Raw genomic sequence first — 57,671 nt, 5'->3', positions numbered from 1 at the left:
CGAGGCCCTGTGCACGCGCGCCAGCAGTGACACGCCGATCATCATCGAGGTCGAGGGCACCATCAACCACGGCAACACCAGCAAGGTGTCTGGCGACAGCTGCAACACGGCGGACGACAAGATCGAGCTGAAGCAGATCAGCAACGTCACGCTGATCGGCGTGGGCAGCGGCGCCGTCTTCGACGAGCTCGGCATCCACGTGCGCGAGGCCAGCAACATCATCATCCAGAACCTGACGGTGCAGAACGTCAAGAAGTCGGGCTCCCCGACCTCCAACGGTGGCGACGCCATCGGCATGGAGTCCGACGTCCACAACGTCTGGGTCGACCACGTCGACCTGCGCGCCTCGGGCGGTGAGTCGGACGGCTACGACGCTCTCTTCGACCTGAAGGCCAACACCCGGTACGTGACGTTGTCGTACAGCACGCTGCGCGACTCGGGGCGGGGCGGCCTCGTCGGCTCCAGCGACAGCGACACGAGCAACACCTACATCACGTACCACCACAACCTGTACGAGAACATCGACTCGCGGACCCCGCTGCTGCGCGCCGGTACCGCCCACACGTACGACAACCACTTCGTGGGACTGGTCAAGTCGGGCATCAACTCCCGCCTGGGCGCGAAGGTGAAGGTCGAGAACAACTACTTCGAGGACTCGGCCAACCCGCTGGGCACCTTCTACACCGACGAGCTCGGCTCCTGGGAGGTCAGCGGCAACATCTGGGACAACATCACCTGGAACAGCGAGGACCACCCGGCGGGCCCGAACCCGACGTCGACCACGTCGGTGAGCATCCCGTACTCGTACACGATGGACGCCGCGGAGTGCGTGCCGAACCTGCTCGCGCAGACCGCCGGCTCGCACACCGACCTGGCGGTCTCGGACGGCAGCTGCACGCCCACCGTGCCGGACCCGGACCCGACCGACCCGGGCGACCCCACCACCGAACCGACCACCGATCCGACGGACCCCGGCGAGCCCAGCGGTGAGAACCTGAGCATCGGGGCCGGCGCGGACGGCTCGAGCAAGGCGAGCGGCACGAGCTACGGCAACGTGATCGACGGCGACATGAGCACGGTGTGGTCCCCGACCGGCTCCACCGGCCGCATCTCGGTCAAGTGGGGCACCGACCAGACCGTGGCGGCCGTCAACATCCGCGAGGCCGCGGGCAGCGAGGGCAACATCGGCTCCTACGACGTCGTGGACCACGACAGCGGCACCGTCCTGACCAGCGGCAGCGGTGCGGGAGTCATCACCTTCCCGGCGGCGTCGCTGCGCAAGATCGACTTCGTGATCACCAGCTCGTCCGGGACGCCCGCCGTGGCGGAGTTCGAGACCTACGCCGACGCGTCCGGGGCCGACCCCGGCGACGGCGGGAGCGACCCGGGCACCGAGGAGCCCCCCAGCGGCGACGCCCTGTACGTCGCGCCCGGCGGTACCGACGGCGCCTCGGGTACCGAGAGCGACCCGACCACGCTGACCGCCGCGATCGCCGGCATCGAGCCCGGCGGGACGATCTACCTGCGCGGCGGCACGTACGCGCTGTCCGAGACGGTCCGCATCGAGCCCGGCAACGACGGGCTCGCGGGTGACCGCACCGAACTGTTCGCCTACCCGGGCGAGACGCCGGTGCTGAACTTCTCCGCGCAGAGCGAGGACTCGTCCAACCGCGGGCTCGCGATCGGCGGCGACTGGTGGCACATCAAGGGGATCGTCGTCGAGCACGCCGGTGACAACGGCATCCTGCTGGGCGGGAACGACGACATCATCGAGCGCACGGTCACGCGGTTCAACCACGACACCGGGCTGCAGCTCTCGCGCTACACCGCCGGGGCGCCCAGCTCCGAGTGGCCGTCGAACAACCTCATCCTGAGCGCGGTGTCGCACGACAACGCCGACTCGGACGGTGAGGACGCGGACGGCTTCGCGCCCAAGCTCACGGTCGGCCCCGGGAACGTCTTCCGCTACACGGTGTCGTACAACAACATCGACGACGGCTACGACCTGTACACCAAGAGCGCGACCGGACCGATCGGCGCCGTGACCATCGAGGACTCCCTCTCGCTCGGCAACGGCTCGCTGTCGGACGGCACCGTGAACGCCAACGGTGACCGCAACGGGTTCAAGCTGGGTGGCGACGGCATCGCCGTCGATCACACGGTGCGGCGCAACGTCGCCTTCGAGAACGGCAAGCACGGGTTCACGTACAACAGCAACCCCGGCACGATGACCGTCTCGAACAACCTGAGCATTGGCAACGAGCAGCGCAACTTCCAGTTCGACGGCGGCACCTCGGTGTTCCGGAACAACACCTCGTGCGACTCGGGGTCGACCGACCGGTACCTCGGCGACGCCGACGGCTCGAACCAGTTCTGGGACGGGTCGAACGGCTCCCGGTGCTCGCAGTACGGCGGGAGCCTGGACTGGAGCTTCGACGCCGACGGCCGCCTCGTGATCACGATCGGTGGCACCGTGGTCGATCTGTCCTGACGCCCTCTGCCCGCCGCCGTCGGCCGTGTCTCCTCCGGCCGGCGGCGGCGTTCCACGGTCCGCTGTCCCGTCGGCGGCCCCGGCCTACGGCTTCGCCGCTGCTGCCGCCCGCGCCGCCGCCGGCAGCGCCTCCAGGATGCGGTTCACGGCGTCGTCGTCGTGGGCCGCGGACACGAACCACGCCTCGAAGACGGACGGCGGCAGCGCGACCCCGGCCTCCAGCATCGCGTGGAAGAACGCGGTGTAGCGGTACGACTCCTGCGCCTGGGCCTGCCGGTAGTCGCGGACGCCGGACACGGCGGCCAGCGGGCCGAAGAACACGCTGAACAGCGAACCCGCGCGTTGCACCACGTGCTCCACTCCGGCGGCCGACAGAGCCTCTCCCGCCGCGTCGGCCAGCGCCGGGGCCGTGCGGTCCACATGGGCGTACACGGCGTCGTCCGCGAGGCGGAGCGTCGTCAGCCCCGCGGCCACCGCGACCGGGTTCCCGGAGAGCGTGCCCGCCTGGTAGACGGGCCCCAGCGGCGCCAGGTGATCCATGATCGAGGCCGGCCCGCCCAGCGCGGCGACCGGCATCCCGCCACCGACCACCTTGCCGAAGGTGAACAGGTCGGGCGTGTACCCGGCCGAGCCGGTGACGTCGGCAGTGTTCTCCGCGTTCTCCAGGCCCCACCAGCCCGACGGTCCCACGCGGAACCCGGTGAGCACCTCGTCCATGACGAAAAGGGCGCCGTGCCGGCTGGTGATGCGGCGCAACCCCTCGTTGAAGCCCTCGTGCGGCGGGACCACGCCCATGTTGGCCGGGCTCGCCTCCGTGACGACGGCCGCGATCCGCGACCCGTGCTGGGCGAACGCCGCCTCCACGGCCGCCAGGTCGTTGTACGGGAGCACCAGCGTCTCCGCGGCGGCGGCTTCCGTGACCCCCGCGGACCCGGGCATCGCGAGGGTCGCGACACCCGACCCGGCCTCCGCCAGCAGCGCGTCCACGTGCCCGTGGTAGCAGCCGGCGAACTTCACGATCATCGGCCTGCCGGTCACGCCGCGGGCGAGGCGCACGGCCGTCATCGTCGCCTCGGTCCCCGTGGAGACGAGACGCACGTGCTCGGCGGCCGGCACGCGGCGCCGGATCTCCTCGGCCAGGTCGACCTCGCCCAGGGTCGGCGCCCCGAACGACAGCCCGCGCGCCGCGGCCTCCTGCACCGCTGCCACGACCTGCGGATGTGCGTGCCCCAGCAGGGCCGGGCCCCACGAGCACACCAGGTCCACGTACTCCCGCCCCGCCACGTCCGTGACGTACGGGCCCCGGGCGGAGGCCAGGAACCGCGGGTCGCCGCCCACGCTGCCGTACGCCCGTACCGGTGAGCTCACCCCGCCGGGGATCGCGCCCTGTGCTCGCAGGAACGCGGCATGGTTCGGGTCCCTGCCCGCTGCCTGCGTCTCGATCTCGCTCACGTCAGCTGTCTCTCCTAGGTCGTCCTGGTGCGCCTCTCGCGACCACACCATTCTGCGGGGGTGGCTCCGCGCCGCCCGAGCACGACGGCGTGGTCGCGCTCGGGCGGCGCAGGGTTTCAGCCGAGCCAGCCGGCGATGTCCAGGGCGAAGTAGGTGAGCACCACGTCGGCGCCCGCGCGCCGGATGGCGGTCACGGACTCCAGCGCTGCCGCCCGCCGGTCGATCCAGCCGTTCGCCGCGGCCGCCTCGATCATCGCGTACTCGCCCGACACCTGGTACGCCGCCACGGGCACGTCGCTCCGGTCGGCGACCGCGCGTAGCACGTCGAGGTACGAGCCCGCGGGCTTCACCATGACCATGTCCGCGCCCTCGGCCAGGTCCAGGTCCGCCTCGCGCAGACCCTCGCGCGCGTTGCCCGGGTCCATCTGGTAGGTGCGGCGGTCGCCCTGCAGCTGGGAGTCGACGGCGTCCCGGAACGGTCCGTAGTACGCGCTCGCGTACTTCGCGCTGTAGGCGAGGATCGTGGTGTCCTCGAACCCGGCCTCGTCCAGCGCCTCGCGGATCATGGCGACCTGGCCGTCCATCATCCCGCTGGGCGCCACGACGTCGGCCCCGGCCCGAGCCTGCGCCACCGCCATGCGCGCGTACCGGTCCAGCGTGGCGTCGTTGTCCACCCGGCCGTCGCCGGTCAGCACACCACAGTGGCCGTGGTCCGTGAACTCGTCGAGGCAGGTGTCGGCCATCACCACCGGACCGGAACCGCCGTCGGCCCCTGCCACGGCGTGCCGCGCGATCCGGATGGCACGCTGCAGGATCCCGTTCTCCGCGTCGCCCTGCGAACCCGTCGCGTCCCGCCGTTCCGGGATGCCGAACAGCATCACGCCGCCCAGGCCCGCCTCGGCCGCCTGCGCCACCGCCCGGCCGAGCGTCTCCTCGGTGTGCTGCACCTGGCCCGGCATCGACGGGATCGGCCGTGGCTCGAGCAGCCCCTCCTTCACGAAGAGGGGCAGGACGAGCTCGGCCGGATGCAGTCGGGTCTCGCCGACCAGACGGCGCATGGCAGGCGTCGCGCGCAGGCGGCGCGGCCGGTACACGATCCCGGAGGTGCTCACGGGGTGACTCCTTCGTGATGGGCGGGTAGAGCGGAACTCATGCTGACAAATCCAGGGCGTGGACGACGGCGGTCGCGAGCGCGTCGTCCGTCGGCCGCGCGGCCACGGCCACGACCTCGTGCCCGGCCTCGCGTGCGGCGCGCGCCGACGGCTCGCCGATCGCGACGACGCGCTGCGGTCCCAGCTGCGCGGCCACCTGGCGCGCCGCCGATCCCGACGCCACGACCACGACGTCGTACCCCGTGGTGCTCGCGTGCTCGACGACGTCCCGGGCCAGGTCCCGCGCGACGGTGCGATAGGCGGTGACGACATGCGGCTCCCACCCCTTGGCGCGCAGCCCCTCGGGCAGCGTGGGAGCGGCCAGGTCCCCGAGCGGCACCAGCACGCGGCGCCCTGGGAGCGGACCCTCCGAGGTGCCCGGTCCGTCCACCACGCCGTCCCGGTCGGTGGAGGTGCGGTCACCGGCTGGAAAGGCAGGGAAGGCGCGTACCAGGGCGGCCGCCGTCATGCGGTCCGCCGGGACGAGAGCGACGGTGAGCCCGTGGCGCTCGATCGCGCGCCGCGTGGCGGGGCCGACACAGGCCCACAGCGTCCTCGCCTCCGCGAGGCCGCTCCGCCCCGGCCCGTCCAGGAGCGCGTCCACCGCGTTCACGCTCGTCAACGCCACCCAGGCGTACTCGCCGCGGGCGAGGGCGGCGCGTGCGTCGGCAAGCTCGGCGACGTGGGCGGGATCCTCGACCGGAGCCCGTTCGACCACGGGCCCGGATACCGCCGTGACCCCCGTTCGGCCCAGTCGGTCGATCAGGCCCGCGGCCCGCTCCGGGGAGCGCGCCACGAGCACCGTCGGTGTGGTCGGCAACCTGGCGGTCACGCCCTCTCCGTGTCGCCGTGCAGGGGCCGCGCGGCGTCGGTGACCGGCGCCGGGCCGACGGCGGACGGGACGCCGGTCGCGAGCGTGACCGGTGACCCCAGGGGTGCCAGCTCGTGGGCTCCGAGGGCCAGGAGCGACTCGGCCATGCGGACGCCCAGGTCCCGGGCGATCTCGTCCAGTTCGGGGTCGGCGCATGCACGGTTCCCGGCGGCATAGGGGCCGAGGTCCGCGCTCATGGTCCGCGTGATGCGGCCGGCTCCGCTGACCGCGGCCACCGCGGACCGCAGGTGCAGACCGCCGTCGGACAGCACCGCGTGCGCACCGACGGGCGCGGCGCAGCCGGCCTCCAGCCGGGCGAGAACGGAGCGCTCCGCGAGAACTGCCAGGCGCGTGGCCGGGTCGTCGAGGTCGGCGAGCGCGTCCGCGAGGCCCGTGTCCGGAACGGTCCCGGCGTCGCCGGGCACGACGTCGGCCGTACGGACCTCCACGGCCAGCGCTCCCTGCCCGGGCGCGGGCGCCATCGTCTCGACCGGGATGTACTCGCTGATCACGTCGGTCTTGTCGACCCGCTTCAGGCCGGCCGTGGCGAGCACGACGGCGTCCAGGTCCGCCTCGGGGCCCAGCGCGCGGTCCAGCCGGGTTCCCACGTTGCCGCGGATGTCGACGACCTCGAGGTCGGGGCGCACCGCGCGAACCTGCGCGGCCCGTCGCGGGGAGCCCGTGCCGACCCGTGCACCGGTCGGCAGCGTGGCCAGGGTGAGGCCGTCGCGGGCGCACAGGGCGTCGCGCGGGTCCTCCCGCTCCGGGGTCACGAAGGTCAGCCCGGGGTGCGGCGTGGTCGGCAGATCCTTCAGCGAGTGCACGGCGACGTCGCAGCGTCCGTCGAGCAGCGCCTCGCGCAGCGCGGTGACGAAGACCCCGGTGCCGCCGAGGCTCGCGAGCGAGCCGGTCCTCACGTCCCCCTCGGTGCGGATCCGGACGAGTTCCACCCGACGCCCGGTCAGGTGCTCGATCCGGCGGGCGACCGTGCCGCTCTGCGTCATGGCGAGGGCGCTGCCGCGAGTGCCGAGGCGGATGGGGGTACCGGCGTCGGCGCCGGACGGTGTGCTGACGGACGTGGGGGTCGAGGTCACCAACCCAGTCTCCACCCAGAAGCGCACCGAAAAAAATCCGACCGTGCTCCGTCGGCGCATCTCACAGCAGCGCGTCAGATCCGCACGGTCCCTCGGCCGGGATCACGCACTCCCGGATCGGCCGGCCGGGCAGGACTTCTGGCCGGCCTCACGGGCGATCGACTCCGCGCCCTCGATGACCTCGGCCTGCTGGGCCTTCGCCCGCTCCCGGGCCGCGGCGCGTACCGCGACGATCCTCGGGTGCAGGTCGGCGTGTACGCGGCGCCGGATGCCGCGGGCGATCTCGTCGGCGTCCTCCGGGGTCGGCCCCGCATCCCCGGCGGCCGTGCGTGCGGCGGCCAGTCGCGCGACAGCGGCGTCGGTCTCGGCCCGCACCCGGTCCTCGGCCTCGTCCAGCAGCGCCACCACGGCGGCGTCGGCCTCACGCCCGAGCCGGGTCTCCTCGAAGGCCCGCGCCGCGGCGCCCACGATGCCCCGCGCGTGCCCGACGACGTCCCGTGCCACCGCGGGCGCGTGCGCCTTCAGCCCGGCGAGGTCGTAGAGCAGCACACCCTCGACGTCCACCACGTGCGGGTCCACGTCCCGGTGCAGCGCCAGGTCCAGGATCACCAGCGCGCCGGGCTCCGGCTCGTCGCCCGCACGGTCGGCCGCGCGCTCCCGGGCCCGCACGACGGCGGCGGCGTCGAGCACGTGGCCGAGGCTCGCCTCCGCGGCGGGACGGTCTCCGGGTGCCGGGTGCCGCCCCGCCGCCGGGCTCGCGTCAGCATCGGCCGTCCTCGTCGCCCCACGAGCGCCGCGTCCGCGGGCACCACTGCACGAGACCACGACGTCGGCGTCAGCCAGGGCCTCGACCAGGTCGTCGACGGCGTCGACCCCATGGGACACGGCGAACTGCGCGGCGCGCCCGGACTGCGAGTACACGCGGATGTCGGCGCAGCCGCGGGCGCGCAGGGCCGCGACCGACGCGCCGGCATACGATCCCGTGCCGATCAGGACGGCACGTGCGGAGTCCCAGCGCGGGACCTCGTCCTCGGCCAGGTCCAGCGCGAGCGACACCACGGACCGGCCGGCCGCGCCGAGCTCGGTCTCGGAACCGACCCGCTTGGACGTGCGGGACGCCGTCTGGAAGAGGAGTTCGAGCGTCTTGGAGGTGGTCTCCTGCTCGCGGGCCACGGCGAGCGAGCGCTTCACCTGGCCGGCGATCTCCCGCTCGCCCACGACCATCGAGTCCAGTCCCGTGGCCACGGAGAACAGGTGCTCGGTGACCTCGGGCCCGGTACGGATGGTGAAGGAGTCGACGGCGGCCTCCGTCGTGACCCCCGACTCCTCGGCGACGAGTTCCGCGACGTGGTGCGTGGCGTGTCCGACGGCGTGGCCGTCGAGCGGTGCGTCCACGTCGAGGTACAGCTCGAACCTGTTGCACGTGGAGATGACCACGGCCCCTTCGACCGGCCCGCAGGTGCGTACGACGGTACGGCCCACGGACGCGGATCCCATGGACAGGCGTTCCAGCGCGTCCAGGTCGAGCTCGCGGTGGGAGGCGGTGAGGGAGAGGAGAACCACAGTCCTCCGACTTTATTGGGTGGCATGCCGCAGGGCACAATCGGTAAGCGTGAACCTCGCCACGCTCGCTCCCGGAGCAGCCCTTCCGGCCGACCATCCGCTCGTCGACGGACGGACGGCGTCGGCCCCGCTGGTTCGTGCCCTCCGGGGAGACCGCCCGGAGCGTCTCCCCGTCTGGTTCATGCGTCAGGCGGGACGGTCCCTGCCGGAGTACCGCGAGGTGCGGCAGGGCACCAGCATGCTCGACTCCTGCCTGCGGCCCGACCTCGCGTCGGAGATCACGCTGCAGCCCGTGCGCCGGCACGGCGTGGACGCCGGAATCTTCTTCAGCGACATCGTGGTGCCGCTCCGGCTGGCGGGCGTCGGTGTGGACATCGCTCCCGGCGTCGGACCGGTCATGGACCAGCCGTACCGCACCGCCGACGACGTCGAACGCCTGGTGGCCCGTTCCCTGGACGACGACGCGCTGACGCCGATCCGGGAAGCCGTGGCGCTCACGGTGGCCGAGCTGGGCTCGACACCCCTGATCGGGTTCGGCGGTGCGCCCTTCACCCTGGCGGCCTACCTCGGCCAGGGGCGCCCGTCGCGGGACCACCTCGCGGCCCGGACGATGATGCACGCCGCTCCCGAGACGTGGAACCGGCTCGTGTCCTGGACGGCGGACCTCACGGGCGCCTTTCTCCGGGCACAGGTCCAGGCGGGGGCGTCGGCCGTGCAGCTCTTCGACTCGTGGGCGGGGTCGCTCTCCCGTGCCGACTACACCGACCGGGTCGCCGGGGCGTCGGCGCGTGCGCTGTCGCACGTGGCGGACCTGGGGGTGCCGGGGATCCACTTCGGCACCGGAACCGGCCACCTGCTCGGCGAGATGCGTGACGTGCTGGTGTCCGCGGGCGTGCGGGACCACGCCGTGGGTGTGGACTACCGCACTCCCCTGGACGAGGCCGCCGGCGTGCTGCCCGGTGTGCCGCTGCAGGGCAATGTCGATCCGGCGCTGCTGGCCGCGCCCTGGCCGGTGCTCGAGGCGCACGTGCGGGACGTCGCGGCTCGGGGTTCCGCCGCTCCGGCCCACGTCCTGAACCTCGGGCACGGCGTGCCGCCGGACACCGACCCTGAGGTGCTGACCCGCGTGGTGGATCTGGCGCACTCGCTGTGATCGGGGACCTGATGCCTGTCCGGCGCGCTCCGGCCGGCCGGGGTCGGCGATGAGGCGAGACCGGTCGGCCGCCGGGACCGACGCCGTCGTCGTCGGTGGCGGGATCGGGGGGCTCGTCGCGGCCTGGGAGCTCACCCGGCGCGGAATGCGGGTCGTGGTGCTCGAGGCCTCGGAGCGTGCCGGCGGCCCGGTCCGCGGGGGAGCGTTCGAGTCGCTCCCCGCTGTGCCGGTCGATCTCGGTGCCGAGTCGTTCGCCGTGCGTGGCGGCGCGGTGGAGCGTCTCGCGGAGGAGCTCGGGCTGCCGGTCGAGGCGCCGGCCACGCTCGGGGCCTGGGGGTTCGCCGCCGGAAGGGCCTTCCCTCTTCCGGCTGCCGGCGTGCTCGGGATCCCGTCGCGCCCCTGGGCCGCGGACGTGCGCCGGGCCGTGGGCTGGCCGGGTGCCTTCCGGGGAACCCTGGACCGGGTGCTGCCGCGGGGCGTCGCCGACCTCGGTGATCTCGGGGCACTGGTGCGCTCCCGCATGGGCCGGCGGATCACCGACCGGCTGGTCTCCGCCGTTGCCGCAGGGGTGCACTCCGCTCCGCTGGACCGGCTCGACGTGGATGCCGTGGCGCCCGGGTTGCGGGCGGCGTTCGAACGGACGGGGTCGCTGTCCGCCGCGGTGGCGACGCTGCGGGCCGCCGCGCCTCCCGGAGCCGCGGTACGAGGGATCGACGGTGGTGTGCACGCGCTCGTGGACGAGCTGGTGGGCCGGCTGGACGTGCGGACCTCGCACCGGGTCACGGACATCGGCCCGGACGGAGGCTGGGTGGTCACCGCCGCCACACCGGACGGGCCGGTGGTGTTCCGGGCCGCCCGGCTGGTGGTGGCGACCGCCGGTGCGGCGCCCCTGCTCGTTCGGCGGTGGCCAGGCCAACCGGGGCCCCGTCCGGGGACACAAGAGGTGCCCTCGCCCTCGCCCGAGCTGCCGGTCCCGGATCCGGGAGCCGATATCTGGCTCGCCGCACTCCTGGTCGCGGCGCCCGAGCTGGACGCCGCGCCGCGTGGGACCGGGATGCTGGTCGCCGCCGGTGACGACCTGCGGCTCGGCGGCCGGGATCAGGCTCCGGTGCGGGCCAAGGCGCTCACTCATGCCACGGCGAAGTGGCCGTGGCTCGCCCGGCGCGTGCGCGACGCGGCCGGACCCGGGATGCATGTGGTCCGGCTGAGCTACGGGCGGATCGGCGAACCAGGCCGGGAACCCACCCGAGAGGAAGCCGTCCGCGACGCGTCCGCCCTGCTCGGCACCGACCTCACCGGGCGTCTGCGGGGCTTCGTGACCCAGCGTTGGGAGGGTGCGCTCCCGCCGCCCACGCCCACATACCGCGCGCAGGTCCAGCACTTCCTCGACGTGGCGCGGGGCGTTCCCGGGCTCGCGGTCACGGGCGGCTGGGTGGCCGGTACGGGGCTGGCGGCGATCGTCGCTCAGGCGCGGGAGGCCGCCGCGGTCGTCGCCTCCGCGGACGCGACGGCTGATCCCGCTTTGCCTCATCTGGACGACAAAATGTGACTCTCGTCACGGAACCTCGGAGTGGGTCACGTCGTGCTCCACCCCGAACTGTCGTGTTGGTGCTCTTTGGCGTGTGGCGAACCACAAGTGCGATGTCGCGCTTCTCCACCTGCCGCCTAATTTCGGCGGCACGCAAGGGGATTCAATTCGCGCAACGCGCCTGATCCAGGGGGTTAGTTCCTTGAAGCACGTAGCACCGAAGAAGAAGGCCGGGGCCGTTCCGGTCTCGCGCACCATCGCGACCGTCGCGATCGTGACCGCTGCGGCCGGCGCGGCCACCCCGGCCATGGCGGCCGAACTGCCCCACTCGGACCTCGGTCTGGACAACCTGCCCACGACCGACATCGTGGACCTGCCGGACCACGACGCCCTGGTCTCCGGCATCCAGGATGTCGTGGCCGGTCCGCGTGGCGCCGACCTTCCGGGCGTCAAGGTCCCGGGTCTCCCTGCCGATCTGGCGGACCTCGGGGACGCCGGAGCCGTCGTCGGCATGGCCGAGGCCGCTGCCGGCGAGGCTCAGGCAGTCGCCGAGGGCGCGATGCCCGCGTCGATCGCCCCGGTCGAGCAGGTTGCCCCGAACTACTCCCTGCCCGGGTTCGCGGGCCAGGGCGACGCCGTGCAGGGCGCGCTGGCCGCTGCCGAGGCCGTGAAGGGCACGGCGGAGAGCGCGACCAGGGGTGCGCCGCAGGCCGCGACGGCCGCGGCGGAGCCGGTGGTCCAGGGCGTCATGAGCCAGGCCGGCGGCGTCACCGGCGTGGCCGGCGTCGTGGACGGCGCGACGGGTGCGACCGGCGTCGTGGACGGCGCCGCGGGTGCCGTCTCTGGCATTCCGGGCGACGACATCGTCGGTGGCGTGACGGGTCAGGTCGAGGACGCCGCCACCGGTGTGGCTCCTCTGGGCGGCGTGCTGGGCACGGCCGCGGGCGTCGTCGGCTGATCCGCCGACCCGCCGCCCGGTCCCGCGTCCGCGGGGCCGGGCGCTTCTTCTTGCGGCGAGACTGCTGCGCCCTGCGGCAGGCCCCTGGCGCGGTGCGATCGTTGCCCCATGAAACCGCTGATGAGAGCCGTTGTGGCCTGGAGAATGTGATCTTCGTCACGGAACCCTGGCGGGGCCGAATTCGTAGCCCACGCTGAATTGTCTTGTTGGTGTGTTTTGGTGGGATCGCCCCCCGCGGAGTCGACTTTTTTCACCCCCTCGTCCGGCACTAGCTTCGGCGCACGCAAGGGGAAATTTGACATCGCGCAACGCGCCAGAGCCATGGGGGTAGCTCCTTGAAGCACGCAGCATCGAAGAAGAAGGCCGGGCCCACCCCGGTCTCCCGGACCATCGCGACCGTCGCCATCGCGACGGCCGCAGCCGGCGCGGCCACCCCGGCCATCGCGGCCGAGCTGCCGCAGCCAGACCTCGACCTCGGCGACCTGCCCACCACGGACGTCGTGGACCTGCCGGACCACGACGCCCTGGTCTCCGAGCTGCCGGTCAGTGAACTGCCCGTCAGCGAGCTGCCCGTCTCCGAGCTGCCCGTCTCCGAGCTGCCCGACGCGTCGGCGGGCCTCGGGCAGGCCGGCGGCGTCGTAGGACAGGCCGAGGCGGTGGCCGGACAGGCCGAGGCGGTGGCCGGCGACGTCCTGCCCCCGGCGATCGCCCCGACCGACTACCTCACCCCGGACTACTCCCAGCCGGCGTTCTCGAGCGAGGGCGCGACCGAGGCGGTGGGCTCGACCGCCGACTCGGCAGCGAGCTTCGCCGGCGCGGCGGCTCCCGGGGCCGTCGAGGCGGTCCCGGGAGCCGTGGCAGAGGTCACGACGCCCGCCGCGAACGTCGTCTCGAACCTTCCCGGCATCACCTCAGGGGTGTCGCGCCTCGCCGCCGGCATGCTTCGCGGTCTGCCCGCGACCATCGCGCCGGGGACCGGTGCGGCGGCGAGCGCCATGTCCACGGCACTGAACGGAGTCGTGCCGGGCGTGGTGGGTCCGCTCATGGACAAGGTCGTGCCGGGCGCGGCCGCTGCCGTGACCGACGACGTCGCGCCCGAGGTGGTCGGGCAGGTCGAGCGCGGGATCGTGCCCGGCGCGCTGGTGGCGGCCGACACCGTCAAGGGATCCGCCCAGGCCACCGCGAAGGGGGCTCCGGGTGCCGTCGCCGACGCCGTGGCGCCTGCCGTCCGGGACGCGGTGGGCGAGGTCGACGGGCTCACTCTCGTGGACGGCGTGGCCGGGATCGTGACCGGCGCGACCGGGACCGCCGGTGTCGTGGACGGCGCGACCGGACCGGTGGACGGCGTGACGGGCGCGGTCGGCGATGCCGCCGGTGCCGTGGACGGCCTGAGCGGCACGGTGGACGGTGTGACGGGTGCCGTCGGCGGTGTGACGGGCACGGCGGCCGGCGCGGACGGTGGTGCCGGGACCGTGGACGGCCTGATCGAGGAGACCGACGGAGTCGCCGGCCAGGTCCAGGGGACCGTGGACGGCGTGGCCGGGACGGCCGGCCTGGACGGTGTGCTGAGCACGGCCACCGGCCTCGTCCGGTGATCGGCGCAGGCCGGTGATCGGCTGAGTCAGACCAGGGCCCGGCCTCGCGTCCGCGGAGCCGGGCCCTGGCCTTCGTGGCGGTAATTTCCCTGTACGGCCCGCATTTTGGCCCTCGGGCAGCGGACTTGACCGCCCGTTACACCATCGTTATGGTGCGCCGCATAGATCGCCCGTTCCGGGGTATAACAGTCAGTCCCGGAGCGGTAGCGTCCGGAGGGCACGGCGCTCAAGGACGTACGGACCGCCTCCACAGGGGAAGCAGCTGATGAAGCAGGCAACGAAGACGACTCGCAAGAGCACGGCCACCAAGCAGGTCAAGCGTGTTGTGGCCACCCTCGCGCTGGCGACGGCCGCGGGGACCGCGGCGGCACCCGCGTTCGCCTCGGCCTCCTGCGACAACGATCGCGGCGACGACGGCGTCGGCCAGGCGTTCGGATCGGACCGCCCTGGTGCGAGGTTCGGTGGTGCGGGGCGCGGCGTCGAGGTCAAGGATGACGGCACCGTCGAGGTGCACACCCGGGGATCGTCGAAGGGTGTGGGCGGCCTCCTTTCCGGTGTCCTCGGCGGGGCGGCGTCGGCCGCCGACGACGCGGTGGACGGCGTGTCCCACGCCGTGGACGAGGCGACGGACCCGGTCGAGGACGTGGTGGACGACGTGACCGGACCTGTGTCCGGCGTCGGGGATCACCTTCCGTCCCCGAAGCCCTCCGCGAGCGGTGCTCCGGGACCGTCCGCGGAGGCGGGCGCCGGCGGGAAGCAGACCCTCGCTTCAGCGGCGACGGGTACTGACGACACGGACTCGACGTCGAAGGATTCCGGCAAGAAGGATTCCGGCAAGAAGGATTCCGGCAAGAAGGAAACCGGCAAGAAGGCCTCCGGCAAGGCGGCCGAGCCGGAGCAGGGCGAGCCCGGCTACTTCGCCATGGCCGACATCGACTACAGCGGCACGCGCGACCGGGAGCTCGCGGCGGAGTCCCTCCCGGGAGTCCCGCAGGAGAGCGACGAGGACGGCGAGGTGCTCGCGTTCAAGGCGACCGCGCGAGTCCTGGGCTTCGAGCCGGAAACCTTCTCCTCCGACCCTGACGAGGACCGGTCGGGTGCCTACGAGCCGCGGCACATGCGCGGGGCGTCCCGGAGCGGCGAGCGAGCACCGTGGGAGACGTACAAGGGCGCGGAGGAGGGTACCGGCGGGTCCTCCTCCTTCATGAACCTGTTCGGCGGGATCGGCGTCGGCGCGGTCGAGCTGGACGCCTCCCTTTCCGGAGATGGTCTCGAACTGCGGGCGGAGACCGACGGCACAAAGGCGGGTGTCCAGCTCGACGAGGGTGGCCTCAGCGCCGATGCCGAGGTCAAGGACGTCGCAGGCGTGGCCGCCGGTGCGAGTGACCAGGGTGTCGACGCGTCCGGCGGCGTGGCCGGGGCGGCGAGCCTGGAGGCGCAGGCTGCTGCCACCGGTGATGCCGCTGTCGTCGGTTCCGAGGACATGTCCTCCTCGGAGGCCGGGATGAGCGGTGTCGAGCAGGAGCTGACCGGCCTGGCCGAGCGCGAGGCCCAGCCGTTCCACAACGGCACGAACGACTTCGTCGGCCAGCGCATGCGTGGTGCGCTCAGCCCCGCGGGCGCGCAGTTCCTGTCGTACGAACCGACAACGGTGGATCGCGTGGCCGAGGAGGCCGATGCCGCGACCCGGGAGGCCACCATCGACGCTCCGCTGCGGGTGGCGACCACCGGCACGGAGGCGGCGGCGCTGACCGGGCTTGCGGGCGCGCTGGTCGTCGGCGGGGCGGGCGCGCTGCTGGTGGCGAACCGCGGAGGCCGGAACGGCGGACCGGCGCACGCGGCCGCGCGGAACACCACCGCCTGACATCAGCCGCCGTTCGACGCCAAGAAGTTCTGTTGGTGCCAAACCGCTATCAGTGTGTGGCGACTGTTGCATATCAGTACCAGATGTGACAGTCGCCTCACACGGATAGACTCGCCTGCATGGCTCAGAACGACTTCGTGCTCCGCCCCTTCGAGGGGCTTCCCGGCGAACCCGACTGGGTCGCGTTCCGCGAGGTGGTGCCGTCGGCGACGGGGACCGCGCGCACGACCTCCGCGTACGGCTCGCGCGACGTCACGATCGTCACCAACCTCCCGGCGGGCTGGGTCGCCCTGCACCGGAGCGACGGTGCGGTCCTGCTCGCGGTACAGGGCATCGTCGGTTCCGGAGATGTCAGCCGTGATCTCGCCGCGGCACTGCTCACCGCGCTCGACGCCGAGCCCGGTACGTCCGTGGAGCCCGCCGGTGTTCCCGCGCCGGACGCACCCCGCCTGCAGGACGTGCTCGACCTGTCGGTGCCGTTCGAGGTGACGGTGCAGGAGGGCTTCGACTACTGGCTGGCGCCGGATGCCGAGATCACGTCCGATGTCCAGGCTTCTCTCGAGGATGCCTCGGCCGGCGCGATCCCCACGGTGAAGCTCGGCGGCGTCGAAGCCGCCTACTGGTGCCGCATGACGCGTGAGTTCGTGCGCTGGGCGCGGCCCGAACCCGAGGACGCGGTCATCGACGCGCTTTCTCGTCTGCACGCCAAGCGCGAGTCAGGACTCGCCGGTGGGCGTTTTGTCGGCGCGTTTCGCGCGTCAGGTCTGATCGTGCCCGTGTGGGAACTTCCGCGCGGCACCGAGGCGGAGGACGTCGAGGAGCCGATCGCCGAGCTCTCGGAGCGGCTCACGAAAGCCCTTGCCGCGGAAGGTCCGCTCGATGCGAACGAGCGACGCGCCAGAGCGGGTATCGTCTCGCGGCAGGTCACTTTGCGCTGAGGGACTCGTTCAATATCACGGGGTGTTCACGGTAATTCCCCAACTCGTGGAGTAGGATCCCCAGGGTAAACCTTTGCATTCTGTTGTGCGGGGCTTGCCCCGAATCACGCAGACCAACGCTCTAGGCAGGACAGGTGTGAACGCTCTTCCGGTCGCGAAGACACGGCGTCCAGGCAGCACACGACAAGGGAAGAACGTCCAGCGGGTCGCCGTGATCATCCCCGCGAAGGACGAGGCAGAGCGCATCGCGTCTGCGGTGCGTTCGGCTCGCGCCATCCCCCACGTCGATCTCGTGCTCGTGGTGGACGACGGGTCCGAGGACGACACGTCGAACGTCGCCCGTGGTGCGGGCGCCGTCGTCGTGCGGCATTCGCACAACCGGGGCAAGTCTGCCGCGATGGAGACCGGAGCTGCCGTCGTCGCGATGCGCGACGCGGACGGCCGCCCGCCGCGCCTGCTGTTGTTCATCGACGGCGACCTGGGCGACACGGCCGTCAACACCGCCCCGCTCGTGCGGCCGGTTCTGGAGGGCGTGGCGGACGTCGCGATCGCCCTGTTGCCCAAGCAGCCGGGCGCCGGCGGGCGGGGGATCGTGGTGGGGACGGCCCGCAAGGCGATCCAGGCCATGACCGGGTGGAGCCCCAAGCAGCCGCTGTCGGGCATGCGCTGCATCACCCGCGAGGCGTTCGAGGCCGCCACGCCCCTGGCCAAGGGCTGGGGCGTGGAGACCGGCATGACCATCGACCTGCTCCGCAGGGGATACGTGGCCGTGGAGGTGCCGTGCGATCTGAGGCACCGCCCGTCCGCCAACGACCTCAAGGGCCAGATGCACCGCGCCGCCCAGTACCGGGACGTGCTCGTGGCGATCAACTTCCGCAAGGTGCGCGGCGCCATGGACTCCGTCCGCCACACCAACCAGGTGCGTCACTGACCGAGCCGCGGCTCCGTCTCAACCCTTGACGGGTTCGAGGACCTCCAGGCCGCCCAGGTAGGGGCGCAGCGCCGCGGGAACGTACACCGAACCGTCCTCCCGCTGGTGGTTCTCCAGGATCGCGACGATCCACCGCGTCGTGCCGAGCGTGCCGTTCAGGGTCGCCACCGTGCGCGTCGACCCGTCCTCGGTGCGTTCACGCACGCCCAGGCGGCGCGCCTGGAACGTCGTGCAGTTCGACGTCGACGTCAGCTCCAGGTACCGCTCCTGCGTGGGCAGCCACGCCTCGCAGTCGAACTTGCGGGCCGCGCTCGAACCCAGGTCGCCCGCCGCCGTGTCGATGACCCGGTAGGGCAGCTCGACCTTGGCCAGCATGTTCTCCTCCCAGGCCAGCAGCCGCTCGTGCTCGGCGGCGGCGTCCTCGGGGCGGCAGTAGCTGAACATCTCCACCTTGTGGAACTGGTGCACGCGGATGATGCCGCGCACGTCCTTGCCGTGCGACCCGGCCTCACGCCGGTAGCACGCGCTCCAGCCGGCGTACCGCAGCGGCCCGCCCGCGAGATCCACGATCTCGTCGGCGTGGTAGCCGGCGAGGGCCACCTCCGAGGTGCCGACCAGGTACAGGTCGTCCTTCTCGAGGCGATAGATCTCGTCGGCGTGCTTGCCGAGGAACCCGGTGCCGCGCATCGTCTCGGGCTTGACCAGCGTGGGCGTGATCACCGGCGTGAAGCCCTCGGCCACCGCCTGGTCCATCGCCATGTTGAGCAGCGCCAGCTCGAGCCGCGCACCGACACCGGTCAGGTAGTAGAACCGTGAGCCCGACACCTTCGCACCCCGCTGGGTGTCGATGGCGCCCAGGCCCTCGCCCAGGTCGAGGTGGTCGCGCGGGGTGAAGCCTTCGGCGCCGAAGTCCCGCGGCGTGCCCTCGGTGCGAAGCACGACGAAGTCGTCCTCGCCGCCGGCGGGCGCGCCCTGCGCGATGTTCGCGATCTCCCAGAGGATCTCGTCGAGACGCTCCTGCGCGGTGTTCGCGGTGGCCTGATGATCCTTGACCTGCCGGGCGAGCTCCTTCGTCCGGGCCAGCAGCTCCGCCTTCTCCTCGCCCGACGCCTTGGCGACCTGCTTGCCCAGTGCCTTCTGCTCGGCGCGCAGGGACTCGAACGCCGCCAGGGACGACCGCCGGGTGGCGTCGGCCTCCAGAGCCAGGTCGACCAGAGCGGGGTCGTCGCCGCGGGCCGTCTGGCTCGCGCGGACGACGTCGGGGTTCTCGCGCAGCTGCTTCAGATCGATCACGCGCCCCAGCCTACTGGCGCAGGGCACCAGGTCCCTGAGGGATCGTTCCGGTCGTTCTGGGGATAATCACCTCATGGAGTGGCAGCTGTGGCTCGGGGTCTCCGCGATCGTCATCGCCGTGACCGCCCTCGCGGTCGCGCTGAGGATCCACGGGCGCGTGACCGTGATGCGCCGTCGCCTCGGACCCGGCGCGGACTACGCGTCCGAGGAACAGGGACCGAGCCGGGTCGCCGTCGTGCTCAACCCGTCCAAGGCGGGCTCCGTCGGCCTGCGGAACCGCGTGCGGGCCGCCTGCCTGGAGCGCAGGCTGCCTCCGCCGGTCTTCTACGAGACCACGGTCGAGGATCCGGGACAGGGGCAGACCCGCCGAGCCGTCGAGGACGGGGCCGACGTCGTCGTCGCCGCGGGAGGGGACGGTACGGTCCGGGCGGTCGCGGAGGGGCTCGTCGGCGGTGACGTCGCCATGGGCGTGATTCCCGTGGGCACGGGCAACCTGCTGGCCCGCAACCTCGAGCTCCCGATCACGGATACGGAGCAGGCCATCGCCGTCGTCCTCGACGGGCGGACCCGGGCCATCGACGTCGGCTGGCTGCGCGTGGAGGAGTTCGCGTCCGACGACGCCCCGGACTACCCGGGAGAACCCCCGCACGACACCGGCACCGAACACATCTTCCTCGTCATCGCCGGGCTCGGGTTCGACGCCGCGATGGTGGCCGGCGCCGACCCGGTGCTGAAGAAGAAGGTCGGCTGGATGGCGTACTTCGTCGCGGGGCTCCCGCACCTGCGGGCGCGGCGCCTACGGGCGCAGATATGGCTCGACGACGGGCCGCCCGCAGAGGCACGCCTGCGCAGCCTCATGATCGGCAACTGCGGGATGCTGCCCGGCGGCATCACGCTGCTGCCGGACGCCGTCCTGGACGACGGCGTGCTCGACGTCGCCGCCGTCGACGCGCGCGGTGGTGTGCTCGGCTGGGCCCAGCTGACCGTCGAGGTCGCGATGCAGGGCCTCGGGGTCCGGTCCGACCTGCCGGAGAAGCTGGGCCGGATCGACCACGCGACCTGCCGCCGAGCGCGCGTCCGGGTGAGCGGAGGCGACGAGGTGCAGGTGGACGGCGACCCGCTCGGCCGGGCGGTCGAGATCTCGTCACGCGTCGATCCCGCGGCGCTGCAGGTGCGGGCACCGTGAGCTGCGGCACCGTGAGCTGCGGCGTCGTAGGCTGACGCGGTGAGGCGACGATCGGCCGCGGCAGCGACGATGCTCCTGGTGCTGGCCGTGATCCTGGTGGTACCCGGCCTCGCCGGGTTCGGTGCGGCCGGTGGCAGCGCGCCAGGCGCCGGGGTCGGGGAACGGGCGGTCCCGGACGGTCCGGTCGTCCTCGTCGGCACGACGGGCGTCCGCTGGGACGGCCTGACGGCGGCTCCCTTTCTGGCCGGGCTGCTCGAGGAGGGCGGACCGGACGGCCGCGCCGCGGCCGACGCCGCCGGGCTCGCGCTCACCACCGGCGCCGCGGCTCGCTGCCCCGTAGGCGGCTGGCTGGCGCTGTCCGCGGGCGGGCTCGCCGAGTCCGCGGCGTCCCCCGGTGCGGAGTGCCGGGATCCCGCCGTCGTTCCCGGGCACGGCACGGGCCAGGAGGCGGCGGTCGCCGGCTGGACCGGATGGCAGGCGTTGCAGCGCGACTCCGCCTACGGCGCGCGCCTCGGACGGCTCGGCGAGGCACTCGGGGGCGTGTGCTCGACGGCCGTCGGCGCGGGAGCGGCCGTTGCCCTGGCCCGCGCGGACGGCTCGGTCGGGCGGTACCGCGACGACGTCGGGCCCGGGGCGTTCGACTGTCCCGTCACCGTGGTCGATGCAGGCAGCGCGCTCCTCACCCGGGCCGAGGCCGAGGGGCCCGACGCCGCCGGACTGCGCGAGGAGCGGCTCACGGACGTCGACGACAGGATCCGACGGGTGCTGGAGAACGTTCCGCGGGACGCGACGGTCGTGCTCGCGGATCTGGCCAACCAGCGCGGACGGCCTCCGGAACTCGGGGTCGGCATGGTGCTCCGGCCCGCCGCCGCGGACGCGCCGCCACCGCGGTACCTCACGTCCTCGGCGACCCGCACCACGGCGGTGGCACGTGCGGCGGACCTGCCCGCGACGCTGCTGGCCGCGGCGGGCGCCGCGGGGGCCGCGGGGGCCGGCGGCATCGAGGACACGCCACTCGTCCTCGGTGGGGACCGTCCCGAGACCGGTCCGGGGACCATCGACGCGCTGGCCGACCTCACGGACCGCGACCTTGCGCGCCGCGCCGCGTACGCGGCGCTGGTGGGCGGCGGGTTCTGGGTGGTGCTGGCGGTCGCCGGCCTGTGCTGGTGGGCCGGCGCACGCGGGCGGGCGACGCGCCGGGCGCGGACGGTCGCGGCCGGGGCCGCACTGTTCCTGGGGGCCCTGCCCGTGGCCGGCTTCCTGGCCTCTCTCACCGGATGGTGGCGCTTCGCCCTGCCGGGCGTCGCGCTGGGCGCGGCCGTCACCGTCGTCGCGGGCCTGGTCGCGGGCCTCGCCGCACTCGCCCCGGCGCGGCCGACGTGGGCGCGGCCGGGAGCCCTGGCGGGCGTCACGTTCGCCGTGCTCACCGTGGACGGACTGGCCGCCACGGTGCTCAACCGGGCAGCACCGCTGGGTGCCGTGCCCACCTATGGTGCGCGCTTCTACGGCTTCGGGAACCCGACGTTCTGCGTGTACGCGGTGGCCGCGGTCGTGTTCGCGGCCGCCGTCGCGCAGTGGCTCGGGTCCCGCGGGCGCAACGGCCTCGCCGCCGTGGTCGTGGCGGGCGTCGGACTGGTCACGGTCGTCGTTGACGTCCTGCCGGCGTTCGGTGCCGACCTCGGTGGAGGACCGGCGCTCGTGCCGGCCTTCGCGGTGCTCGGGATCGCCGCCTACGGCGGCAGGCTCCGGGCTCGCAGGGTCGTCGCGGTCACCGCGGCCGGCGCGCTGCTCGTCGCGGCGGTCGGCGTCGCCGACTGGCTGCGGCCGTCCGCGCAACGATCCCACCTGGGCCGGTTCGTCGCCGACGTCGTCGACGGCGGCGCGTGGTCCCTGCTGGCCCGCAAGGCCGCGTACGCCGCGCGGTCCGTGCTCGCCGGCCCACCCGTGTGGGTGACCGTGCTCGTCCTGCTGGCCGTGGCGCTCGTCGTCCTGATACCCGGGCCGGGACGGAGGCTGGAACCCGCGTGGGCGGTGGCGGCCCGCGAGGCCTGGCCCCTGCTGCGGCCGGCGGTGGCGGCCATCTGGGTGATCGCGGTGATCGGATCGCTGACCAACGACTTCGGGCTCCGCATCGGCATGATCTGTCTGCTCGTCGCCGTCCCCCTCGTGACACTCGCCGCGCTCGGCGCGTCCCGTACAGTTCAGGCGTGACTACTCCGGATCGTGAAGCGGCCGCACGGACGTCGCCGGACGATGCGGGCCCTTGGCTCGTCGCCCTGGACATCGACGGAACGCTCGTCACCTACGACGAGGAACTCCGGGACGCGACGCGCGACGCGGTGGCCGCCGTCCGTGCCGCGGGCCACCATGTCGTGCTGGCCTCGGGGCGCTCGCTGATCGCGATGACTCCCCTGGCCGCCGAGCTGAAGATCGACGACGGCTGGATCGTCGCCTCCAACGGCGCCGTCGTCGCCCGGCTGGACCCGGGCGCCCCGGAGGGATACGAGCTCGAGCACGTCGCGACGTTCGACCCGGGCCCGGCGCTGCGGCTGCTGCGCGAGGAGCTGCCCGACGCCAGGTACGCGGTGGAGGACGTCGGCATCGGCTTCCGGCTGACCGAGCACTTCCCCGACGGCGAGCTGCAGGGCCAGCACGAGATCGTGGACTTCGAGGAGCTGTGGTCGGCGGACGTCACCCGCGTCGTGGTCCGCGCGCCGGGGAGCTCGAGCGAGGACTTCCACCGCATGGCCGAGGCCGTGGGCCTGGAGGACGTGACGTACGCGGTGGGCTGGTCGGCATGGATGGACATCGCGCCGATGGGTGTCACCAAGGCGTCCGGCCTGGAGCGCGTGCGTGAGGAGCTCGGTGTGTCGCCACGGCGCACGATGGCGGTGGGGGACGGCGCGAACGACATCGACATGCTGCGCTGGGCGGCGCGGGGAGTGGCGATGGGGCACTCCTCGGAGCAGGTCCGCGACGCGGCCGACGAGGTGACGGGCGGCATCGACGATGAAGGTGTAGTAAGGGTTCTGAGGGAATTGTTGGACACGCGTCCGTGACGTGAACGGTATTCCCGTTTTCGTCTGAATCACGAATGCGGCTATGTGCAGCCGCATCAATCCGGTACCTTGTGACCAGTCTCACCGGAGGGTGAGATTTTTCGCGGCGACGCCGGAGGTAGGCGGCATGCAACTGGAGCCACTGTCCGCTACGCGGACCACCCGGACCGTGACCGCGCGTGCCGTCGGCGGAACCCTGGGAGAGCCGGCCCTCGTCGCCCTCGACATCGACGGAACCATCGCGACCTCCGGCACGCTCGAGATCACCGAACCCGTGCGCGAGGCCGTGGCGCGCGTGCGGGCGGCCGGGAACCACGTCGTGCTCGCCTCCGGCCGGTCGCTCGTCGGTATCCTCCCGATCGCCGACCAGCTCGGGATCCAGACGGGCTGGGTGGTGGCGTCCAACGGCGCCGTCACCGCGCGGCTCACCCTCGGTGTCACCGGCGGTTACACGCTGGAGGACGTGCGGACGTTCGACCCGGAGCCGGTGCTGCAGCGTGCGCTGGCATTGGCGCCCGAGGTCAACCTGGCCGTCGAGGAGATCGGCTGGGGGTACCGCGTCCTCGACCGGTTCGCCGAGGGGACCGTCAACGGGCAGCAAGAGGTGGTGCCGCTCGCCGACCTGTGGTCGGTGCCCGTGACACGTGCGATCGTCAAGGGCCCCGATGTCGCGGAGAAGCTGCTCGAACCGCTGCGCTCCCTCGAGGCCACGGCCGTGCCCGCGGGCGACCACTGGATCGACGTCACGCCCACCAGTCTCAGCAAGGCGACCTCGCTGGAGATCATCCGCCGTGCCCTGCGCGTCGCGGAGCATCGCACCATCGCGGTCGGCGACGGCGTGAACGACCTCGAGATGATGGCGTGGGCATCGCGCGGCGTGGCGATGGGGCACTCCTCGGACACGGTCAAGGCCGGGGCGGACGAGGTCACCGGCACCCTCGACGACGACGGTCTGGTGCCGGTGCTGCTGTCCGTGTGAGTCCGACCGCCGTCAGCGTGCGGTCAGGACGACCGGGCCGTCCTTGGTGATGGCGATGGTGTGCTCGCTGTGGGCGCCACGGGAGCCGTCCGCCGAGCGGAGGGTCCAGCCGTCGGGGTCGGTCCAGATCTCGTCGGTGGTCTCCAGGAACCACGGCTCGATCGCGATGACGAGGCCGGGCTTCAGCGGGAATCCGCGCCCCGCGCGCCCGTCGTTCGGCACGTGCGGGTCACCGTGCATGGTCCGGCCCACGCCGTGGCCACCGAAGTCGGTGTTGATCGAGTAGCCGGCGTCGTGGCCCACCTTGGCGATGGCCGCCGAGATGTCGCCCACCTTGTTGCCCACGGTCGCGACGGCGATGCCTGCCTCCAGGGCGGCCTCGGTGGTGCGGATGAGCTTGGCGTCCGCCTCCGCCCTGCCCGGCGCGGGGCTCCCCACCACGAAGGAGCGTGCCGAGTCCGCCACCCAGCCGTCGACCGCCGCCGCGAAGTCGATCGACAGCAGGTCGCCGTCACGCAGCACGTAGTCGTACGGGAGGCCGTGGAGCACGGCGTCGTTCACGGACGTGCAGATCACCTTGCCGAACGGCATCGCGCCGAACGACGGGTGGTAGTCGATGTAGCACGACTCGGCGCCGCGGTCGCGAATCAGCTTGTGCGCGATCTCGTCGAGCTCGAGCAGGTTCACGCCCGGCTTCGCCGCGGCCCCGACCGTGGTGAGCACCTCGGCCACGAAGCGCCCGGCGGGCCGCATCTCGTCGATCTCGCGGGGGGTCCTCAGCTCGATCATGTCCGTCCTTCTGTGGCCGCGGGGAGTGTTGGCAAGGGGCGCATCCATGGAGGCGGAACGCGCGGGCACAAGCCTACGTCGCCCGGCACGGCGAGGGACACCGAGCCGCCGTCGGCGTCCGTGCCTATGCTCGGGACGAGGAGTCCCCGGGGATGCCGAAGCGATCGCAACGGTTTCGTAATCTTGCAACAACGTTGAAATGGTTGCGCTCGGAGGTGAACCGGGGTTCCGTTGACCTCAGGTCTCCTTGACCATGGTTCAAGGTGTACCTGCACGTCAGAATCGTTTACCACATGGCAGTGGAGGAACCGATGAGGATCCAGAAGTTCGGCGGCCGACGCAGGGCCATCGCCCTGGCCGGCGTCGCAAGCACCGCGCTCGTGCTCGGCGCCTGTGCCGACACAAATGACGGATCCGGAGGCGACGGCGGCAACGCCGAGGCGTTCGAGATCGACTGCTCCGCGTACGACGAGTTCGGCGACCTCGACGGTACGACGGTCAACCTGTACACGACGATCGTCGAGCCCGAGTCGGAGTCCCAGCAGGCGTCCTACAAGCCGTTCGAGGACTGCACCGGTGTCACGGTCGCCTACGAGGGCTCCCGCGAGATGGAGGCACAGCTTCCCGTCCGCGTCCAGGCCGGCAACCCGCCGGACATCGCGATCCTCCCCCAGCCGGGACTCCTGAACACGCTCGTCACCGAGTACGACGCCGTCCTTCCGGCGCCCTCGCAGGTCGAGGCGAACGTGGACGAGTTCTGGTCGGAGGACTGGAAGGCCTACGGCACCGTCGACGGCACGTTCTACGCCGCACCGCTCGGCTCCAACGTCAAGTCGTTCGTCTGGTACTCCCCGAGCATGTTCGCCGACGCGGGCTACGAGATCCCCCAGACCTGGGACGACCTGCTCGCGCTCACGGCGACCATCGCCGAGGGCAACGAGGGTGCCGCCCGGCCGTGGTGCGCGGGCGTGGAGTCCGGCGACGCGACCGGCTGGCCGGCCACGGACTGGATCGAGGACGCGGTGCTGCGCAGCGCCGGCCCCGATGTCTACGACCAGTGGTACACCCACGAGATCCCGTTCAACGACCCGCAGATCATCGACGCGTTCGACATGGTCGACGAGATCCTGCGGAACCCGGACTACGTGAACGGCGGCCTCGGTGGCGTGGACTCCATCGCCACGGCCTCGTGGACGGACGCCGGCTACCCGATCCTCACCGGTGACTGCTGGATGCACCGCGCCGCGAACTTCTACGCGACGCAGTGGCCGGAGGGCACCGAGGTGGGCCCGGACGGTGACGTCTACGCGTTCTACCTGCCGGCCCTGAGCACCGACGAGAAGCCGACCCTGGTGGCCGGCGAGTTCATCGCGGCGTTCACGGACCGTCCTGAGGTGCAGGCGTTCCAGACGTACCTGTCCAGCTCCGACTGGGCCAACGCCAAGGCCGTGGCCACGCCGAACGGTGGCTGGGTCAGCGCGAACAACGGCCTCGACCTGGACAACCTCGCGAGCGACTTCGACAAGCTGTCGGGTGAGATCCTCGCCGACCCGGCAACGATCGCGCGCTTCGACGGGTCGGACCTGATGCCCGCCGCGGTGGGCACCGACTCGTTCTGGTCGGGCATGACCGAGTGGTTCGCCAGCGGCGAGTCCACCCAGAAGGTCGTGGACGGCATCGAGAAGTCCTGGCCCTAGGACTGATCACCCATGAAGGTCGTGCGGGCGGGGCTTTCCCGCCCGCACGGCTTCCCGTTCCGGCCCGGCGGTGACGCAGCCCAGTGAGCGTCCACGCCGGGCCGTGCGAGTAGATCAGGGTCCCCGACGACGCGGACCGCACCCCACAAGTCAGGAGAATTCCCTTGGACTGGCTACTGCACGCCGGCGACGACCCGGTGCACAAGCTGCTTCTCATGGTGTTCGCGATCGGGCTGTTCGTGGCCCTGATGGCGGTCATCCTCTTCGTCGTCGACCGCCCGCGGAACCCGTCGCGCTGGTTCGTCGGCTTCGGCTTCACCGGCATCGCCCTGCTGTTGCTGCTGGCAGGGCTCGTGTACCCGGCGGTGCGCACCATCTGGACGTCGTTCCTGTTCCGCAACTCCGGCGACTTCGTCGGCCTCGACAACTACGTGCGAGCGTTCACCGAGCCCAAGTTCCTCATCGTGCTGGGGAACACGGCCCTGTGGGTTCTCGTGGCACCGATCGTGGCCACCTTCCTCGGCCTCGTGTACGCCTACCTCGTGGACCGCAGCCGGTTCGAGAAGTTCGCCAAGGGCCTGGTGTTCCTGCCGATGGCGATCTCCATGGTGGGCGCCTCGATCATCTGGAAGTTCGTCTACGAGTTCAAGCCTCAGGGCGTCGACCAGACGGGTCTGCTCAACCAGTTCATGGTGTGGATCGGTGGTGAGCCGCAGCAGTGGCTGCTGCACCGGCCGCTGAACACCTTCCTGATCATGGTCGTCTTCGTCTGGATCCAGACCGGCTTCGCGATGACCTTGCTGTCGGCGTCGATCAAGGCGATCCCGACCGACATCGTGGAGGCCGCACGGCTGGACGGTCTCAGCGGGTTCGGCATGTTCTGGCGCATCACGATCCCGAGCATCCGCCCGGCGCTCGTCGTCGTTCTCACCACCATCGCCATGACCACGCTCAAGACCTTCGACATCGTGCGGACGATGACCGCAGGGCAGTTCGACACGTCGATCGTGGCCCTCGAGTTCTACGACCAGGGCTTCCGGCAGAACGACGCGGGGATGGCCGCGGCGCTCGCCGTCCTGCTCTTCGTCATCGTCGTCCCGGTGGTCGTCTACAACGTCCGCCAGCAGCGCAAGGTGGAGGAGATCCGATGACTTCAGCGGCACCGACGACAGAATCCGTCCGGCCGACGTCGGGTCTCGGCAACCGCGCGCGCAAGGCGCGCAAGGCCCTCAGCAACCCGTGGGCCAGCACGCTCGCGGTCGTGATCGCCGTGATCTGGACCGTCCCGACGGTCGGTCTTCTCGTCACGTCGTTCCGTCCCGAGCTGGACATCCGCACGAGCGGCTGGTGGACCGTCTTCGGCTCCGCGCTCCAGGGCGAGGGCGTGTTCTCGCTGCAGAACTACGAGACCGCGCTGTTCGGCAGCTCGACCAACATGATCGACTTCTTCGTCAACTCGTTCGTGGTCACGCTGCCTGCGGTGTTCATCCCGATCACCATCGCGCTGCTGGCCGCCTACGGGTTCGCGTGGATCGACTTCAAGGGGCGCGACGTCCTGTTCATCGCGGTCTTCGCGCTGCAGATCGTGCCGATCCAGATCACGCTGGTGCCGCTGCTGTCGGCCTACGTGAGCCTGGGCATCAACGGCACGTTCTGGACCATCTGGCTGTCGCACTCGATCTTCGCCCTCCCGCTGGCGATCTTCCTGCTGCACAACTTCATGAAGGAGGTGCCCCGGTCGCTCGTCGAGGCGGCGCGTGTCGACGGGGCCGGGCACGTGAAGATCTTCTTCACGGTGATGATGCCGCTGCTCACCCCGGCGATCGCGGCGTTCGGCATCTTCCAGTTCCTGTGGGTGTGGAACGACCTGCTGGTCGCCCTGGTCATGGGTGATCTGCGGACCTTCCCGCTCACGGTGCGCATCGCCGAGCTGGCCGGTTCCCGCGGCGGTGACTGGCACGTGCTGTCGGCCGGTGCGTTCATCTCCATGGTGGTGCCGGTGATCGTCTTCCTCGCGTTGCAGCGCTACTTCGTGCGCGGCATGCTCGCGGGGGCGGTCAAGGGCTGACCACCTTTCTGGCAGCGGCGCCCGCCGGGTCCTCCCCGGCGGGCGCCGCTGTGCGGGCGCCCCTGTGCGGGCGCCCGCCCAAGATGGGGGCATGCCAGGTCAGAGGGTGAACGCGGAGGCCTCGCGACGGAGTAGGCGCTCCTTGGTCTCCAGGCCGTAGCGGAAGCCCCCCAGCGTTCCGTCGGTGCGCAGCACGCGGTGACACGGCACGAACAGTGCCGCCGCGTTCAGCGCGCAGGCGCCGGCCGCGGCCCGCACCGCCGCCGGCCGCCCGGTCCGCTCCGCGTACTGCGCGTAGGTGAGCCGCTCACCGGGAGCCACGTCGCGCAGCACCTCCCAGGCGTGCGTGCGGTACTCGCCGCTCGCCTGCCGTACCGGGACGCGCGCGGGGGCGTGGTGGTCGCCGTCGTAGTAGGCCACGACCGCCTCGACCGCGTCGTCGAGCACGGTCGCCGACGACGGCGGTCGCGGGTCGGCGTCGGACGGGCGCAGGGAGCGATGGATCAGCGCGACGAGGGAGGCGGCGTCGTCCGTCCACCCGGAGGCGAGGACGGCGGCGCCGCCCCCGTCCGGGCTCGGCGGAGCCTCGGACCCGATGATCGTGAACGGCCCGTCCGGGGTGTCGATGGTGATGACGTGCATGGTGGGTTCCTCGTGGGTCGGGAAGCGGGATCGTGGGGCGGGCCTGCCGGTCCGCCGAGCGGAACGGCCGTCAGGCGGCACGCCAGAGGTGCATCGCGGCGTACGAACGCCAGGGAGCCCAGGCCGAGCCACGATCGGCGAGCTCCCGGAACTGTCGTGATCGCGGTGCCTCACCGTCCAGCAGCCCGAGCGAGCGGGCGCCCGCCAGGAGCGCGACGTCACCGTCCATGAGGACGTCCGGGTCGCCGAGCACCCGCAGCGCGACATAGCCGGCCGTCCAGGGGCCGATCCCGGGCCGTGCCACCAGCTTCCGGCGGAGTTCCTCGGCGTCGTCGCCGACGGTGACGGCCAGGTCACCCGTGGCCAGGGCCTGCGCGGCCGACTCGACGGCGCCGACGTTGCGCGCGGGGAGCCGCAGGTGATCGCGTGCGCCGCCAGCCACCTGCTCCGGCGTGGGGAAGAGGCGCGAGAGGCCCGCGATGCCCGACACGTACGGCGTCGCGACGGCGTCGGTGAGCCGGGACAGGTGCGTGCGCGCGGCCGCCACGCTGATCTGCTGCCCGACCATCGCCCGCACCAGCAGTTCGCCGGTGTCCACCGCTCCGGGCACGCGGATCCCGGGAACGGCGGCGACGCTGGTGGTCAGGCCCGGGTCGCCGGCCAGGGCGCGGTCGACGGCGACCGGGTCGGCGTCCAGATCGAGCAGCCGCCGGATCCGGGACACGGCGACGGGCACGTCGGCGAGGTGGGTCACCTCGAGAGTGACGCCGACGGTTGCCGGCGCGTCGGTCGCCCGACCGCCGGTGTCGTGGCAACGCACCTCGAACGCACCGGGGCCGTGCGGGAGCGAGAGGGTCCGGGCGTACCGGAGCTCCGGCCCGGTGAGGTCCGCGGACTCCACGCCGGCGATCGCGCGGACGGCCAGGAACTCGAGCACGCCGCGGGCGTCGAACGGCAGCCGGACGGGCAGGCTGAGGCGCAGCACCTGCCGCCGGCCCGGGTGTTCGTCCGGCCGTCCGCCCGGAGGGGCGCCCGCGGGGCCGGGGACCGCACCGTTCCCGGGGCCGCGCCCGCGTGCTCGCGCCCGGATCTGGGAGGGAGTGGTCGCGAAGATGTCCGTGATCGTGTCGTTGAACTGCCGGATCGAGCCGAATCCCGCCGCGAAGGCGACGTCGGCGAGCTTGAGGTCCGTACCCGTCAGGAGAGAGCGTGCGGTCTGGGCGCGTTGCGCACGCGCCAGTGCCAGCGGGCCCGCCCCCAGCTCGGCGACCAGCAGCCGGTTGATCTGCCGCACGGAATACCCGAGCCGGACGGCCAGGCCGTCCACACCGTCGCGGTCGACGACACCGTCCGCGATCAGTCGCATGGCTCGCCCCGCCAGGTCCCGGCGCAGGTTCCACTCCGGTGTGCCGGGGGTGGCCTCGGGCAGGCAGCGCTTGCACGCCCGGAACCCGGCGTCGTGCGCGGCGGCACTGGTCAGGTAGAACGTCACGTTGACCGGCTTCGGTGTGCGCGCGGGGCACGACGGGCGGCAGTAGATGCCCGTGGTGCGGACCGCCGTGAAGAACTGCCCGTCGAAGCGCGCGTCGCGCGCCGCGATCGCGCGGTAGCGCTCCGCGAAGAGCGAGCCGCCGGGCTCGTCCGGCGGGGCCGGCACGGCCGGGGAAACGTGTACGACGTCGGTCATGTGCCCATCGTGCGCCGCCCTGACGGGGTACGGCTAGCGGGAATCGGACGGGGCGGTGGGCCGGCATCGCCGGCCGCCCGCCATCGTCGTGGTGGTCGGGTGAGGGCGAGCGGATTCCGTGACGCGGCGGCCCCGCTCCTGAGGAGACCCTGGGAAGATTCGGGGCACAGCATCATAAATCTCCTTTGCCTGACAGAGGTTTCCGCCACCCTGACCGCATGACCGAGACCCGGCGGCTGTGGCCCGACATCGCGCGTTGGCTCGAGAACACGCAGCGGTGTCCCGACTGCGGGACACGCCTCGACAGTCCCTGGTGCGGCACCTGCGGCCTCGACCTGAGCGTCGAGCGCGCTCACGAGGTGCGGCGGCTGTCGCTCGAGGCCTCGACACTCCTGCGGAGGCGCGGCGAGCTGATCGCGCAGATGCGCGAGGCCCAGGCGGCCCGAACCGGGTCCGGCGACGCGCGCGCTCCCCGGAGCGACGACGCGCGGAAGACCGGGGCGGACGAAGCCGGCAGCACCCACGTTCCCGCGGGCCTCCGCGCCGTCGCGAAGGTCGCCGGCCGGGACCGCCCCGCGGCCGCGGGCGGCCGCCTGCCGCAACCGACCCCGCCCGCGCAACCGGCCCGGCCCGCGCAACCGGCCCGGCCTGCGGGCAGGGCGCGGCCCGCACCAGGTCAACCGTCGGCCGTGACGGAAGCCCGCAGGCGCGCCACCGTGGGCGGCAACGTGTCGCTGCAACCCATCCTCGCGGGAGCGGGCGCGACCCTGCTCGCCGTCGCGGCGGTGGTGTTCGTCTTCTTCACCTTCGGCGACAACCTGGCTCTGCGCGCCGTCGTGACCGGGATCGTGACCCTCGCGGCCGCGACCGTCGCAAGCCTCCTCCGGCGCGGCGGCCTGCGCATCACGGGCGAGGCCGTGGCAGCCCTCGCGGCCGTCCTGTGCTGGGTGGACGTCGAGCTGGCGATGCAGTCGGGTCTGCTCGGCGGCCTGGAACCCGCTCTGGCGCGGGCCGTCGTCCTGGCGGTGCTGGCCCCCGGGTTCGCCGTCGTCGGACACCGGCTGCGCGTACGGACCTGGGTGTCGGCGGGCCTGGCCGCCGCCCTGCTGGTGGCTCCGTCGGCGGCCGCGGGGCTGCCGGGCGCGGGATGGTCGGCCTGGTGGTGGGTCGCGGCGTTCGTGGCCGTCGGCTTCACCGCGCGGGCGGAGCTGTGGCTCGCCCCGATGCTCGCCGCGCGGCTCGACAGGCGGCTGGGCGTCGAGCGGCGGGTCCTCCGGATCGTGCGGGCGGCGGCCTTCCCGATCGCACTCGCCGCCTCGCTCACCACGACCGGAGCCTTCCCGCTCGGCCGGACGGGTGCTACGGCGGTGCTGTGGTCCGCCGTCGTCGCGGTGGCACTCGCGGGCGGGTACCTGCTGCGGGTCCGTGCCTGGGTGTCGGCGGCCGTGCTGGCGGCACCGGCCGTGCCGGTGCTTGCCGTCGCGGCCGTCCCCGGGGCGTCGTGGGCGGCACCGGCCCCCGCGTCGTGGTGGACCTTCGCGCTCCTGCTGACGGGATTCCTCGCGGAGGCGCTGATGCGCGCCCTGCCGGTGCTCACGCGGCGGCTCGGCGGGCAGCCGGGAGCCCGGTTCGCCCTCGAGTCACGGTGCCTGGGCGTGGTGCGTGCCGCCGGTGTCCCGGCCGCACTCCTCGCGTCGCTCACCGCGTCCGTCACGGGGCAGGGATGGGGCGTGGCAGCGCTCCTGTGGTCCGTGACCGTCGTCCTGGCATCGCTGGGGGCGGTCCTGCTCCGGGTCCGTTCATGGGCCTCCGCGGCCCTGCCCGCGGCCCCGGTCCTCCCGGCTCTGGCCGCCACCGCCCTGCCCTCCTCGGAGTGGACGGCATGGTGGTGGACGTGCGCCTGGGCGCTGACGGCCCTCGTCGCCCTGGCGGCCCAGCGAGCGCTGTCCCCGATGGCAGGACGCCTCGGCGACCGGCTCGGCAGGCCGTTCACCTCCGAGGCCGACCTGCTGCGGGTCCTGCGTGGTCTGGGCTTCCCGCTGGCATTCGTGGCCTCCTGCTTCGCGGTCGAGGTGCCGCCGTTGAACGGCTGGGGAGCGACGACCGTGCTCTGGTCGGCGGTCGTTGCGGTCGCCCTCGCCGGCGGGTACGTGCTGCGGGCCCGTTCGTGGACGTCTGCGGGTGTGCTCGGGGCTCCGGCCGTGCCGCTCCTGGCCGTGGCGGGAACGGGCCTCACCCCGTGGTCGGCCTGGTGGTGGGTGTGCGGGTGCGTGCTGACGGCGTTCGTGGCGCTCGCCGCGATGCGCGGGCTGCCGGCGATCGGCCGACGCCTCGGCGAGCGCCTCGGGCAGCCGTTCACGGTGGAGGCCGGCGTGCTGCGGGTGGTCCGCGGCCTGGGCTTCCCGCTGGGCCTCCTGGCCTCCTGTCTCGCGGTCGAGGTGCCGGTGCTCTCGACGGCGGGCGCGACCACGGTGCTGTGGGTCGCGGTGACCGCCGTCGCGCTCGTCGCCGGGACGTCGCTCCGGGTGCGTTCCTGGATCACCACCGGCCTGATCGCGGCCCTGCCCGTGCCGATCCTCGCCGACGTGGCGTTCCTGGCCGGTGCGCCCGCCGAGTCCTGGCGCTGGGCCGGCGAGTTCCTCCTGGTGGCGCTCCTGGCGTGGGCGGGGCGCCGCGCCGTCGGACCGCTGGCCAGGCGTCTCGGGGCGCCGGACGCCTCCGAGACGTTCCGCGGGGAGCTGGCTCTCCTCACGCTGGTGGAGGGCGCCGGCATCCCTCTCGCGCTGGTGGCCGCGACCGTGCTGCCGTTCGGCGAGGCGTCCGGCCTGGCGTCCGAGGGCCTGCTCGGCGACAACTTCCCGGCAGGGACAGCGGCGCTGTGGCTCGCGGTCGTCCTGTTCGGCGCTCTCGCCGGGCACGGCCTGCGCGTGCGGTCCTGGATCTCGGCGGCCGTGCTCGCCGCGCCGTTGCTGCCCCTGTGGACGGCCTGGGCGGTGGCGGCCGAGACCGGGGGGCGCTGGCTCCTGCCGGTCGCCCTCCTGGTGGCAGCGGTCATGACGCTGCTGCCCCGCGTGGCCGACGTCGCGGCCGGGCCACGGCTCGGGACGCGGTTCCCGACCGAGCGGAGATTCCTCGACGTCGTCGCCGCGATCGCGGTCGTGGCCGGCCTGGCCTGGTCCGTCGATGTCGAGCAGCCCGAGTACCTCCCCGGGATGGGCGGAAGCGCTGTGCTCGTCGCGCTGGCGGCCGTGACCGTGGCGGTGTTGCGGCGCTTCACGCACCATCGCCCGTGGCTGTTCGCCGGTGGAGCCCTCGTGGTCGTGTCAGGTGCGCTCTTCGGCATGGTCCCCGGGGACGCGGTCGTGGGCTGGGCGCCGTTCGGCGCGGCCTGTGCCTGGACCGTGCTGGCCATGCTGACCGCACCGCGAGTCCTGGGGAAGGCCGTGCCCGGATCGTCGCGTCGCGGCATCGCGCCGCGCAGCCGTGACGACCTGCTCCGCAGCGGCTGGGTCGCCGCGGGGGTCTCCGCCGTGTCGGCGCTGATCTTCGTCCTCGGGCGTGCGGCGGACGTGTGGGCGGCCGCCGCCCGGTCTCCGCGCGCGGACTGGTCGCTTCCCCCGGACGCCGTCGCGGGTCCGGTGTTCGGCGGCTCCGCCCCCGACGGCAGCCTGGCGTTCCCCGCCTGGGCGAGCCTGGGAGTCGCCGCCCTCGCGGCGGTCACGCTCCTCGCGGCGCGGCTGGCCCCGCGAGGGGGGACCTGGCGCCCCGAGCAGGCCTTCGCTCCGTTTCTGGCCCTGATCGCCGTGATCGGTCTCGTCCTGCACCCTGCGGTGCCCGCGGTGGCTTCGATCGGCCTGCTCACGCTGCTCGGGGCCGCCCTCGTCGCTGTGACGGCGGACCGGGCGTCCGCGTGGCCCCTCCTCGGCCCTCTCGTGGGCGTGCTCCACGGGGCCGTCCGACGGCTGGTGCGCGGCGCGCGCGGGCTGCGCGTGATCGGCGGGCACCCCGTGACCGCCGTCGAGCACCGGCAGGCCCGACTCGCGGCACTCACCGGCGCCGTGGCCGTGATCGTCCTGCTCGGCGCGTACTCGTGGCTCTCCCGGCCGACGGCGGCCGCCGGTGCCCTCGTCGTCTGCGCCCTCGTCGCGTCCCTCCGCGGCACGTACCCCGGGCGGGCCCACCCCTGGCTGGTCGGCATCGCGTACGTGTACCCGCTGCTGGTGTTCGGCGTCGTGCTCGCGTGGCTCGACCTGTCGCTCGTCGCCTCCCTCTGCTCGGTCTCGGCCGCCGCCTCGCTCGTGGCGATGGCTGTGACGCTCGGCAGCCGCACCTCACGGAACGAGTGGTACGTGGTGCTCGGGGTGACGGCCACACCGTTCCTCGCGGGCGTGGTCACGGTCGTGTTCGAGCGCACCTGGTGGTCGGCGGGCGCCGCGGCGACGATGCTCGCGCTCGAACTGGTGCTGCTCCTCACCACCCGGGCGGGCCTGCCCGTGACGGTGCGCGGCGCCGCCGCGTTCCTGCTGCTCCCGACGGCCTCGGTGATGCTCACCAGTGCCGGAGCGATGATCCTCGAGGTGTCCGGTTCCCCGTACGTCCTGCCTACCGCCGCGACCTTCGCGGCCGCCGTCGCCGGTGGAGCGGCCCGGGTCGGCGAGCGTATCGGCGTGCGGGTCCCCGACGGGAACACCACCCTCGCCGGCACGATCCGCAGGATGCTGGAACGCTCGGCACTGCTCACGGCGGCGATCACGATCTTCCTCGCCTACGCGCGCCCGGCCGCCGGGCCCGGCATCGCCGTCGCCGTCCTGCTCGTCCTGGCGGCCGGCGCCTACCTCGTGGCACGGGAGCCCGACCGCAGGCGGGTGACACCGCTGGTCGGAGCGCTGCTCCTCGCGGCCCTGTGGACGGCGCTCGCGTCGAACGGCGTGCGTCTGGTCGAGGCCTACACGTTCCCTCCGGCCGTCGGCGCCGTGGTGGTCGGGGTCCTGGTGGCCCGCCGGCTCACCCGGGCCGGCGGGGCGCAGGTCTCGCCGGAGGTTCGTGCGGTGAGGAACGCGTGGGCGCTCGCCGGAGCGGGGGGCGGGCTCGCCGTCGTGCCCACCTTCATCGTGTACCTGGCCGGGGCCGGCGCCGGGGACTGGCGCGCCTTCGCGCTCGTGGGGGCCGGCTACGCGGCGCTCGGCGTGGCGCTCCTCACCGGGCGCCGCGTCTGGGCGCGGACCGCGCGGCCGGGACTGGCCGCGATGGCGGCGCTCACGGCTCTCGCCGGCGTGATCGAGTCGTGGCGGGTGGCGCCGATGCCGGCCGTCTGGCCGGGGGACCGCGGGGTCCGCGGGCTTCCGGACGTCACCGGTGCGGCGTCGGACACGGCCGGCCGGGTCGCCGAGCCTCTCCCCGGCATCCCGGTCGCGACCGACCCGGCCTTCGTCGTCGGACTGGCCTGGGCGGCTGCCGCCGTCGCCGCGCTGGTGCTGAGCGTGCTGGTGGCACGTACCGTGGCCCCTCCCGTGCTCGCCGGCGTGCTGCGGCGGCACGGGCTGACGCCCGCCCTCGTGCTGGGCACCGCGTGCGTCCTGGCGCACATGGAGCCGGCATGGGGTGCGGTGATCACGCTGCTCGCGCTGGAGCTGACCCTCGGGGCATTCCTGGTGCTGGGTGTGCGGAGGCTGGCCGCGGGCGGTTCGACGGGCGTCGCGCCGTGGCTGGTCTGGGTGTGCGCCGCGCTCGTGGCGATCGGTGCCTGGACGCCGCGCGAACTGCGGGTGGAGGTGTTCTCGGCGCCGCTCGGGGCCGCGCTCGTCGTCGCCGGCTGGATGGCGTTGCGCGGCCGGCTCCGGTCCGGCGGACCGGTGGTCCGCGCCATGGCGCCGGGTGCGGTCTCGACCTGGCCGGTGGGCTTCGCCGGGTCGTGGCAGACCCTCGCGCCGGGTGTGCTCGCGCTGGTGGGGCCGTCGGTGCTGTCCACGGCCACGGACCCGCTCACCGTTCGTGCCTGTGGCGTGGTGTTCGCGGCGCTCATGGCGGTGCTGGCGGGTTCACGGCTGCGCCTCTCGGCCCCGTTCTGGCTTGGAGTGGTCACCCTGGGGGTGGAGGTGCTGGTGGTGTTCGCCAAGCTCGGTGTGGGCGTGTCGCCGCTGCCCTGGATCCTCACGCTCGTCCCGGCGGCGATCGTGCTGCTGATCATCGCGACCCTGGACGAGCGCCGCACGGCCGCGTCCGGCGGTACGGCCGCCTATCTGCGCGACCTGCGCTGATCGGCCTGCACCGATCAGGGGACGCGCGGTGGGGCGGCGCTCAGAACCGTGCGTCCAGCCAGTCGGTGACCGTCTTGAGGTACTGCTCGCGCGCCGGGGCGGGGGACAGGGCGAGGTCGTGGGCGCCGCCGGGGATCACCTCGACCTGGACGTCGTCGCCGAGTTTCGGCGCGCGCTTCCACATGTGCCGCACGTTCAGGACGGCGTCGGTCATGACGTTCTCCTCGCGCGTCCGGCCGGCGGTGGTCGCGTCCGAGGTCGCCATCAGGACCGGGATGTCCAGGGACAGCCCGCGGGCGAGCCTGGCGTGGCCGCGGCGCACGGAGTTCAGCCAGCCCGCACGGACGGGGAACTCCGCGTCGGGCTTCCACCGCAGGTCGAAGTCCCACTCGCCGTCGTGGTCGCGGTGCATGGCGGTGGCGTAGTCGCCGCCGAGCGCGCTGACCCGGGCCCGTGGGGTGGCCGCGCCGATCCCGCGCAGCAGGCCGGTGGTGATCACGCGGTCGAACCAGCCGCGGTTCAGGTCGAACCACGGCGAGTTGAGCACGAGGCCGACGACGGCACCGGGGCGCGCGGCCGCCCACAGCGCGGCGATGAGCCCGCCGGTGGAGTGCCCCAGGATCACGATGCGGTCGTGCCCCTCCTCGTGGATGACCCGGGTGGCGGCATCGAGGTCGGCGGCGTGCTCGTGCAGCAGCGGCACGATCGTGCGGTCGTCGCTCTCGCGCACCGATCGCCCGTACCCGCGCAGGTCGATGGCGTAGAAGGGGTAGCCAGCGGCCGCCAGGTGCTCGGCGACATGGGTCTGGAAGAAGTAGTCCACGAAGCCGTGCACGTACAGCACGGCGGGTCTGGCCGTCTCCGCGCGGGCGGAGGCCGTGTGCCGGACGAGGGTGACGGGACGGTCGTCGTCGGGCACCTGCAGTTGCCGGGCTTCATAGCCGTCACCGAGAACGTCGGGCTTCCAGGAACTCATCGGGCGGCTCCGTTGCGCGAGGACGAGGGCTGCACCGATTCTAGTCGCGGTCGGCAGATCGAGGCCAGATGGGCCGCTCGCCGGGGAATGCGGGGCGAGCCTCACCCCCGCGGCGGGATGCTGGGCGGGCGGTGCGAGGGAGCGGCGTTCGGTCCCTGCGGGCCATGGCCGTGTTGCGGGTAGCCGTGCGGGTAGGGCTGGTGCGGGTGGAGCGCGCCCGCGTGGCCGGCGTCATCCGTCCCGCGGACGCGCAGCGCCTGCCACACGACGATGCCCACGAGCAGCAGGATGACCAGACCGCCGACGCCGATCAGAGCGACCAGCCAGTCGGGGATGCCGGAGGTCGTCGCGTCGCCGGGGCTCGCGGCATCAGATCCTGCGCCCTCGGCGGCCTCCGGGGTCGGCGAGGGCGCCGCGGGGTCGACGGCGGAGCCGCGGGCGTGGATCTCGTACTGCTCGCCCAGGGGCGGGTCCCATCGCACGGCGTTGCCGGTGATCGTGCCGTTCGACTCGGTGACCGGGCCGGGAAAGGAGATGTCGACGACGACGTCCACGTCGTCGAGCGATGCCCGCCTCCCGAGCCCCAGCCCTTCGGCGGTGAGGTCGAGCGTGCCGGTCACCACGTACTCGTCGCCGTCACGGACCACGTTCACCGGGAGGCCCGCAGCCTCGGAGACCCGGCGGGTGTTCATCTCGCCGTAGACGTAGCGTTCGCCCGTGTAGCCGTCCGCGGCCCAGTCCTCGACGCGGACCGCGGACTCGGCGGGATCGTTGCTCCCGACGATCGAGTCGATGAAGTCGGCGGCCGACCTGCCGGTGCGCTCCAGGACCTGGTCCTCGATACCCAGGATCATGCTCGGCCGTGCGACGTCGTCGGGCTCGAGTTGCAGTTCCAGGCCCATCCGGACGCATCCGGACAGGGCGACTGCGGCAGCGACGGCGACGACGGCCGCCGCGGCGAGGCGGCGCACGGCTCTCGGGCGGCGGGTCACGCGGGCCAGTGTGCCGCAGAACAGCGGGGCAACCCAAGGATGCGCCGTGGAGGGAACCGCGTGTCGCCTCGGAATCGTCGTCGCCCGTGCACGTCCCATCGACGCCGGTGATGCCTGGCGCCGACAAAGTTGAGCGGAATAGACTCAACTTTGAGATAGTTGGACCTGACGCGACAAGACCGCGTGTCCTGGCACGTCAGGTCACACGGCGACGGACACCCGAACGGCGGACGGAGGACCCATGGAGACGAAGTTCACGACCAGGTCGCAGGAGGCGATCGGCGACGCCCTGCAGTCGGCGTCGGCAGCGGGCAACCCGCAGCTCGAGCCGGTCCACCTGCTCGCGGCACTTCTCGCGCAGCAGGGCGGGGTGGCCGTCGGCCTGCTCGACGCCGTCGGCGCGGACACGGCAGCCATCGGGCAGCGGACCCGCGCCGCGCTCGTCGCACTGCCGCAGGTCAGCGGCGACAGCACGGCACAGCCGGCAGCGAGCCGAGCCATGGCCACGGCCCTCGACCTCGCCGGCAAGGAAGCTCAGGCGCTCGGCGACGAGTACGTGTCCACCGAACACCTGCTCATCGGCATCGCCTCCGGCCAGTCGTCCGCCGCGCAGATCCTGACCGACGCCGGCGCGGCCGCGGACGCCCTGCGCGACGCGCTGCCCGCCGTACGCGGCTCCGGCCGGGTCACAAGCCCCAACCCGGAAGGCACCTACAAGGCGCTGGAGCAGTACGGCACCGACCTCACCCAGCGTGCCCGGGACGGCGCACTCGACCCGGTGATCGGTCGTGACTCCGAGATCCGGCGCGTCGTCCAGGTCCTGAGCCGCCGCACCAAGAACAACCCCGTCCTGATCGGCGAGCCCGGCGTCGGCAAGACCGCCGTCGTGGAAGGACTTGCCCAGCGCATCGTGGACGGCGACGTGCCCGAGTCGCTCAAGGGCAAGCGCCTCGTCGCCCTCGACCTGGCGGGCATGGTGGCCGGCGCGAAGTACCGGGGCGAGTTCGAGGAACGGCTCAAGGCCGTCCTCGAGGAGATCACCGCGTCCGACGGCGAGGTCGTGACCTTCATCGACGAGCTGCACACGGTCGTGGGCGCCGGAGCGGGCGGCGAGAGCGCGATGGACGCGAGCAACATGCTCAAGCCCATGCTCGCCCGCGGCGAGCTGCGCATGGTCGGGGCCACCACCCTGGACGAGTACCGCGAGCACATCGAGAAGGACCCCGCCCTCGAGCGACGCTTCCAGCAGGTGTTCGTCGGTGAGCCTTCGCGTGAGGACACCGTCGCGATCCTGCGCGGCCTCAAGGAACGCTACGAGGCGCACCACAAGGTGACCATCGCCGACAGCGCGCTCGTGGCCGCCGCCGCGCTCTCCGACCGGTACATCACCGGCCGCCAGCTCCCCGACAAGGCGATCGACCTCGTCGACGAGTCGGCCTCACGCCTGCGCATGGAGCTCGACTCCTCACCGGTGGAGATCGACGAGCTGCAGCGCGCCGTGACACGGCTGGAGATGGAGGAGGTCGTGCTCTCGGAGTCGGAGGACACCGCCTCGCGCGAGCGCCTCGAGAAGCTCCGTGCCGATCTCGCCGACAAGCGCGAGGCGCTCGCCTCCCTCACCGCGCGCTGGGAGGCGGAGAAGTCCGGCCGGAACCTCGTCGGTGACCTGCGGGCCAGGCTGGACCAGCTGCGCACCGACGCGGACCGGGCGGAACGCGAGGGACGCTACGAGGACGCCGGCCGCCTGCGGTTCGGGGAGATGCCGGTCGTGGAACGACAGATCGCCGAGGCCGAGGCCGCGGAGGCGTCGGAGGACGCGCAGGAGGCCGAGCACGCCGAGGCGCCACTCGTCGCCGACAAGGTGTCGGCGGACGAGATCGCGGAGGTCGTGTCCGCGTGGACGGGCATCCCCGCAGGCCGCCTGCTCCAGGGAGAGCAGGAGAAGCTCCTGCACATGGAGGAGGTGCTCGGGAAGCGGATGATCGGGCAGAAGACCGCGGTCCACGCGGTGTCCGACGCCGTGCGGCGCTCGCGGGCGGGCGTCGCCGACCCTGACCGCCCCACCGGCTCGTTCCTGTTCCTCGGGCCCACCGGTGTGGGCAAGACCGAGCTCGCGAAGTCGCTCGCCGACTTCCTGTTCGACGACGAGCGTGCCATGGTCCGCATCGACATGTCCGAGTACGGGGAGAAGCACTCCGTCGCGCGGCTGGTCGGGGCGCCTCCGGGCTACGTCGGCTACGAGGAGGGCGGCCAGCTCACCGAGGCGGTCCGGCGGCGGCCCTACTCGGTGGTGCTGCTGGACGAGGTCGAGAAGGCGCATCCCGAGGTCTTCGACATCCTCCTCCAGGTGCTGGACGACGGACGCCTCACCGACGGCCAGGGCCGCACGGTGGACTTCCGGTCCACGATCCTGGTCCTCACCTCGAACCTCGGGTCGCAGTTCCTCGTCGACCCGACGCTCGACGACGCCGAGAAGCGCAACTCCGTCATGACGGCGGTTCGTGCCGCGTTCAAGCCGGAGTTCCTCAACCGGCTGGACGACGTCGTTGTCTTCGACGCGCTCAGCCTCGACGAGCTCGGCCACATCGTCGACCTGCAGGTCGACGCCCTGACCAACCGGCTTGCCGACCGGCGGATCACCCTCGAGGTCACCTCGGCGGCCCGCGAGTGGCTCGCGCTGGAAGGCTATGACCCCGCCTACGGTGCGCGGCCGCTGCGGCGGCTGGTGCAGCGCGAGATCGGTGACCAGCTCGCCAGGCTGCTCCTGGCGGGCGAGGTCTCGGACGGCGACACGGTTGCCGTCGACCGTGTCGAGGGCACGGACGGCCTGACCCTGACGACGGCCCGCGTCGCCGCCTGACCGGACGCCGGGCGAGTCAGTCCAGCAGGGTCTCCGTGAGGGCCGTGTTGCTGGTGGCGATGCACAGGCCGATCCGGTCGCCGTCGTCCCAGGATGACTCGCTCGGCGTCCACACGACGTACCGCAGCCGCTTTGCCCGGTCGCTACTGCGGACCTCGGCGCTGAGCTGCTTGCCGCCACAGACCTGCGCGACCTTCCGCTCGGCGTCGTCGTCCCCGGGCCAGACCGCGTCCTCGGAGAAGTCGGTGCGGCCCACGACCTGGGCCTCGTGCGGGGAGTCGCACGGGACGGCGCGGACCGTGTTCACGGCCCCGTCCAGCGGGATCCTGTCGATGCAGGAACCGAGCACGAGCTGCACCGAGTTCACGTCCCTGGCCTGGGCGATGTCGGCCGCGACCGGCTCCCAGCCCCGCTGGGTGCTCGCGTGCCCGATCACGCCGGCGATCACGGCCACCGCCGCGATGCCCGCGACCGCGGCGCCCGCCAGTGTGAGGCTCCTCCTGCGGCGTCGCCGTGCGGCGGCGACGTCTTCCGGGCTCCACCCGGCATACGCCGTCCCGGGCGCGTAGTCCTGGGACCGGTCCCCCGCCCGGGGGAACTGCGCCACCTGGGTGAACGCGTCGTGCGGCTGGCGGACATCGGTGCCGGCGGGCGGGAGCTCCGGCCGGGGCGTCGTGTGCTCCGCGGGTGGTGCCGGGACGGGAGGCACGGGACCGGCGGTCGGAGCGGGTCCGCTCGGCGAGGCGAACGCAGGCTCGTCCTCGGTCTCGGCCGGTGGCGGAGCCGCATCGGACGGCGGGGAGAACGTGCGAGGCGCGGTCTGCGTCGCGTGAGCCGACGCGATGGCGAGCAGAGCGAGATCCTCGACGGACGGGTCCTCGACGGACGGGTCGTCGGTTGATGGGCTCCCGGCCTGGGAGTCCCCGGCGTCCTGATCGGCCGCGTCCTGATCGCCCGTGCCTGGGTCCTCGGTGGCCGGGTCCTCGGTGCCAGGATCTTGGGTCGGCGCGCCGTTGTCGAGGTAACGGTCCACCCGTTGAGCCGTGTCGGTCTCATCCGCGCTCTCACCGACGGCCACCGGGTCTGTCGAGACATTGCCCACGGCGACCGGGTCCACCGGGCTGGCGTCCACGGGGCTGGCGTCCACGGGGCCCGCGTCATCCTGATCGCGTTGGTCAGTGAGCGCGGTGCTTCCGCCTGGTGCGTCGGCCACGTCACCGGCCGGCGCCTCGCCGACAGGGGGCTCGTCCGCGTCGCCTTGGTCCGCGTCGCCTTGGTCCGCGCCAGTCTGGTCCGCGGCGGTCGCGTCCGCGTTCTCTGCCGGGTTCTCGGACTCATGGTCCGGCCGGGGCGTGTCCGGGCCGGTCTGGTCCGCCTTCACTGGCGCCACGGTCTCCGGTGTGTGCTCGTCCGTCTCCGCCGCGGCGGCCGGCTTCACCTCGGATTCCTCTGCCGTCCGAGCGTGCTGCTGATCCGGCGTTTCGGGTGCGCTGTCCGTCTCCCCGTCGCTCCGGTCCGCGGACGCTTCTGCGTCGTCGCGATCCACGTGATCCGTGTCGGACCCGCCGGACTCGGCCGACACCGGCGCGGCATCGTCCGGTGCGTTGACCTCTTCGTTCACCTCGGGCTGGTCGGGCGACGTCATGGGGCCAACCTATCGATATCGTCCCCGATCGGGTGAATCTGCTGGTGACTTGCGCCACAACACACCAGATCTCCCCAGGCTCGCCGCAGCGGAGGTCGGTGCGTCCCGCGGTAGCGTCGCGGCCGGGTCAGTCCGCGAGCTCCAGGACCACCGGGACGTGGTCACTCGCGCCCTTCCCCTTGCGCTCCTCGCGGTCGATCCCCACACTCCGGACCCGCTCGGCCAGTGGTGGCGTCGTCCAGGCGAAGTCGATGCGGAGCCCCTTGTTCCGCGGGAACGCCAGGCGCTGGTAGTCCCAGTAGGTGTAGGTGTGCTCGGCGGGCAGGTGCTCGCGGGTGACCTCCGTGTATCCGGCCGCGGCGAAGGCGTTGAACGCAGCACGCTCCGGCGCGGACACGTGGGTCTTCCCGGCGAAGTCGGCGACGTCGTACACGTCCGTGTCCAGGGGGATCACGTTCCAGTCACCGACGAGTGCCACCTGTGCCCCCGGATCCGCGGCCCAGACGCTCGCGGCGTCCCGCAGGCTGGCCAGCCACGCGAGCTTGTACTCGTAGTGCGGGTCGTCGAGCGCCCGCCCGTGCGGCACGTACAGGCTCCAGACCCGGATCCCGCCACAGGTCGCACCGATGGCGCGGGCTTCGACGGGCGGCTCCACGTCGAGCAGCGTGCCCGACGACGCCTCCGGATCCTCCTCCGCCCCGGCCTTCCGGAAGCCGGGCTGTCCGGGGAACGACGTCGCGACATCGTCCAGCCCGACCCGGGAGGCGATGGCGACGCCGTTCCACTGGTTCGTGCCGGTGTGAGCCACCTCGTACCCGGCCTCTGTGAACGCGTCGACCGGGAACTGTTCGTCACGGCACTTGGTCTCCTGGATCGCGCATACGTCGAGGTCCCAGCGTTCGAGGACGGCGAGCGTGCGGTCGAGCCGCGCGCGAAGACTGTTGACGTTCCAGGTGGCGATCCGCACGCTGCCCAGGCTACGGGCTCGGCGCGCCTCAGAACGGCGGCGGGCCGGATGGGGGCGGCTCCTTGCTCGGTGGGGCCGTGGCGTGGTCGGGAGGTGCCGCGAGGGTCATGCCGCGCGAGAGCGCGTAGCGGATGACCGGGTCGACGACGGTGGGCTCGACGACGGAGGCCGTTCCGCTGGGCGCGGTCCAGCGGGTGGTCCCGGTCTCCGGATCCCGGTCGACCTTCCAGTTCGCGTGTGTCTTAAGGTTGTGGTGCCTCCTGCACAGCGGATGCAGATTGGCAGCCCGTGTCTGCCCTGGTTCGCCGGACCGGTACCGGTGGTCGTGATCGAACGGGTCGATGTGGTCCAGGTCGAGGTTCGTCCGTCCACCCGACATCGCGGGCCGGTCGCACCCCGGGAACCGGCAGCAGCGGTCACGAGCCGCGACCGCGGCGCGCAAGGTGGTGCCGGGGGCGTAGGTGCGGCTGGAGTAGTCGGTCAGGACACCGGTGACAGGGTCGGTCAGCAGACGTCGCCAGGTGGCGTCCGCAGCGATGCGAGCGGCGTCGTCGGCCGGGATCGGGCCGATGCCCTCCAGGATGCCGGGGCTCATGTCGTCCGGGTCCAGCAGCATGGCCGCGGACACGGTCACGTTCAGGGTCGCGGGTACATCCACCACCCGGATGCGTGTGCCGGCCGACGGGCAGGCCGTCGAGCCAGGATCCGGAGCGGGCGCCGTCAGGTGGACGCCGTGCGGGTCCTCGGGAGCCGGGATCAGGTCCGTGTCCGCCACGGGCTCGACCAGTGGTGGCATCTCTCGCAGGTCGTGGCCGTCGGGACCGTCGCCAGGCGGCCCGCCACCGACGGTGGGCTGCTCCGCCACGCCGTCGTCCTCGGCGCTCCCGGGGCCGCAGGGGAGGACGAGGCCGCCGGTGACCAGGGCGGTGAAGGCAGCCGCCCGTAGCGACCCGAGCGCACGGGTCTCTCCGGGGGCGTCCTTGAGGGCCTTGGCGGCCGCCTGGACCGTGTTGAACGTGACAGCGGCGTCGGCGAGCGGAAGGTCGGCGACGATGCGGCCGCGGCCGGCGCCCGCCTGCTCGGCCCACACGTTGCACCTGTCGATCACGTCGCGTCGACGAGCCCTGGTGCCGTGCAGGACCGCGGCGCGGGCGTTCAGCTGTTCGCTGATCCACCTCCAGGTGCGCCGCGGCGCGACCGGCAGCAGGGCCGTGATTGCCTCTGCGCGCTCCCCGGCCGTGAGGTCCGCCCCCGCGCGCAGGAACGTATCGGTCTTCCTGGCGTCGACGCGCCCCGAGGCCAAGGCGCGGGCGAGGTCGGGATACTGGTTCGTGCCCTCGCCGCGCATGGCGATCTGCCATGCCTCGCCGGTGGTGACGTGGGTCTCGGCGGCGATCTCGCCCGCCACCGAGTCTCGTGAGAGGGGGCCGTCCGTGCGCGCCATCAGAGCTGCCGCGGCCCGTGCCTGAGAGGCCCTCGCCCATGACACGACGCGTTCCCACTCTGCGGTGACCGTTCTAAGCTCATCGTCCGGCAGGTCGTCGAGCGGAGCAGTGCCGTCCGAAGGAGCCGGCCCGGTCAACCGCTCCAGCGCAGCTGCCAGTTCCACCCCGGGGGCGAGGCGAGCCAGGCTCTCCGACGGCTGCGGCCTGGCCGGAAGCGATCGCTCGGCGCGCACCGGAATCACCCCCTTCTCCTGGTCGACGACACTCGTTGCAGTACTGACCTGCTTCGTTGTTGTGTTCGATGCTATGTATCGCCCACGTCTACCGCTACCCGAGAATTTCATCTGTGGATAACTCGGCGAACCGGTACCCGTTCGCCGTCACGCGGTCCGCTGAGCACCACCGCGGATCGACACCACTACCCGTGGAACGCCTTGCGGTAGCCGGCCGGGCTCGTGCCCATCGCACGGCCGAAGTGATGGCGGAACGTGACCGGGCTGTCGAACCCGACCAGAGCGGCGGTCCGCGTCACCGACTCGCCGGCCTCCAACAGCGGAAGGCTCGCCTGGACGCGCTGAGCGATGAGCCAGCGGATCGGCGAGGTGCCGGTGCGCCGGGCGAAATGCCGGGCGAACGTCCGGGGGGCCATGTGCGTGCGGCGCGCGAGCACGTCCACGGTGATCGGCTCCGACAGGTGGTCGAGGGCCCAGGCAAGGGTGTCGCCGACGTCGTCCCGCTTCCCGACCGGATGCACGGGCGCCTCGATGAACTGCGCCTGGCCGCCCTCGCGGTGCGGCGGGACGACGAGGCGGCGAGCCACGGTGTTCGCGGCCGCGGGGCCGTGGTCGGTACGCACCAGGTGCAGGCACAGGTCGAGACCGGCCGCGCTGCCCGCGCTGGTCAGCACGTCGCCGTGATCCACGTAGAGCACGTCGGGGCGCACCGAGACCGTGGGGAAGCGTTCCGCGAGGAGGGCGGCGTACTGCCAGTGGGTGGTCGCCTCACGCCCGTTCAGCAGCCCGGCCGCCGCGAGGGCGAACGCCCCGGAGCAGATGGAGACGACGCGTGCCCCGCGGGCATGCGCTCGCCGGAGTGCCTGGACGACGTCGTCCGCCGGCCCCGAGCGCGGATCGACGACCGCGGGAACGATCACGGTGTCCGCCCCGGCGAGCACGTCCAGGCCGTGCTCGGCCGACAGGGCGAACCCGCCCGTCATGCGCAACGGGACACCCGGCCGGTCGCTGCACACGTCGAGCGAGTACCAGGGGCCGCCGACCTCCGGCCGGGGGAGCCCGAACACCTCGACCACCGAACTCAGTTCGAACGGCGCCATGCCCTCGGTGACCAGTACGGCCACGCGGTGCGGGTGCGCCGGGGCGGCGACATCGGTCATGGCAGGATCTTAGCGATGCCGGTCGGTCCTGCCCCTCCCGCACGGGACGCGGTCCCACCGAGGATCGATCCATGACGATCACTCCGGACACCACGGCCCTCGACACCACCACCCCCGACACCACCACCCCCGACACCACGGCCGCCGTCGCGCACTTCGCCTCCCGGCTCGCCTTCGAGACCGACGTCGCCGACGTCCACGCCGCTCTCACCGGCGATCGGGCGCACTTCACCCTGGTGGACGTCCGATCTCCCGAGGCGTGGGACGCCGGACGCGTCCCCGGAGCCGTCCATCTGCCGGGCGGCAAGGTCCGGCTGCGCGCCGCACGCACCATCCCCCGCGACAGGCCCGTCGTCGTGTACTGCTGGGGTCCTGGCTGCAACGGAGCGACCAAGGCCGCTCACGAGCTCGCGAAACAGGGGTACGACGTCAAGGAGATGCTCGGCGGCTTCGAGTACTGGGTGCGTGAGGGGTTCGGCTACGACACGGCCACCGGCCGGATCCAGCCCGCCCCCGATCCGCTCGCCGCCCCGCCCCACGCGGACTGACCGTCCCGCAGGAAGATCCGCGTGCTGTTACCCGAGCGCGTGAGCGGACACTCCCAGGTGTGACGACATCGCGATCAGAGCCCGGCGGGAGGGCGGCAGCGGATCAGCCCCCACCTGGCGAGGACCGTCTCCGCGCCTTGTGGACCGACCACGCCTGGCGTGTCCAGGCGTACGCCATGCGGCATGTGGAGCCGCATGTCGCGCAGGAGGTGGTGGCCGAGACCTTCGTGGTCGCCTGGCGGAAGCTCGACGCCGTTCCGGCCGAGCCGCTGCCCTGGCTCCTGACCGTCGCCCGGAACGTCGCGGCGAACCACCAGCGCGCCAATCGGCGCCGCCGTACCGCCGAGAGCGACGCCATCCACCTTGCCCGCGTGACGCGTGCCGCGGAGTCGGCCGACGTCTCCGTCGAAGAGCGTGACGCACTCATCGGCGGCCTCGCTCGTCTCGCTCCGAAGGAGCGTGAGGCGCTGCTGCTCACCGGCTGGGACGGCCTGACCCCCACCGATGCCGCCCGCGTCGTGGGATGCACCACCGCCGCGTTCAAGATGCGCCTGTCCCGTGCCCGGCGACGACTCGAGGCATACGCCTCGGACGGCGACCCCGGCGACTCAGGTCCGGCCGCAACCGCCACGACACCCGACGCGCCGACGAGGAGGCTCGCATGAACCGCACGACGGAACTCCTGCAGAGGATCGCACCGGACGCGGCCCTCGACCCGGCGGGCCTGGAGGTCGCCCGAGCCTCGTTCGACCGAGCGCGGAGGCAGGCAGGATCCGCCGGCGCCCGGCGCCGCGGGCCCGGCGTCGACGCCCTCGCGCCGCAGCGGACGGTCCTCACGCGCGGCCAGGTGCTCGCGCTGGCCACCGCAGGCGTGCTGCTGCTGGGGGCGGTGGGGACGACGGCGGTTCTCGCCGGCGACCACGGGCTCTCCTCGGTGACGCGACTGCCTGGCGGCGGCTCGTCACCGAGCGGCACGGACGACTCCGTCCCGTCACCGAGCACCGCCGGCACCGCCCGTGCGCAGGACACGGCGGGCGAGCCCGACCACTGGTCGACGGAGGACTGCGCGCCGACCACCCAGTCGCTCGACACCGCGCCGTCGGTGCCGGAGGAGGAATGGCCCGGGAAGCTGGACCACGCCGTGATGCTTCCCGATGTACCGATCGACGCCCGGCCGACCCTCCAGGAGACCGAGGTCCGCTGCCTGGCCACCGCCGTACGGGCCGTGTACGTCGACGTCGAGGGCAACCGCGGCCTGAATCTGTACCGTCATCAGAGGGCGTACACCTCCCCCTCCCCGGACCGCGAGGTCCCGAGCGTCCCCGACGGAGGCCGACGGGTCGAACTGCGCGGCACCGAGGGCTCGGTGTGGGAGCAGCCCGAGCACGGCTCGGTCACCATGATGTGGGAGGAGCACGGCACAGCCTGGACGGCCAGGGCCGCAGGTATGACCACCGACGAGGTGCTCGCCGCGGTCGAGGCCCTCACGATCTCCCCCGAGGGCGCCGTGTCCGGCCCGGTTCCGGACGGGTTCGAGGCCGTCGCGCAGGAGGTCGCACCGACCGACGTCGTGCGCCTGTTCACTCTGCACCACCCGACGTACGGGCCGTACCTGTACGTCTCCTGGCCGCCGGCGAGCCCCGCCGCCCGCCTCGCGCGATCCGCCGGCGATGCGCAGGCCGTCCGCATGCCCGACGGCAGCATCGCCGTCTACGAGCCCGGACTCGCCGCCGCCGGCAACCCGCCGCGATTCTTCTGGGAGGAGGACGGTGCCGGCTACGCGCTGTCCGACGCCGGCGCGAGCCTTCCCGAGATGATCACGCGGGCGGGGACGATCGAGCACCTGGCCGCGACCGACCCGCGGCTCACCGCGCCCGGCCTGGTCGAGACCCGGCCGTGAGCGACGTGCTCCCGGAGAGCGGCCCGTGACTGCCCCCGTCCCGCGCCCCTACGCTGCGCCCCATGGGTACCGCACTGATCACCGGCGCGTCAGCCGGACTGGGACTGGAGTTCGCACGGCAGCTCGCCGCGGCGCAGCACGACCTCGTGCTCGTCGCGCGGAACAAGGAGCGCCTGGACGAGGTCGCCCAGGACATCCGCGCCACGACGGGCGTCGCCGTCGAGGTGCTGCCGGCAGACCTCTCCGTGCACGACGACGTGGAGTCCGTCGCCGCCCGGCTCGCCGCCACGGGAGCCGGCAGCGGCCCCGCCCCCGTCGGCCTCCTGGTCAACAACGCGGGGTTCGCCACGCCCGGCCGGTTCACCGGCGGCGGGGCGACCGGTGAGATGGCCGGCGTCGACGTGATGGTCCGTGCCGTGGTGCGCCTCAGCCATGCCGCCGTGCAGCAGATGGTGGCGCGCGGGCGCGGCGCGGTGCTCAACGTCTCCTCGGTCGCCGCGCTCACCGCCGGCGGAACCTACGCTGCCGCCAAGGCCTACGTGCTCTCGTTCACCGAGGGTCTCGCCGTCGACCTGAAGGGCACGGGGGTCACCGCCACCGTCGTGTGCCCCGGATTCACGCACACCGAGTTCCACGATCGGGCCGGCATCCCGAAGTCGTCCGTCCCGAGCTGGGGCTGGCTGGACGCCCCGTCCGTCGTGCGGCAGGCGCTCGCGGACGTGCGCCGGGGCGTGGTGATCTCGACCCCGTCGGTGCGCTACGCGGTGGCCTCGGCGGTGTTGCGCGCGATGCCGCGATGGGCGGTCCGCGCGGTGGGCAAGCTCCGCTGACCACGACCGGCCTGCCGGGCTGTGGACAACCGGCCGGCGGGCGGCGGCGCCACGTACGCTTGCTCTCGTGAGCGCTGATTTCTCCCCCACGCCCCGCGAGCAGCTGATCGATCTCATCAAGGAGCTCGCCGTCGTGCACGGCAAGGTGACCCTGAGCTCCGGCCGTGAGGCGGACTACTACGTCGACCTGCGTCGGGTCTCGCTGCACCACCGGGCCGCGCCCCTGATCGGGCACGTGCTGCTGGACCATCTCGAGGAGGCCGGGCTCGGCACGGCCGACGTGGACGCCGTGGGCGGCCTGACGATGGGCGCGGACCCGATCGCCACGGCCCTGCTGCACGCCGCGGCGTCGCGGGGACAGGATCTCGACGCGTTCGTGATCCGCAAGGAGGCCAAGGCGCACGGCACGGGCCGGCGGATCGAGGGGCCGGGGATCGCGGGACGCAGGGTCGTCGTGGTGGATGACACGACCACCACCGGTGGGTCCCTGCTCCAGGCCGTCGAAGCCGTGCAGGCCGAGGGCGCCGAGGTGGCCGGCGTCGCGACGCTCGTCGACCGTGACACGGGGGCCAAGGAGAAGATCGAGGCGCTCGGGCTGGAGTACACCTTCCCGATCGGCCTGAAGGATCTGGGACTGGAGTGAGCCCGGGGGGTGAGCCCGGGGGGCGGCGAGGCGTTGTCGGGATCCCACAGGTGTGGCGCGCATCGGTGAAGGACGTGCACCGACATTGGCGCAGGTGAGGACATGAGGCTGGCTTGACGATATATTTACGCCATGGAGCCTTTTGTCCTGTTCCTGGCCGTGGCAGTGGTGCTCGTGGGTGGCATCCTCGCCACCAGGCCGCTGCGCGATCGTCGTCGTGTCAAGGACATCGCCGAGTGGGCCGACATGAACGGATGGGAGCCCGCGGAGGCGAGATCCGATCCCGAGCTGCCCGGCCGCTGGCAGGGCGGCCCGTTCCTGCAGGGTGTGCCGCTCCCCGCCACGGACGTGCTGTACGGCGAGGTCTCCGGACACCGCATGATCTCGTTCACGCACACCTGGCGTACCGGTACGGCGGAGTCGAGGTTCTCCCGCAAGCGGCACGCCCACGTGGTCGTGCTCGACGAGGAGCCGGCGGAGCCGCGCCTCGAGCTCACGCCCGAGGGCTGGCGCGACAAGCTTCAGAAGGCGTTCGGCGGACAGGACGTCCAGGTGGGCAACCCCGCGTTCGACGACGCCTGGCGGGTGCGCGCCTCCGACGACGACTTCGCGCGCCGGGTGCTCGACCCGCGCTTCATGTCGATGCTGATGCTGCCCGACTTCCAGAGCACCCGGATCCGGGTGGACGGTCCGTCCGTGCTGGTCTGGACCGCGGGCCGCACCAGTGCGGAAAACCTCGCGCAGCTCTCGACGAGGCTCGTGGACGTGGCCCGTCTGACGGTCCCGCTGGAGAAGGGGCAGCCGGTCTTCGAACAGGGCGGCGACATCGACCTGCCCGGGATGGGCTTCGAGAAGATCTGAGGCCAGTACGCTGCGTGTCGTGACTACCCAGCACGACGCCTCGTCGCCTCGCCACGCCACGTCGTCCTCCGGCCGCGCGTCGACCTGGGCCTCCGCGCCCCTGAACGTCGTGCGGGGTGGGCTCGTCGGCGCCGCCGAGTCGGTCCCCGGCATCTCCGGCGGAACCATCGCGTTGGTCATCGGCCTCTACGACCAGCTGATCGACGCCGCGAGCCAGCTCGTCCACGCCGGCCGGGAACTGGTCACGGGCGTCGTGCGGGGACGCGGCGTGGGCCCGGGCATTCGTGCGGTGAAGGACGTCAACTGGCCCTTCCTGGTGCCGGTGCTGGGCGGGATGGCCGTGGTGCTGCTGCTGTCGCTGAAACTGATCGCGCCGCTGCTCGAGTCACACCCGGTGCCGACCCGCGCCGTGTTCTTCGGCATGATCGCGGTCAGCATCGCGGTTCCGCTGCGCATGCTGCCGCGCCGGTTCGGGCTGCTGGACACCGTGCTGTTCCTGGCGGCTGCCGCGGCGGCGTTCGTCCTGACGGGCCTGCCCGCGGCCGAGGTCGACGAGCCCCAGCTCTGGTATGTCTTCATCGGTGCGGCCATCGCGATCAACGCGCTCGTCCTGCCTGGCGTCTCGGGTTCGTTCCTGCTCCTCGTGATGGGCCTGTACGTGCCCGTGCAGCATGCGATCGACCAGCGCGACCTCGGCTTCGTCGCGGTGTTCGCCCTCGGCGCTCTGGTGGGTCTCGGAAGCTTCGTGAAGCTGTTGCGGTGGCTGCTGCACAACCGCCGCCAGGGCACGATGGTGGTTCTCTCCGGCCTGATGCTGGGCTCGCTGCGGTCCCTCTGGCCGTGGCAGAGCGAGTCCCACGCTCTCCTCGCACCGACCGGATCGGTGGCGGGTCCGCTGCTGCTGGCACTGGCCGGAGCAGGGGTCGTGCTGCTGGCCATCCTGTGGGAGTCCCGGGCGAGCCGTGACGCCTGAGGACGACGGGAGAGCGACCGGTCCAGGCGCCGGGGACGGGACCCCGGGTGCCGTGGACGGGCCCCCGGAGGCCGGCGGCGGTTCCCCGCCGGGCGCTCCGGCCGTCGGCGTCGGCCCGTGGCCCGGCGGTCCCACGGCCTGGCCCACCGTGGACGACGGCGCCGGACCCCGTCCCGACCCTCGCTACGACCCCGAGCTGCTCGCCGAGGGCGACCGGCGGAACGTCACCGACCGGTACCGCTACTGGAGGGTCGAGGCGATCGTCGCCGACATGGATGCCCGCCGCCCGCCAGACCGCCGGCTCCACGTGGCGATCGAGAACTGGTCGCACGACCTGAACATCGGGTCCGTGGTTCGCACCGCCAACGCCTTCAACGCCGCGGGGGTGCACGTCGTGGGACGACGGCGCTGGAACCGCCGCGGGGCGATGGTCACCGACCGCTACCTGCACGTCCACCACCATCCGGATGCGGAGGCGCTGGCCGCGTGGGCCGCGGCGCCCGGTGGGGACGACGGCCGCCGCCTCCCGGTGGTCGGGATCGACAACATCCCGGGATCGGTGCCGATCGAGGGGTACGTCCTGCCACCCCGCTGCGTCCTGCTGTTCGGTCAGGAGTCCACGGGACTCACACCGGAGGCGCAGGCGGTGTGCGACGTCGTCCTGCACATCACGCAGTACGGGTCGACGCGCTCCGTCAACGCCGGCGCCGCCGCGGCGATCGCCATGCACGCCTGGGCCGCACGGCATCTGTGAGGCGTCCCGTCCGGGCCTTCCCGGCGCTGCCGCCTGCGGCAAGGTCAAGAAGTGGCCATGGAACGCAATCGGCAGCACGGGATCTTGTCGTGGACGGCCACGCCGCGCGGCGTGAGCGCGCATAAGATCGTGGGTGCATACCCGGGCGGACCCGGATCTGGAAGCGACGGCCGCCCACACCACGAGCAACTTGGAGCTGGAGCAGATGCCCATCGCAACCCCCGAGGTCTACGGCGAGATGATCGACCGGGCCAAGGCCGGCAAGTTCGCCTACCCCGCGGTCAACATCACGTCGTCGCAGACCATCACCGCAGCCCTCCGCGGCTTCGCCGAGGCGGAGTCGGACGGCATCATCCAGGTGTCGGTCGGCGGCGGCGAGTACGGCTCGGGCGCCACGATCAAGGACCGCATCGCCGGTTCGCTCGCCCTGGCCGCCTACGCCAACGAGGTCGCGAAGAACTACCCCGTCAACATCGCGATCCACACCGACCACTGCGTCAAGGAGAACCTCGACTCCTGGGTGAAGCCGCTGCTCGCCATCGAGGCGGAGCAGGTCAAGAACGGCCAGAACCCGACGTTCCAGTCGCACATGTACGACGGCTCGACCGTCCCGCTGGACGAGAACCTCGTCATCTCCGCCGAGCTCCTCGAGCTGTCGCAGGCCGCGCGGACGATCCTCGAGATCGAGGTCGGCGTCGTCGGCGGCGAGGAGGACGGCCACGAGGCCGAGATCAACGAGAAGCTCTACACCACGCCCGCGGACGGCCTGGCCACGGTCAAGGCTCTCGGCGCCGGCGAGAAGGGCCGGTACCTGACGGCTCTGACCTTCGGCAACGTGCACGGCGTGTACAAGCCGGGCGCGGTCAAGCTCCGCCCGTCCATCCTCGCGGACATCCAGAAGGCCGTCGGCGACGAGATCGGCAAGGAGAACCCGTTCGACCTGGTCTTCCACGGTGGCTCCGGCTCGACCGAGGCGGAGATCGCCGAGGCCGTCGACAACGGCGTCATCAAGATGAACATCGACACGGACACGCAGTACGCGTTCAGCCGTCCGGTGGCCGACCACTTCTTCAAGAACTACGACGGCGTCCTGAAGGTCGACGGCGAGGTCGGCAACAAGAAGGCCTACGACCCGCGCGCGTGGGGCAAGCTGGCCGAGGCCGGCATGGCCGCCCGCATCGTCGAGGCGTGCCAGCAGCTCCGGAGCGCCGGCACCAAGATGAAGTGACCCACGGCTCCGCGGCCGGGCGACACTACTTCGCCTGGTCGCGGAGCTTGGCCCAGACCAGCTTTCCCGTTCCCGACGGACGCCAGCCCCATTCGGCCAGACGGTCCACGATCTGCATTCCGAAGCCGCCCAGGCGGTTCGGGTGTCCGTCCGTGGCGACCGGGGGCGCCGGGTTGGAGTCCTCGACCTCGATCCGCAGCCCCTCGCCGGTGTCGTAGAGCCGCAGTGCGATGTGGCCCCATCCGTGCAGCACGCCGTTGGCCACCAGCTCCGACACCACCAGCTCGGCCTGCGCCGACTCCTCGATCCCCCAGGCCTGGCAGGTGCGCAGCACCGCGTGCCGCGCCCGCCCGATGGACGACGGCTCGCTCGGCAGCATCCAGCGACGCCATCGTGGCGACAGAGTCGGCTGCGCCCGGTCCCCCTCGGGGTCGGGGATACGCACGACGACGATCGCCACGTCGTCCTCCGGCTTGTCCGCCAGCCTGGCCAGCAGCTCCTCGCCCACGCCGGCCGCGTCCTTCGCCTGTATCGCCGCCGCGGTCTCCAGCAGCGCCTCCAGCCCGAGCCGCAGGGGCCGGTCGCGCCGCTCGATCAGGCCATCCGTGTAGAAGAGCAAGGTGTCACCCGGGCGGAGCTCCTGGGTGCCGGTGGTGCGTTCGCGTGAGCCGAACCCGACCAGTGCGCCACCACCCTCGTCCAGCGTGATGACCTCACCGGAACGCAGCAGCAGCGGCGGTAGGTGCCCGGCCCTGGAGTACTCGATGGCCTGTCGGCCGGCCTCGTTCTTGCGCAGTGCGGCGTACACCATGCTCGCCGAGCGCGGGATGCCCATCCCCGCGACGAGCTGGTCGACCTTCTCCAGCACGAGACCCGGCTTGGACAGCTCGAACGCGTAGGACCGCACCACCGACCGCAGCTGGCCCATGGTGGCGGCGGCCTCGACGTCGTGCCCGACGACGTCCCCGATGACGAGCCCCACCACCTCGGTGGAGATCTGCAGGATGTCGTACCAGTCGCCGCCCACCTGCGCGTGCTCCGCGTTGGGCGCGTAGTAGGTCCACACGTCGAGACCGGGGACGTCCGCCTGTTCGGGGAGCATGGCCCGCTGCAACGTCTCCGCGAGCCGGTGCTCGCGGGCATAGAGGCGCGCGTTGTCGATCGCGTTCCCGGCGCGGCGCGCCACGACCTCCAGCACGCCCCGCACCTCCTCGGACTCGTCCGTCCCCTCGTAGAGCAGGACCTCGTCCGCGCCGGTGTCGTCGAGCCAGACCACCAGCAGGCCCAGCGTGCTCTTCCGCCCGGCCACGGGGTGCACGACGACGCTGCGGGGCACTTCGCCGATCTCGTCCGTGAGGCGTCTGCTGAGTTCTCGCTGCAGCCAGCCCGACGCCGAGTACTGGGCGTGCGGAATGTCGAGGTGCAGGGTGACGGGCTCGTCTCCCTTGCCGTCGAGTAGATCCTGGACCGTGTCGACCACCTCGAGGAGCCGGCCCGGGGCGAGCGCCGCGGCATCGCCGGTCGAGGTCGCGTCTCCGAGCTGGTCCTGGGCACCGCGGGGCGGTCCGCCGCGCGGCTGGTCGTCGCCCGCGACGTACCGCGCGTGCCGGCGTCCGCGTCCCGAGGGCGGGTTCGCCACGTCGATACCCTCGGCGGGCTTGAGGCCGTCGTCGTTGACGTAGAAGCCCGCCCACTTCACGACGTGGCCGAGCAGTTCGGCGATGTCGCGCAGCACGTACGGGTACTCGAGGTCCGTGAGCAGCTCGGTGGTCTGAGCGATCAGGTCGTTGTCCTCACGCTGCCGGTTCTCCATGGTGAGGCTGGCCAGCTGGGCCGCCTGGCGTTCCATGTGCTCCGAGACGTCGACGCTGATCCCGATCCAGTGCGTGACCCGCTCCCCGTGCCCCGCGCGTACCGGTGTCAGGGTGAGCTGCACCCAGCCCGAGACCCCACCCCGGAGGGCGGAACGGGCCATGGCCTGCACCTCCTGGCCCCCGGCCAGGTGGTCACGGAGCGCACCGATGTCGTCGTGGTCGCCGAGCCTGTCGCGCAGCACGGACAGCCCGCGGCCCGCAAGGTCGGCGAACCGCACGTCCGCGTACTTCTCGAACGCCTCGTTCGCCCACAGCAGCGGCAGGCCGTCCTCGAAGGAGCCGGTGAGGAAGACAGGGATGCCGGCGCCGGCGGCGCCCCGCAGGATGAGATCACCGACTGACGGCGGCATCGGGCGCCGTGCCTGCGGTGGATCGGTCCGGTGGGGCGCGGCGGCGGGGGGCTCGGGTGGTGTACCGGGGCTGTCTCTTATACACATCTCCGAGCCCACGAGACGGAGCTACATCGCGTATGCCGTCTTCTGCTTGAAAAAAAAAGCTTCCCTGGGCAGCGACAATCTCAAGCTTAGTGTCTTGTA

43 protein-coding genes (1 of these 43 running past the window's edge) are annotated in these 57,671 nt (G+C 72.6%); 27 read left to right on the top strand and 16 right to left on the bottom strand.

Annotated features, from left to right (window positions below):
- On the top strand, positions 1–2,491 hold the 3' portion of the coding sequence (locus HGK34_RS13685) for a right-handed parallel beta-helix repeat-containing protein (RefSeq protein ID WP_201848251.1). Its footprint begins 194 nt before the window's first position; only the last 2,491 of its 2,685 coding nucleotides appear in the window; the start codon falls outside the window, past its left edge; the stop codon is at positions 2,489–2,491.
- An 84-nt stretch (positions 2,492–2,575) separates the two neighbouring features.
- Here HGK34_RS13685 and hemL read toward each other — a convergent pair whose 3' ends face one another.
- From hemL to HGK34_RS13660, 5 genes are all read right to left on the bottom strand, one after another.
- Positions 2,576–3,943, bottom strand: a complete 1,368-nt coding sequence (gene hemL, locus HGK34_RS13680; RefSeq protein ID WP_307815956.1) for a glutamate-1-semialdehyde 2,1-aminomutase — start codon at positions 3,941–3,943, stop codon at positions 2,576–2,578.
- A gap of 116 nt (positions 3,944–4,059) precedes the next feature.
- Positions 4,060–5,055, bottom strand: a complete 996-nt coding sequence (hemB, locus tag HGK34_RS13675; RefSeq protein WP_201848247.1) for a porphobilinogen synthase — start codon at positions 5,053–5,055, stop codon at positions 4,060–4,062.
- 37 nt (positions 5,056–5,092) lie between these two features.
- On the bottom strand, positions 5,093–5,926 hold the full coding sequence (locus HGK34_RS13670) for a uroporphyrinogen-III synthase (RefSeq protein ID WP_201848245.1): 834 nt from the start codon (positions 5,924–5,926) through the stop codon (positions 5,093–5,095).
- A complete protein-coding gene (gene hemC, locus HGK34_RS13665; RefSeq protein ID WP_307815955.1) occupies positions 5,923–7,059 on the bottom strand; it encodes a hydroxymethylbilane synthase in 1,137 nt (378 codons plus the stop codon). The genes HGK34_RS13670 and hemC overlap by 4 nt, the downstream gene beginning before the upstream one ends.
- A 102-nt stretch (positions 7,060–7,161) precedes the next feature.
- Entirely contained in the window at positions 7,162–8,622 is a 1,461-nt protein-coding gene (locus HGK34_RS13660) for a glutamyl-tRNA reductase (RefSeq protein WP_201848241.1), read from the bottom strand.
- Positions 8,623–8,671: 49 nt separating this feature from the next.
- On the opposite strand from HGK34_RS13660, the gene hemE reads away from it, so the two are divergent.
- From hemE to HGK34_RS13625, 7 genes are all read left to right on the top strand, one after another.
- Complete coding sequence (gene hemE / locus HGK34_RS13655) at positions 8,672–9,775, top strand: uroporphyrinogen decarboxylase (RefSeq protein WP_307815954.1); 1,104 nt, start codon at positions 8,672–8,674, stop codon at positions 9,773–9,775.
- Positions 9,776–9,824: 49 nt separating this feature from the next.
- The gene (locus HGK34_RS13650) at positions 9,825–11,324 is read left to right on the top strand and encodes a protoporphyrinogen/coproporphyrinogen oxidase (RefSeq protein WP_201848236.1); all 1,500 of its coding nucleotides are present in this window, start codon (positions 9,825–9,827) and stop codon (positions 11,322–11,324) included.
- Between the two features lie 181 nt (positions 11,325–11,505).
- Positions 11,506–12,261: a hypothetical protein gene (locus tag HGK34_RS13645; RefSeq protein WP_201848234.1), complete on the top strand. Its 756-nt coding sequence runs from the start codon at positions 11,506–11,508 to the stop codon at positions 12,259–12,261.
- Positions 12,262–12,596: 335 nt separating this feature from the next.
- Positions 12,597–13,856 (top strand): hypothetical protein, encoded by a 1,260-nt coding sequence (locus tag HGK34_RS13640; protein ID WP_201848232.1) that lies wholly within the window; start codon positions 12,597–12,599, stop codon positions 13,854–13,856.
- 265 nt (positions 13,857–14,121) lie between these two features.
- Complete coding sequence (locus HGK34_RS13635) at positions 14,122–15,720, top strand: hypothetical protein (protein WP_201848230.1); 1,599 nt, start codon at positions 14,122–14,124, stop codon at positions 15,718–15,720.
- A 119-nt stretch (positions 15,721–15,839) separates the two neighbouring features.
- Positions 15,840–16,658, top strand: coding sequence for a DUF5926 family protein (locus HGK34_RS13630; RefSeq protein ID WP_201848228.1), 819 nt, complete (start codon positions 15,840–15,842; stop codon positions 16,656–16,658).
- A 136-nt stretch (positions 16,659–16,794) separates the two neighbouring features.
- The gene (locus HGK34_RS13625; RefSeq protein WP_307815953.1) at positions 16,795–17,589 is read left to right on the top strand and encodes a glycosyltransferase family 2 protein; all 795 of its coding nucleotides are present in this window, start codon (positions 16,795–16,797) and stop codon (positions 17,587–17,589) included.
- A gap of 18 nt (positions 17,590–17,607) precedes the next feature.
- On the opposite strand, the gene serS is transcribed toward HGK34_RS13625, so the two are convergent.
- Positions 17,608–18,882 carry a serine--tRNA ligase gene (gene serS, locus HGK34_RS13620; RefSeq protein ID WP_201848226.1) on the bottom strand — a complete coding sequence of 425 codons (1,275 nt, stop codon included), beginning with the start codon at positions 18,880–18,882 and terminating at the stop codon, positions 17,608–17,610.
- Between the two features lie 73 nt (positions 18,883–18,955).
- On the opposite strand from serS, the gene HGK34_RS13615 reads away from it, so the two are divergent.
- From HGK34_RS13615 to HGK34_RS13600, 4 genes are all read left to right on the top strand, one after another.
- A complete protein-coding gene (locus tag HGK34_RS13615; protein WP_201848223.1) occupies positions 18,956–20,068 on the top strand; it encodes a diacylglycerol/lipid kinase family protein in 1,113 nt (370 codons plus the stop codon).
- A gap of 39 nt (positions 20,069–20,107) precedes the next feature.
- Positions 20,108–22,279: a hypothetical protein gene (locus tag HGK34_RS13610; RefSeq protein ID WP_201848221.1), complete on the top strand. Its 2,172-nt coding sequence runs from the start codon at positions 20,108–20,110 to the stop codon at positions 22,277–22,279.
- Positions 22,276–23,127, top strand: coding sequence for an HAD family hydrolase (locus tag HGK34_RS13605; RefSeq protein WP_201848219.1), 852 nt, complete (start codon positions 22,276–22,278; stop codon positions 23,125–23,127). Before HGK34_RS13610 ends, HGK34_RS13605 begins: the two co-directional genes overlap by 4 nt.
- Positions 23,128–23,254: 127 nt before the next feature.
- Positions 23,255–24,106, top strand: a complete 852-nt coding sequence (locus HGK34_RS13600) for an HAD family hydrolase (protein WP_201848216.1) — start codon at positions 23,255–23,257, stop codon at positions 24,104–24,106.
- 12 nt (positions 24,107–24,118) lie between these two features.
- On the opposite strand, the gene map is transcribed toward HGK34_RS13600, so the two are convergent.
- A complete protein-coding gene (map, locus tag HGK34_RS13595; protein ID WP_201848214.1) occupies positions 24,119–24,895 on the bottom strand; it encodes a type I methionyl aminopeptidase in 777 nt (258 codons plus the stop codon).
- 311 nt (positions 24,896–25,206) lie between these two features.
- Between map and HGK34_RS13590 the strand changes: the two genes are divergently transcribed.
- The 3 genes from HGK34_RS13590 to HGK34_RS13580 all read left to right on the top strand — a co-directional run bounded on the left by HGK34_RS13590 (position 25,207) and on the right by HGK34_RS13580 (position 28,660).
- The gene (locus tag HGK34_RS13590) at positions 25,207–26,592 is read left to right on the top strand and encodes an ABC transporter substrate-binding protein (protein WP_201848209.1); all 1,386 of its coding nucleotides are present in this window, start codon (positions 25,207–25,209) and stop codon (positions 26,590–26,592) included.
- A gap of 164 nt (positions 26,593–26,756) precedes the next feature.
- Positions 26,757–27,743, top strand: coding sequence for a carbohydrate ABC transporter permease (locus HGK34_RS13585; protein ID WP_244666718.1), 987 nt, complete (start codon positions 26,757–26,759; stop codon positions 27,741–27,743).
- A complete protein-coding gene (locus HGK34_RS13580; protein WP_201848207.1) occupies positions 27,740–28,660 on the top strand; it encodes a carbohydrate ABC transporter permease in 921 nt (306 codons plus the stop codon). Before HGK34_RS13585 ends, HGK34_RS13580 begins: the two co-directional genes overlap by 4 nt.
- 99 nt (positions 28,661–28,759) lie before the next feature.
- Here HGK34_RS13580 and HGK34_RS13575 read toward each other — a convergent pair whose 3' ends face one another.
- Together HGK34_RS13575 and HGK34_RS13570 are read right to left on the bottom strand one after the other, a co-directional pair.
- On the bottom strand, positions 28,760–29,302 hold the full coding sequence (locus HGK34_RS13575; protein WP_201848204.1) for a methylated-DNA--[protein]-cysteine S-methyltransferase: 543 nt from the start codon (positions 29,300–29,302) through the stop codon (positions 28,760–28,762).
- A 70-nt stretch (positions 29,303–29,372) separates the two neighbouring features.
- Positions 29,373–30,989, bottom strand: a complete 1,617-nt coding sequence (locus HGK34_RS13570; RefSeq protein WP_201848202.1) for an AlkA N-terminal domain-containing protein — start codon at positions 30,987–30,989, stop codon at positions 29,373–29,375.
- Between the two features lie 218 nt (positions 30,990–31,207).
- Between HGK34_RS13570 and HGK34_RS13565 the strand changes: the two genes are divergently transcribed.
- Positions 31,208–37,246: an SCO7613 C-terminal domain-containing membrane protein gene (locus HGK34_RS13565; RefSeq protein WP_201848200.1), complete on the top strand. Its 6,039-nt coding sequence runs from the start codon at positions 31,208–31,210 to the stop codon at positions 37,244–37,246.
- Between the two features lie 40 nt (positions 37,247–37,286).
- On the opposite strand, the gene HGK34_RS13560 is transcribed toward HGK34_RS13565, so the two are convergent.
- Together HGK34_RS13560 and HGK34_RS13555 are read right to left on the bottom strand one after the other, a co-directional pair.
- Positions 37,287–38,222: an alpha/beta hydrolase gene (locus HGK34_RS13560; RefSeq protein WP_201848198.1), complete on the bottom strand. Its 936-nt coding sequence runs from the start codon at positions 38,220–38,222 to the stop codon at positions 37,287–37,289.
- 101 nt (positions 38,223–38,323) lie between these two features.
- A complete protein-coding gene (locus HGK34_RS13555; protein ID WP_201848196.1) occupies positions 38,324–39,214 on the bottom strand; it encodes an LppM family (lipo)protein in 891 nt (296 codons plus the stop codon).
- Between the two features lie 241 nt (positions 39,215–39,455).
- On the opposite strand from HGK34_RS13555, the gene clpB reads away from it, so the two are divergent.
- The gene (gene clpB / locus HGK34_RS13550) at positions 39,456–42,074 is read left to right on the top strand and encodes an ATP-dependent chaperone ClpB (protein ID WP_201848193.1); all 2,619 of its coding nucleotides are present in this window, start codon (positions 39,456–39,458) and stop codon (positions 42,072–42,074) included.
- Positions 42,075–42,090: 16 nt separating this feature from the next.
- On the opposite strand, the gene HGK34_RS13545 is transcribed toward clpB, so the two are convergent.
- The 4 genes from HGK34_RS13545 to HGK34_RS13530 form a co-directional block, all read right to left on the bottom strand.
- Positions 42,091–43,719: a septum formation family protein gene (locus tag HGK34_RS13545; protein ID WP_201848191.1), complete on the bottom strand. Its 1,629-nt coding sequence runs from the start codon at positions 43,717–43,719 to the stop codon at positions 42,091–42,093.
- Between the two features lie 127 nt (positions 43,720–43,846).
- Positions 43,847–44,686, bottom strand: coding sequence for an exodeoxyribonuclease III (locus tag HGK34_RS13540; RefSeq protein ID WP_201848189.1), 840 nt, complete (start codon positions 44,684–44,686; stop codon positions 43,847–43,849).
- Positions 44,687–44,714: 28 nt separating this feature from the next.
- Positions 44,715–46,094, bottom strand: coding sequence for an HNH endonuclease signature motif containing protein (locus tag HGK34_RS13535; protein WP_201848187.1), 1,380 nt, complete (start codon positions 46,092–46,094; stop codon positions 44,715–44,717).
- A gap of 455 nt (positions 46,095–46,549) precedes the next feature.
- The gene (locus HGK34_RS13530; RefSeq protein ID WP_201848185.1) at positions 46,550–47,524 is read right to left on the bottom strand and encodes a helix-turn-helix domain-containing protein; all 975 of its coding nucleotides are present in this window, start codon (positions 47,522–47,524) and stop codon (positions 46,550–46,552) included.
- A gap of 71 nt (positions 47,525–47,595) precedes the next feature.
- Here HGK34_RS13530 and HGK34_RS13525 point away from each other — a divergent pair, with 71 nt between their 5' ends.
- The 9 genes from HGK34_RS13525 to fbaA all read left to right on the top strand — a co-directional run bounded on the left by HGK34_RS13525 (position 47,596) and on the right by fbaA (position 55,261).
- Positions 47,596–48,072, top strand: a complete 477-nt coding sequence (locus tag HGK34_RS13525; protein WP_201848183.1) for a rhodanese-like domain-containing protein — start codon at positions 47,596–47,598, stop codon at positions 48,070–48,072.
- A gap of 59 nt (positions 48,073–48,131) precedes the next feature.
- The gene (locus HGK34_RS13520; protein WP_201848181.1) at positions 48,132–48,737 is read left to right on the top strand and encodes an RNA polymerase sigma factor; all 606 of its coding nucleotides are present in this window, start codon (positions 48,132–48,134) and stop codon (positions 48,735–48,737) included.
- On the top strand, positions 48,734–49,972 hold the full coding sequence (locus HGK34_RS13515) for a hypothetical protein (protein ID WP_201848179.1): 1,239 nt from the start codon (positions 48,734–48,736) through the stop codon (positions 49,970–49,972). Before HGK34_RS13520 ends, HGK34_RS13515 begins: the two co-directional genes overlap by 4 nt.
- A gap of 62 nt (positions 49,973–50,034) precedes the next feature.
- Positions 50,035–50,802 (top strand): SDR family NAD(P)-dependent oxidoreductase, encoded by a 768-nt coding sequence (locus HGK34_RS13510; RefSeq protein ID WP_201848177.1) that lies wholly within the window; start codon positions 50,035–50,037, stop codon positions 50,800–50,802.
- Between the two features lie 67 nt (positions 50,803–50,869).
- Positions 50,870–51,445: an orotate phosphoribosyltransferase gene (pyrE, locus tag HGK34_RS13505; RefSeq protein ID WP_201848175.1), complete on the top strand. Its 576-nt coding sequence runs from the start codon at positions 50,870–50,872 to the stop codon at positions 51,443–51,445.
- A 132-nt stretch (positions 51,446–51,577) separates the two neighbouring features.
- Complete coding sequence (locus tag HGK34_RS13500; protein WP_201848173.1) at positions 51,578–52,306, top strand: type III secretion system chaperone family protein; 729 nt, start codon at positions 51,578–51,580, stop codon at positions 52,304–52,306.
- A 19-nt stretch (positions 52,307–52,325) separates the two neighbouring features.
- Positions 52,326–53,279, top strand: a complete 954-nt coding sequence (locus tag HGK34_RS13495) for a DUF368 domain-containing protein (protein ID WP_201848171.1) — start codon at positions 52,326–52,328, stop codon at positions 53,277–53,279.
- A 52-nt stretch (positions 53,280–53,331) separates the two neighbouring features.
- Positions 53,332–54,033, top strand: coding sequence for a TrmH family RNA methyltransferase (locus HGK34_RS13490; RefSeq protein WP_201848265.1), 702 nt, complete (start codon positions 53,332–53,334; stop codon positions 54,031–54,033).
- Positions 54,034–54,238: 205 nt separating this feature from the next.
- Complete coding sequence (gene fbaA, locus HGK34_RS13485; protein WP_201848262.1) at positions 54,239–55,261, top strand: class II fructose-bisphosphate aldolase; 1,023 nt, start codon at positions 54,239–54,241, stop codon at positions 55,259–55,261.
- A 25-nt stretch (positions 55,262–55,286) separates the two neighbouring features.
- Here the strand turns inward: fbaA and HGK34_RS13480 are convergent, their stop codons facing one another.
- Positions 55,287–57,485: an ATP-binding SpoIIE family protein phosphatase gene (locus HGK34_RS13480; protein WP_201848260.1), complete on the bottom strand. Its 2,199-nt coding sequence runs from the start codon at positions 57,483–57,485 to the stop codon at positions 55,287–55,289.
- Between HGK34_RS13480 and HGK34_RS22345 the strand changes: the two genes are divergently transcribed.
- The coding region (locus HGK34_RS22345; RefSeq protein WP_207193440.1) for a hypothetical protein at positions 57,460–57,671 on the top strand (212 nt) is incomplete at its 3' end. The genes HGK34_RS13480 and HGK34_RS22345 overlap by 26 nt on opposite strands.

Origin of the sequence: Myceligenerans indicum (assembly GCF_016742955.1) — a bacterium.
Taxonomy (GTDB): Bacteria; Actinomycetota; Actinomycetes; order Actinomycetales; family Cellulomonadaceae; genus Myceligenerans; species Myceligenerans indicum.
The sequence above is the reverse complement of the archived record's forward strand: the minus strand, read 5'-3'. Positions and strand labels throughout refer to the sequence as shown.

Bases quoted from the DNA above. Each gene is read 5' to 3' on its own strand.
- HGK34_RS13650 (WP_201848236.1), top strand. From the start codon at position 9,825: ATGAGGCGAGACCGGTCGGCCGCCGGGACCGACGCCGTCGTCGTCGGT.
- HGK34_RS13635 (WP_201848230.1), top strand. From the start codon at position 14,122: ATGAAGCAGGCAACGAAGACGACTCGCAAGAGCACGGCCACCAAGCAG.
- HGK34_RS13630 (WP_201848228.1), top strand. From the start codon at position 15,840: ATGGCTCAGAACGACTTCGTGCTCCGCCCCTTCGAGGGGCTTCCCGGC.
- HGK34_RS13615 (WP_201848223.1), top strand. From the start codon at position 18,956: ATGGAGTGGCAGCTGTGGCTCGGGGTCTCCGCGATCGTCATCGCCGTG.
- HGK34_RS13600 (WP_201848216.1), top strand. From the start codon at position 23,255: ATGCAACTGGAGCCACTGTCCGCTACGCGGACCACCCGGACCGTGACC.
- map (WP_201848214.1), bottom strand. From the start codon at position 24,895: ATGATCGAGCTGAGGACCCCCCGCGAGATCGACGAGATGCGGCCCGCC.
- HGK34_RS13590 (WP_201848209.1), top strand. From the start codon at position 25,207: ATGAGGATCCAGAAGTTCGGCGGCCGACGCAGGGCCATCGCCCTGGCC.
- HGK34_RS13580 (WP_201848207.1), top strand. From the start codon at position 27,740: ATGACTTCAGCGGCACCGACGACAGAATCCGTCCGGCCGACGTCGGGT.
- HGK34_RS13575 (WP_201848204.1), bottom strand. From the start codon at position 29,302: ATGCACGTCATCACCATCGACACCCCGGACGGGCCGTTCACGATCATC.
- HGK34_RS13570 (WP_201848202.1), bottom strand. From the start codon at position 30,989: ATGACCGACGTCGTACACGTTTCCCCGGCCGTGCCGGCCCCGCCGGAC.
- HGK34_RS13565 (WP_201848200.1), top strand. From the start codon at position 31,208: ATGACCGAGACCCGGCGGCTGTGGCCCGACATCGCGCGTTGGCTCGAG.
- HGK34_RS13560 (WP_201848198.1), bottom strand. From the start codon at position 38,222: ATGAGTTCCTGGAAGCCCGACGTTCTCGGTGACGGCTATGAAGCCCGG.
- clpB (WP_201848193.1), top strand. From the start codon at position 39,456: ATGGAGACGAAGTTCACGACCAGGTCGCAGGAGGCGATCGGCGACGCC.
- HGK34_RS13545 (WP_201848191.1), bottom strand. From the start codon at position 43,719: ATGACGTCGCCCGACCAGCCCGAGGTGAACGAAGAGGTCAACGCACCG.
- HGK34_RS13530 (WP_201848185.1), bottom strand. From the start codon at position 47,524: ATGACCGATGTCGCCGCCCCGGCGCACCCGCACCGCGTGGCCGTACTG.
- HGK34_RS13525 (WP_201848183.1), top strand. From the start codon at position 47,596: ATGACGATCACTCCGGACACCACGGCCCTCGACACCACCACCCCCGAC.
- HGK34_RS13515 (WP_201848179.1), top strand. From the start codon at position 48,734: ATGAACCGCACGACGGAACTCCTGCAGAGGATCGCACCGGACGCGGCC.
- HGK34_RS13510 (WP_201848177.1), top strand. From the start codon at position 50,035: ATGGGTACCGCACTGATCACCGGCGCGTCAGCCGGACTGGGACTGGAG.
- HGK34_RS13500 (WP_201848173.1), top strand. From the start codon at position 51,578: ATGGAGCCTTTTGTCCTGTTCCTGGCCGTGGCAGTGGTGCTCGTGGGT.
- fbaA (WP_201848262.1), top strand. From the start codon at position 54,239: ATGCCCATCGCAACCCCCGAGGTCTACGGCGAGATGATCGACCGGGCC.
- HGK34_RS13480 (WP_201848260.1), bottom strand. From the start codon at position 57,485: ATGCCGCCGTCAGTCGGTGATCTCATCCTGCGGGGCGCCGCCGGCGCC.